Source organism: Niallia sp. FSL K6-0212 (assembly GCF_038007605.1).
In the GTDB taxonomy this organism is placed as follows: domain Bacteria; phylum Bacillota; class Bacilli; order Bacillales; family Cytobacillaceae; genus Niallia; species Niallia circulans.
Map to the genome: position 1 here is coordinate 4,827,515 of NZ_JBBOXL010000001.1, position 57,671 is coordinate 4,885,185.

The following is a 57,671-nucleotide window of genomic DNA, read 5'->3' on the forward strand; positions in this document are numbered from 1 at the left end:
AAGGCTTGCCCGCTCATTAATTTTTTCTAAAATTTCTAAATTTAATTCATCCACTCGATTACGTAATTCTTCTAATTCCTTATTACTCACAATCATCTCATCCCTTCATTAAAAGCACAAATCCATGTAATTTCCTTTACACTATTTGCTTAGATTCTTTATACAAATGCAAAAATATGTTACATTTCTCTTAATTGGGTTAATTATAAATCATATTTATCCCATTGTCACTAATTTTATTTAATGCTTAAACGCTTTTAAGTGTTAAAGCGTTAATTTTTGTTAAGAAGTTAGATAATTGTTTCCTATAATCTATTTTATTTTTTTATAAACAATCTTTAAATAAAAAGAAGGTGTTTTCTATGCAAAAACATGAAAAACTATTTGCATTAGATATTGGTACTCGATCAGTTGTCGGAATTATCTTGGAAAAAAAAGAGGAAAGTTATCATGTAGCTGATTTATTATCCATCGAACATACAGAAAGAGCTATGTTAGATGGTCAAATACATGATGTGTTAGCTGTTTCCAAAATTATCAAAGAAATAAAAGATCAGTTAGAAATCAAACATGGACCTTTAGAAAAAGTGAGTGTCGCGGCTGCTGGAAGAGCCTTAAAAACAGAACGGGCTTCTTATGAAATGAATATAGAAAGAAAGCCGCTCATTACAAAAGAAGATATTTTACATATGGAGTTAACAGCTGTACAGCAGGCACAAAGCTCTGTCGCAGAAAAAAACGAGCGAGATAAAAGCCAATTTTATTATTGTGTGGGCTATTCCGTACTTCAATACTCTTTAGATGATCAAGCTATGGGTAGCTTAATTGATCAGCAAGGATCAATAGCGAAGGTAGAAATTATCGCAACTTTTTTGCCTAAAGTAGTTGTTGAATCATTAATCGCTGCCTTGCATCGAGCAAATTTAGAAATGCAGGCATTGACGTTAGAGCCAATTGCTGCCATTAATGTCCTAATTCCTCCATCTATGAGAAGATTAAATGTAGCTTTAGTAGACATTGGAGCAGGAACATCAGATATAGCCATAACCGATACGGGGACCGTTATTGCCTACGGGATGGTACCTGTCGCTGGAGATGAAATAACAGAAGCAATCAGCGATGCATATTTATTAGACTTTCCATTAGCCGAACAAGCCAAAAGAGAATTATCTCAAAAAGATCAGATTTCTATTTCTGATATTCTTGGCTTTACAACGGAATTACATAAGGAAGAAGTAATTAAGGAAATTGAACCTGCTTTAGATAAATTAGCAGATACGATTTGCCGGGAGATTCTTTTACTAAACAATCATAAATCGCCTAAAGCTGTAATGCTTGTTGGTGGCGGAAGCCAAACGCCAGCTTTACAACAAAAAATGGCAGAAATGCTTAATCTGCCTTCTAACCGGGTTGCCATCAGAGGCATTGATGCAATTACTCATCTTACCTTTGAGGAAAATTTCCATTTAGGGCCGGAGCTTGTTACACCTGTTGGAATTGCTATCGCTGCTGAAAAATCACCAGTCCAATATAAAACGGTTTATATAAATGAGCAGCCAGTAAGACTATTTGAAGTAAATAAATTGACCGTCGGGGATTGTATTTTAGCCTCTGGCATTCGAATGAACCAATTATACGGAAAGCCAGGTAATGCAATGATTGTTACACTCAATAATCAAAAAATTACCATACCCGGAAGTCATGGTGAGGGACCCACTATTTTTAGAAAAGATGTCCCATGCTCTTTAGAAGATACAGTAGAAGATGGCGAAACATTAACGGTTTATCGTGGGAAAGATGGAGAACAAGCCAAAGTTCAAATAAAGGACTTACTAGATGCGGAACCTGACAAAGAAATAAAGATCAATAATAAAAGCTACACGCTTCATACCAAAATTCTTTGCAATGGGAACCCTGTTTCTGCTGAACATCCGATTGCTGACAAAGATATTATTGAATACCGAGCAGACACTACTATTCAAGAAGCTCTTGAGTCGCTTCATTTAACGAATTTAATGGAGGAGTTAAGACCTTTCCATCTGTTGATTAACGGTAAAGAGACGATCCTTCCTGCTTTCTCTGGGAAGATTGTAAAAAATGGACTTCCTTGCCGATTAAACCAATTGCTTAGTCACAAAGATGAAGTTATCCTGGAAAAAAGAAAAACACCAACTGTTCAAGAATTAGCCGAAAGAAAACAAATTTTAATGTATCAAGTGCTTCCAGTTTATTTTAATGACAAAAAGATTACACTTACAAAGCAGCTAGCACAAATACAAAGAAGAGGACAAATCCTCCAAATGGAAGATCTTTTATTCAGCGGGGATGATATTCGTATAGAACAGAAACCATTTGAAGGCTTTTTATTTCAGGACTTATTTGCATTTGTTGATATCAATATGCCACAAAGCGGCGGAGGAACTTTTCAACTATTGCGTAATGGTGAACAAGCTACATTCTTAACCCCTATAGAAAAAGGGGATAAATTATCGATTGTTTGGCCAGCTAAAACGAAAAGCTCTTCTATAAATAATTAATATTTTACATAAAAAAGGAATTCAGAATATACTCCTTCTGAATTCCTTTTTTATCGAATGTTTATAACTTATTTTCTTCACTAACTTGTTGTAAAGAAGCTGCGGTAATCTGCCCGTGAGATGCATGCCAAACAATATTATTATGAACAAAAAGCAATGCTTGTGGTGATTCATGTCTTACTTCATATTTTTCAGCAATATAATTAGATACATCTCTTGCATCTTGCACAGTTAAATAATAAGTATCAACAGCATTATTTTTCCCTTCATATTGCTTATATTCATCGAAAGCACTTGCACTAATTGGACATGTTACACTATGTTTAACCAGCCAAAAAGCATCTTTATTCTGAACTAACTCTTCGAACTTTTCGATAGTTTCTATTTTTTCCATTCTTAAAAAATCATCCTTTATCTATTTATTTATCATAAACATATAAAAAACAGTCTATATACCGTTTCCTTCTTGCATTGTTCTAAAAGACTTGGCTCTCATTGAACGCAGAAAGCAATGTGTATATAGACTGGATACTTTATCTCACTTTTATACAAAATAATGATTAATGGTTATACTTACTTTCTGTTTCATCAAATGCACGTTTGGTTTCTTCTAACTTTTGCTGAATTTCATCAAACTCAGCGTTTTTTAAGCTTGAACTTAAATCAGATGCTTCTTCTTTCAGCTCATCAAAACGGGCTGACATATTCTCTTGCCCTTTTGTATTTTTTACTTTATCCATAATTTCAGCAGACGTTTTAGTAACAGTATTACTAATTTTGCCTGTTTTGTCTTTAGCAATAGAAATAAACTCTGATCCTTTTTCTTTTACCGTATCAGTTAACTCAATTCCTTTTTCCTTGAGCATGCCAGCTTGTCCGTTTAAATCATGAAGCAGTTCTCTTCCAGGCTTTGGTGCAAGAAATAAAGCAGTTGCCGCACCGACAACCCCACCTACTATAGCACCTAATAGAAAATCCTTTGAACTTGAGCTTTCATTTGCATGGATTATTTCTTGTTCTCGCTTCATCGTAACATCCTCCTTTAATTACTTCTTACTCGTGTTCGGCTTTGTTCAGCCTTCTTAGCTCTCCATTGATCTCTAATATTCATAAACACCTTGCTATATTGAACAATTTGAGCTATTTTATCTTGATTTTTTACAAGGGTGTTTTCCACATTATTTGTAATCGCTTGAACCGATTGATTAAACCCTTGTACACTCGTACCAACATCTTTTACTGCATCAACCACAGAATTTAAACTTTCAGATTTCTGTTGAATATCTGCAGCTAAATCATTCGTTTTTTGCAATAAAATAGTTGTTTCTCTTGTGACACCATCCAGTTGCCTTTCTAACCCGACAAGTGTTTTAGAAACACTATCCAGTGTAGTATGTAATGACTTCAATGTTCTCGCAACATAAATGACAAGAATCGTAAACGCAATAGCTATTAAAGCTACACTTAAGTATAAAAGATTTACCATATTTATCGCACCTCCACTTTATTGGTCTTTTCCCAGATTCGCGTTTGCTAAAACCTTAGTTTTATTATAATTGGAAAAACTTTCAGAAACAAATGATTCTTTAGCAAGAGTAAACCTACATTCGAAGCAAGTAATTTCTTCTCCCTATTTTTCTATTTGAGTTTTTTTATTTAAGGAAAAAATATTTTCGGGTACAATAAGAGAGTTATCACATTTTTTTAAATTTTGGAGGTACATATGAAGGATCCACGAATTGATCAACTAGCAAAAAATTTAATTAATTATTCCATTCGCTTACAAAAAGGCGAAAAAGTTCTTATTGAAAACTTTGGACTTCAAAAGGAACTTGTAAAAGCGCTTGTGCGTGAAGCATATGCAGCTGGTGGTTATCCTTTTGTTTCACTGAAAGATAATGATATTAATCGCTCCTTGCTTTTAGGCGCTCAAACAGAACAATATGAAATGATGGCCCAATTCGAAGCAAATGTCATGAGTAATATGGACGCGTACATTGGGCTTCGAGCTGGTGATAACATTAATGAGCTTGCAGACGTTCCTGCAGAACAAATGAAAATTGAAGGTGCAACCATTGGCAAAAAGGTACATAGAGAAATTCGTGTACCAAACACAAAATGGGTAGTTCTTCGTTATCCAAGCCCATCCATGGCCCAGCTTGCGAGAATGAGCACCGATGCATTTGAAGATTTTTATTTCAACGTGTGTAACCTAGATTATGGAAAAATGGATAAAGCAATGGATAATCTAGTAGAATTAATGAATCGCACGGACAAAGTTCGCTTAACTGGTCCTGGCACTGACCTAACTTTCTCTATTAAAGATATTCCGGCAATCAAATGCTCTGGTCAAATGAATATTCCTGACGGCGAGGTTTATACTGCACCTGTACGTGATTCTATTAATGGTGTACTAACCTATAATACACCTTCGCCTTATCAAGGATTCACTTTTGAAAATGTCAGCCTGAAGTTTGAAAACGGAAAAATTGTCGAAGCAACATCTAATGACTCCGAAAGATTAAATAAAATTTTAGATACAGATGAAGGTGCTCGTTATATTGGCGAATTCGCTATTGGAGTAAATCCGTATATTCTACATCCAATGCAAGATATCTTATTCGATGAAAAAATCGATGGAAGTTTCCACTTTACACCGGGTCAAGCCTATGATGATGCTTATAACGGCAATGATTCCAATATCCACTGGGATATGGTAAATATTCAACGCCCTGATTATGGTGGTGGGGAAATCTACTTTGATGATGTACTCATAAGAAAAGATGGTAAATTTGTTATTCCAGAATTAGAAGTATTAAATCCAGAAAATTTAAAGTAAACTAGAAAAAGGAGATCAGAATATTTTCATTCTGATCTCCTTTTTCAATTTATGATTTGTTTTGATCTATTCTTTATGCTCTTCTCAAGCTGTTACCAGACTCATCCAAGTCAGTTGGCCATTTTCTTTAAGTTCACGGATCCACAAGTAAACAAGGTCTGCATAGATAATTTTTTATGTCCCTTTAAAGGTGTCCATCGTATGCCATGCTTTTCTTTTGCATCAGGAACAAGTTGATCTAAAGCAATCATTTCTAATTGGTCTCTTTGAATAACTGTTTGGAAAGCATAATTTCACCTCTAAAAAATATCTATCTACATTTTAAAACCAAGAGCAGTTAAAATTCTAGACTAACATGATGAAACCAGGTTGATCGGAGCCGAAGGGGCGAGACTCCTATGGGAGATACGAGAAAGTCCGAGCGTATGCAACAAAGCGGCTCGGCACTCATGGATAGCGAACCCCTGTAGCGGAAGTCAACATCCCTATTAGAAGGAGTCACAAAAAAAGACCATAGACAAAACCTCAAATTTAAAAGAGTTTGTCTACAGTCTGAAGGAATCTGAATGTAAATTCTGATCCCTTTTTATTACCCTAATGTTTTTTCATAAGCACTTTGATATTTTTGAATATCTCCTGCACCCATAAACAAGATTACACTATTATCATGTTTTTTCAGAGAAGAAACTGTCTCTTCTGAAATAATTTTGCTTCCAGGTACCTTATCAGCTAAATCTGTAATACTTAGCTTTCCGTGATTCTCACGTGCAGAACCAAATATATCACATAGATAAGTAGAATCAGCTAAATTTAAGCTATCTGCAAATTCTTGAAGAAATGCTTGAGTACGAGAGAATGTATGTGGCTGGAATACAGCAACAATTTCTCTATCAGGATACTTTTGACGAGCAGCCTCCACCGTTGCTTTTATTTCGGTCGGATGGTGAGCATAATCATCGATAATAACCTGTGTACCAATTGTCTTTTCTGTAAATCTTCGTTTTACTCCTTCAAATGTCATTAAGCGTTCTTTAACGATTTCTGCATCTAGTTCCTCATAATGACTAAGCGTAATAACAGCTAAAGCATTTAAGATATTATGGTCCCCAAATGTCGGAATGGAGAAGGTGTTGTAATACGTATTACGTACATAAACTTCAAAAGTTGTACCTTCAGTTGTTTTTTCCACATTCCTCGCTTGGAAATCATTCTCATCTCCAAAACCATAAAATACAACTGGCACTTTTGCTTGAATCTTTTGTAAATGTTCGTCATCCCCGCAAGCAAAAATTCCTTTTTTAACTTGCCATGCCATCTCTTGAAAGGCAGAAAAAACATCTTCCACATTGGCAAAATAATCTGGATGATCAAAATCAATATTGGTCATCAATGCATAATCAGGGAAATAGGATAAGAAATGTCTGCGATATTCACATGCTTCAAAAGCAAAATATTCTGCTCCAGTTACCCCTTTCCCCGTACCATCACCAATTAAATATGCTGTAGGCTTTGCCCCCTTCATTACATGGGAAAGCAAACCAGTTGTAGATGTCTTTCCATGTGCTCCAGTTACAGCTATACTTGTAAATTGCTTCATAAAATCTCCAAGGAAACGATGGTATCGAATCACTGGAAGACCCAGCTTTACTGCTTCTTCTACTTCCTCATGTGTATCCGGAAATGCATTTCCTACAATAACATTCATTCCTGGTTGAACATTTTCACGTTGAAAAGGAAGAATTTTTATTCCAGCTTGTTCTAAAGCAATCTGAGTGAAAAATCTTTTATCCACATCAGAGCCTTGTACCTCAAAACCCATATCATGTAAAATTTGTGCTAACGCACTCATACCCGACCCTTTTATACCTACGAAGTGGTAAATAGTCATATAAAGAACCTCCAACTACGCATATCTTTTAACAGTATATGATATCCTCATTCAATTTGCTCATTGCATTTATGTATGCAACTTTGTTCACTTTATTTTTCTCATTCCATTAATTATTCATGTTTCTACAATACATTAACTTTTTTTTCCTTTTTTTATTTCACATTTATACATTATACCATCTTTCATGATGAAAAACTACGGAACAATATAATTCCAATCTATGGAAGCATTTTACGAAGTAATCCTTTCTCCGATTATTCGTTTTCCTGTAATAACAGCAATTCACTTTCTGTTATTAATACGTCTCTAGGCTTTGTTCCTCTAGCTTCTGATATAAATCCCTGCTTTTCCATCATATCAATTAATCTCGCTGCTCGATTATATCCTATTTTGAATTTCCTTTGCAGACTAGATGTAGACGCTCCACCCTGTTCAATAATAAATTCACAAGCTTCGTAAAATAATTCATCTTCTTCTTCAGACATTTGAACTTTTTTTAACAGGTCTTCTTGTTCAAATAAATATTCTGGTTTTCTTTCTTTCCTAACATGTGCCACTACCTGATCAATTTCTTCATCTGATACAAATGTACCTTGCAATCGAACGGGCTTTGATGTTCCATTTTCTAAAAATAGCATATCCCCTTTACCCAAAAGCTTCTCGGCACCACTAATATCGATGACGGTACGTGAATCAATTTGAGAGGAAACAGAAAACGCAATTCGTGTTGGAACATTTGCCTTAATTAATCCTGTAATAACATCAACTGATGGTCTTTGTGTAGCAATTAATAGGTGAATCCCGCACGCCCTTGCCTTTTGAGCTATTCTACTAATCGCTTCTTCTACATCCGCAGGTGCCATCATCATTAAATCTGCTAACTCATCAATTACGATCACTAAATATGGCAATTTCTCACTATACCTTTTATGCTCTTCTGCTAATTGATTATATTTTGTAATATCTCTAACACCAGCATGTGCTAATAGCTCATATCTTCTTTCCATCTCTTCGACAGCCCATTTTAGTGCAGCAGTTGCCGTCTTTACATCTGTAATAACAGGACTTGCTAAATGGGGAACATAATTATATGGAGCTAATTCAACCATTTTAGGATCTACTAATAAGAGCTTCAATTCCTCTGGTTTTGCTTTGTATAGTAAGCTCACAAGCATTGTATTAATACACACACTTTTTCCAGATCCAGTCGCTCCAGCTATTAATCCATGTGGCATTTTGCGTAAATCTGTAACGATTGGTTTTCCTGAAATATCCAATCCCATTGCTACCGTTAAGGGAGAGGCTGAACTTTTAAATTCTTCACTTTCCAAAATCTCTCTTATAAGTACAGGTCGACTTTTTTGGTTTGGGACTTCAATTCCTACTGTATGCTTTCCAGGAATTGGCGCCTCAATTCTGATATCTTTTGCAGCCAAACTTAATTTTAAGTCATCAGAAAGATTGGTAATTTTGCTAACCTTAACTCCTGGTTCTGGTTGTACCTCATAACGTGTTACAGAAGGTCCTTGTGTAACATTTACCACCTTTGCATGAACATTGAAATTGGTAAATGTATCGTTTAAGAGCATAGTCTGCTCTTCAATCCAACCATCCTTTTCTATTTGCAAAATGGGTGGATTCAATAAATTTTCTTCGGGAAAAACGTAATAAGGTAAGTCATTTTGTTCCTCATCTTCTTTTTCTATCATAGAGGGAACTACTACTTCTGCCTGCGACTGTGGCTTTGGCTCCTCACATATTTTTTTCTCGACTTGTTGATTTGCCAATCGTTTTCTGTCTTTATTCAGCATCAACACATTAAAAGGTAAAGGACCTTTACGAGAAATTGTCTTCTTCTCCTCTATTTTCGCCTGGGAGGCTTCTTCCTTTTTTTCTACTACTAATTCTTCATCATTTTCCTGATAAACTTCTTCTACTACTTCCGCTTCTTCAAACTTTAACAATGATTGATTATTATCAAGTTCTTGGTCTTCTATTAAACTTTCTACCTGCTCATTTACTTCCTTTTCTGCTTCCCTGGCAAAAACGCTTAGAGAAGCAACATTCTCTATCTCTAATGCACTATCAGCTCTAGAAGTTATTTCTTCAGCGAAATATTCCTCAGCTTTTATAGAAAAAGATGTATCTTGCTCCATTATCCTGTCCACTGTTACCGTTTCTTGCGCAACAGCTGTCTCAGCTTTATGCAGTTCAACTGTCTCCACATGAATTTCGCCATGTTGTTGTCCAGCTTCTTGCGTTTCTGCTGACTCTATGTTACGTTCCGCTTCTTGAAGTTCTGCTACTTCCACATTCTTTTCCGCTTCTTGTAGTTCAGATGATTCTACATTTCTTTCCTCTTCTTGCGGTTCTGCTGCTTCTACATTCCTCTCTGCTTTTTGTGATTCAGCTATCTCCACATTCTGTCGAACTTCTTGTGATTCAACCACCTCATCATTCATTCCAGCGAATGTTAGTAGTTCTTCATTGCCTCTTGTTTTGTTCTGTTCTTTCTGGTTAATCCTCGCTTCTTTCGAAATTTCAACTTTTTTTTCTATTATTGGTCGTGATTCCGTAGTCCTTATCGCTTTCCTTTCTGGACGGTTATATCCATATATCGGAGAAACAACTTCTGTAGGTTTGAAAGGACGATTAGTACTATATGTATTCGATACTTTTTCTTCCTTCTGATCGCTTTTCGTCTGTTCTGCATATGGTCGTTTAAATGGTTGATCGTTTTCACGTCTATTCTCTTGGAAGGCTTGCCTAGGTTCCCTTCTTTTCCTTCTATCCATCTCTTTCTTATCATCTATCTCTTCATCAGGAATTAGTGGAAAGCGAAAGTTCCCTTTCGGATATTGATAAATAATCTTTGAATCTATCTCTTTCTTCCATGCCGTAGACTCCATTTTCGGTTGCTGTTCTGCTTCAACCGATTCTTCAACTTGGTTCAGCTCCTCTTCTTCACTAGCAAACTGTTTAAATACTTTTTTGAACCAATTCACACGTAATCACTCTTTCTTTCCAATCTCATTACTATTTTAACAGTTATGTTCAGAATTTCGAGCACTATTTTTTAACAACTCTCCCTTTCCCTCTTTAGCAGAAGGTTAAACAAAGATAAATTCCCTCTTTGTTTTTTTAAATTGCCAACGCTCCAACAACTCTGGTTCTATAACTAGATACATTTATATATAGCAATTAAAAAAGAGACACTTTTTGAAAGTTTGTATATCCTAATTGCCTCTTTCATTAAGTCTCTCTTTTTTTCAGGTTAAAACAGGGAACTTATAGAAACATTCTAGCTTTTCAATCTACATAATTGTTATTTTAGTATAAAAATATTTCAATTAGATGTCATTCAAAAGTAAATTATAAATCGATTTGATTACATTGTCCCTATTCTTTTCCTCTTTTTTTATTTTTACCTAAAATAAATATAGGCTCTAATTCGCCACCCTCATACAGGAAAGATAGTGCTGTAATTGGAACTCTTCCGCTCGCAAAGAAACTCATCGTCATTTGAGCGAGGATATCGTATCCTGTTTCATTCCGAATATCACCTATAATAAGTACATCTTGATGAGGAACAGCTACCGTCATTGTGCCTTCACACTGATCATACATATCCTTTAAAAAGGCATCATTTAATATTCGACTTGCATCATAGCCATCATTGCTGTTTATAAAATAAAAAACATTACCAGCAACACTATCTGCTTTTACATTTGTGGATAAAGATCTTACATTAAAAAGAGCCATTTCCTTAATCGAAGCGGAAGACCAATTTTCTTTTTCCATCAATCTCTCATCAATAAGACGATAGGTATTCCCCATATCCAAAGCATAATATACTCTGGTTTCTGCCGTATGCTCTTCTGTTATAAAGGGAATTTCCTCATTTGATTGTTGAGGAAAAGAAGTAGAACGAATCACAGGAAATATTTTTTTCTCTTTTCCTTCTATTTCTTCATCTTTTTCAATTGCTCCTAAGCCATGTTCAATATAATAAACAATCTCATCGACTGCTTTTTCTTTTTTTGTTTCCCATTTTGCAATTATTTCAGGCAAGGAAACGGTAACTCCCTTTCCCGTTGCTTTACTTTCTATACGTACTTGATCTTTTTTACTATCAAATGTAAAAGTTCGATCCTCGTTACTTATTCGCTGCATGAGCATATCCTTCATTTTTTTACTTGTCATTTTCATTCTTGTTTCACTTCCGTCCTCTTCAATTTCTTCCTATTTATTATACTCTAAATGAATCGATAATCATCTTTTTAATAGGCAGTTTTTCTTGTAATCAATGGAAAAAGGTTATCTCCACTTAAAATATAGCAGGGAACTACGTCCCTTTCCAAGCTACATTTTATATAGGAGACAACCTTCTATAAGATAAACGTTTATTTTTACATATTACAGCAAAATAAAGAAAAAAATTCTCTACTGACTAAATAAGCCTTGACTATCCTTACTTGTGTTGAGAATAGGATAAATCATTCTATCGCCTATTGTTTTCTCTATAAAGATTCAATGAACTTTTCAATTTCTTCCTGTGTTTTTCGATCCTTGCTTACAAATCTGCCAAGTTCTTTCCCGCCCTCAAAAGCGATAAAGCTTGGAATACCAAATACATCTAGTTCTATACAAGTATCAATAAATTTATCGCGATCAACATGTATAAATGTATATTGATCAAATTTCGCTTCTACTTCTGACATAAATGGTTCGATAAATCGACAGTCTCCACACCATTCTGCTGAAAAAAGAAATATATGTTTCTCTGGACTATTTTTAAGCTCTGCAAATTCGTCTGCTGATTGTAAATGTTTCAATGTAAATGCCCCCTTCATAATATGTACCCTTTCATAAATAGTATCAGAATTATAGGTTCCTCACTACTAATATGCTTTCCTATTGCTACATTTTTATCACTTAATAGGAAAGCTTTTTCTATTTAAATTCAGCTAATTTCCAAAGTTCCTCTAGCTCTTATTTTCCTTGATATTCCAGTTGACCTAGAAGCAATTCAACAACATGTTCAAACATAGCAGTCCTATTAATTCTGCCGTTTGTGAATATTCCTATAGCACCTTCTGTTGAGCGAACATTTTCCTTTTGGGCATATTCATCCATAACCGGACCTAGTTCTCTTCCTGCAACTAGTTTTGTTTCAATTTCCTTTGGTAGTGGAATTCTTGCTCCACTAGCTATATAGGTGGTTCCATCCCTCCCAACAAGCGCTCCCCAATTAGTTAAAAAGAGAATACCATTTGTTCGGTGGACGCCTCCTTCTAAGCCAATCCCTATCTCGCCGGCTCCTTCCTGCAATGCAGCCTTCGCTCGGTTAATGGCTCCTTTGATCGTTTCCTCATCTGAAAATGGCTGTTCGCTTACCCCAGAGCTCACATTAAATGTAGCAAACTCTATAGTCATATCTTTTTCTAAACAGTTTTTTACTGCTTTTACTTTTGCTTTATTATTGGTGCCAATACAAACTTTCACTTTGCTTCACTCCTAATATAATGACCAAACAGTTTATAAAAAAGGTATCTCACATATACCAATCGTATTGGAGATACCTTTAATTAAATTTTTTAAGATGAATTATCTATAAAATAGTTTTGTTTTTTATTGATTTGCACGTAGTGTTTCAATGGTTGTATGATCCGTCGTTTTTACTAATTTAGTTAACAGTTCTTTTGCAGCCGCATAATCATCGATGTGGATAATAGAAGCACTTGTATGAATATAACGTGAGCATATGCCAATAACAGCACTAGGTACACCATTATTTGAAATATGAACCTGTCCCGCATCCGTTCCGCCTGGTGAAATAAAGTACTGATAGGCAATATTATTAGATTCCGCTGTATCTAAAATAAATTCTCTCATCCCTTTATGCATAACCATCGTTGCATCATAAATGCGTAACAATGCTCCTTTTCCAAGCTGACCAAATTGGTTTTTATCACCTGATGCATCATTTGCAGGACTTGCGTCTAAAGCATAAAATACATCTGGCTTAATCATATTAGCTGCAGTTCTAGCTCCTCTAAGACCTACTTCCTCTTGCACAGTAGCCCCAGAATATAAGATATTTGGAATCTCCTCTTCTTGAAGATTCTTTAACAATTCAATCGCTAAACCACAACCATAACGATTATCCCATGCTTTTGCCATAATTTTCTTTTCATTAGCCATTGGCGTAAATGGACAAATTGGCACAATCATTTGACCAGGCTTAATCCCAATTTTCAATGCATCTTCCTTATCATCCGCTCCGATATCGATCAGCATATTTTTTATATCCATTGGTTTACTTCTTAAGGCTTCGTCCAATAGATGTGGAGGAATCGAACCGATTACCCCAATAACAGGTCCTTTATTAGTTATAATCTGTACTCTTTGTGCTAAAAGGACTTGACTCCACCAGCCACCGATAGGCTGAAAACGAATCATTCCGTTATCCGTGATTGCTGTAACCATAAAACCAACCTCATCCATATGTCCGGCAACCATAACTGTTGGTCCATTTTCCGTTCCTCTTTTTACCCCAAAGATACTGCCAAGGTTATCTTGCACGATTTCATTTGTATAAAGACTTAATTGTTCTTTCATAAATTTTCGAACTTGATGTTCATTTCCAGCTACTCCCGGAAGTTCCGTTAATGTTCGGAACATATCTAATGTTTGTTGTTCCATTCTAGTTAAACCCCTTTAATAACTATGTATTTTAATAATATATTTATTGTACCGAAATATCTAACTGCATACCACTACTTTCCTCTACCCAATTAGAAATTATCCAATTTAAAACTTAGAACCAGTTTTCAGGAAGAAGTCGGCTAATCATTTCTTCTATGATATAAATTAGTTATAATAACAATATCTACTTTTTTGTAGTTTGAAGTACTTAGCCTAATACAAGAAAATACGACACAAAAAATAAGGAGTTCTATTATGAATTGGAAACATATCATAGGCGGTGTTGTGGCAGGACTAGCCGCAAGCTATATCGTAAAAGAAGTCATTGCTAAAAATAGTAGTCTTTCGGGTGACCAGGTCTTATCTTTAGCTAAAACAGCTTTTAAAGAAAAGGGACCGATTAATGGATCTTGGATAAATATGGAGAAAGAAATACTTCATACGCGCGAATCTTCCCTTACTGTTTATAGAGGTGGTATCACGCGCTTGAATGGTGATACCCAAGAAGTATATGAATTCATTTCAGATAGTGAGACAGGCAGAATTCTTGATGTTAATCAATTATCTTAACTTTTATTTTAGCGATAATAAGTGGCTTTTAACAAATATAAAACCCAACCAACGATACGAAATGTTTTTGGAATTCCGCATCATTGGTTGGGTATATCTCGGCTGGAAAGCTTACTCTCCAACCTCTTTTCCCCTTATTTAAATTGCACTTCACAACGATAAATTCTATTGCCTCTATTGGAAAATTTCTCTTCATATTCAGTCATGATATTGCCCTCATAATCGCTGTTATGCAAATCAAGGCTTACATATTTTAAAAGCATTCCATATTCAGAAAAACTCTTAAGAGAGTATTCAAACAGCCCTTGGTTATCTGTTTTAAAATGCACTTCTCCTTTATCAATTAGGACTGATTGATAAGAATCCAAGAACGTTTTATACGTTAGTCTCCGTTTTTCGTGTCTTGTTTTTGGCCAAGGATCTGAAAAATTCAAATAAACTCGGGCAATTTCTCCTTTTTCAAAATAATCCTTAAGCTTTTCTGCATTTATATTCATTAACTTCAAGTTTGGTACTTCTGCTTCAATTAATCGATCTAACGCAGAAACTATGACACTTTCCTGAAGTTCTACGCCGATATAATTAATGGAAGGATTTGCTTTTGCCATTTCTGTGATAAATCTACCTTTTCCAGTTCCAATCTCAATATGGATCGGCCCTTTTTGACTAAATGCCTGATCCCATTTACCTTTCCAATCTTCCGGGGTTTGGATAACATATTGCGGATATGCGCTTAATTTATCTTTCGCCCATGGTTTATGTCTTAATCGCATGTGGACACTCCTTATTAATAACTATCGTTTCAAACAATATCATGCATTATACATCGATGCAATACTCTTTTCTTGGCAATTGATTATTTTTGAAGGATAAATTTACATTAGGAACATTTGAATAAAGAAAAAAAGAATTCACAACCTATAAGTGAATTCCTTAACTGGTATTTGAAAAGAATGATTTTACTCTTTTCATACTAGAACCTATAGAAAGGGTGTTCTAAGTATGCCTATAAACCACGAGCATCAATTAGCATTATTAGCCGATATTCTTAGTAATCAACAAACAGACTGCTGTGGATCTGTAGCGGAATGCGAGCAGATCGAGAGATTGATTACTTCTTTAAGAACCAATGATCAAATTGATCAAAATATCCTTCCGATTTTAGAGGAAGTACATCTTTACAGCAAGCAAGGTGTCAATGCCTCCAATTTAGACAATCATATTCATTCACACCAAGACCAATTATCGCAATGGGTAGATGGAATTAACAATTTATCTTAAAAAGGTAAATGGCCGATTAATCAATGTCATGTAAAAATTGCATCCATTTTTGCATTTCGCTATATCGGCCTTTTTTCTTATACCAACGTATGGAATTAATCGTTTGAGCAATAACATACCATTTCATTCTTAAGGATAAATGATCGGTTAGTTCATACCCGTAAGTATGTAACCAATTTTTCCAATCTTCTTTTGGAATATACCAATAAAGTAACATGCCTAAATCAATTGCTGGATCTGCAATCATTGCACCATCCCAGTCAATTAAATACAACTGGTTGTCTTCAGAAAGCAGCCAGTTGTTATGATTTACATCACAATGACAAACGACATGCTCTGTTGTTTTGATAAATGGAAGATTCTCCTCTAAAAATTGGATATAACGAGTGATATCTTCGTTATCTTTTAATTCATCGTCTATTTCTGCTTTTATGACTGACAAAATCATTTCAGGATGAAAAGATGTTTTACCTAGTCTTTTGAGCATCTCTAATAAAGGCTTAGAGGTATGAATTTTTTTGAGTAACATGGTTACTCTTTCATCCGTCATATCCGAATGACCAAATTCTCTACCAATCAGCCATTGCTGGGCAGTAAAAACATCTCCGTTTTCAAATCTTTTTGTCCAAACAAGTTTTGGGACAATTCCTTCTGCTGACAGCACAGCTAAAAATGGAGACGAATTTCGTTTTAAAAAAAGCTTCTGTCCATTATTTTGTGCAAAAAAGGCTTCGCCTGTTTCTCCACCTGCAGGAGTTATTTCCCAATCTTGCCCTAATAAATGTTCCAAAATTGTTCACCTACTATATATTATGCTCCAAAAAAAAGATGAGAAATTCCTGTTTGAGTCTTTTTTGTCCTAAATTTGTAGGAAGAACAAACAAAAATGGTTATTAGCTATTCATCAATTATAGTAAATTATACTCATCGTACAGCTATCAATCTTTAACTAGCACATATGTGCCTAAAATTTAATGAGATAAAAAAGAAAAAGGACATAGTATCCATACAATTATACTATGTATCCAATATTTCCAATCATTTTATATTAAATTTTACTTAAATACTTATTTTTAATTGAAAGTTTCTCATTTAAATATTATCTCTTATTTCATTTTTTAGTCAAGTGAATCTCCAGTTAAAATAAATATTTCTATTAAAAAAATATCGGATTCTCCTATTAAGAACATCTCTTGTTAAATTCCCACTATTCAAGCAATAGATAATCTCACTTGCCAAATAGCATACTATTTGGCAAGTATCGTTACACTGCTTGGGTTAACTATTAGGCTATCTCCATGTATTGTTGGATAGTCGTCTTCATATACGATTCCGTCTTCCACAAGTATCTTCCATTCATCTTCCGGACAAAAGCCTTCCTCGGCAGAATCATTACCATTTATCAATACGATGATAGTTTTCCATTCTCCAAGTTGCTGCAAATCATCTAAACAATACTGGATAATGTTATTTGCTTGCTGATTTATGGTTACATGTTTTTGGATTTCCTGCACAGATCGTAAGCGAAAAGCACGATTATTTTTTCTTAGGGAAATTAATCCTTTTATATAGTCAACATTCATTAAGAATTGGTCTTTTCTATTCCAATCTAACTGATTAATCTCATCAGGCGATTGATAACTATTTTCCACACCAAATTTTGTGCGGAAAAATTCCTGTCCTGAATGCAAGAAAGGGATTCCCTGACTTAGAAGAACGAGAGAAGTTGCCAGTCGATGTTTTCTCCTTTTCTCTTCATCTGATGCCTCTGGAAAACAAATATCAATTTTATCCCATAATGTATGATTATCATGTGATTCCACATAGTTTACAGATTGCCCTGGTTCAAGAAACATGCCACCCTCTTTATAGATTCCAACGCTTCCAGCTAATAATTCAGCAATTTCTCCTTTATATTGATTATTTCCAAGCGCGTACCCTCGATCATATTGATCAAAGGTGCTCCCCTTTATTTTATCTCTAAATTGATCATTAAACTGGCCAATACCAGGCAGCGACTGTTGATTAGCAATAATGGCTTTCTCATCATGGTTGATAGGAGTTGCAAGATCCCAGCCTTCTCCAATAATTATGATGCTCTTATCAATATTATCACAAATTGACCGGACTTCATTCATAGTTTGGCAATCAAGTATCCCCATCAAATCGAACCGTAATCCATCTATTTGATACTCTTCTATCCAAAAACGAACGGAATCCACAATGAATCTCCTTACCATCGATCGTTCAGAAGCAATGTCATTCCCTACTCCAGTTCCATTTGCTGGCATACCATGCTTATCATAGCGGAAGTAATAACCTGGAACGATTTTTTCAAAAGAGGAATCTTCCTTTTTATAGACATGATTATACACAACATCCAAAATGACACGAATGCCTTGTTCCTGTACAGCATGAATCATTTCTTTCAATTCATTAATTCTTACATAAGGATCCATAGGGTTTGTTGAGTAACTGCCCTCTGGAACATTATAATGGGAAGGGTTATAGCCCCAATTATATTTTTTTAGTACCTCTAACTCATCAATTTCTTCAAAGTCATGTACTGGGAGAAACTCTATATGGGTAACACCTAAGTTTTTAATATAGGTTAGTCCTGACAGATTGTTTCGGGGCGTACGCGTATTTAATTCTGCCACTCCAACATATTTGCCCTTTTGCTGAATTCCACTGTCAGGATGTATCGTTAAATCGCGAATATGCGCTTCGTAGATGATACTATCTACACTCTGTTCTAACGGCGGCAAGACTGGTTTCTGCCTTTTGGTTTTATTTAAGTCAACGATTACTCCTGTTTCCCCATTTACAGAAACAGCGACAGCATATGGATCAATCGCTTCTTTCCATTCCAAGTTAATAAGGACTAGATAGCTGTAATAATAACCTTCCAAATCTGCTAAATAGGTTGTTTTCCAAACGCCTTTTTCTTGTCTTTCCATCTCTACGATTCGTCTTTCCTTACTAGATGAATCTGGGGATTGCAGCACTAATTTCACTTGTTGGGCAGTGGGAGCCCACAGATAGAAAGTGCTCTGATCGGAAGCATAATGAACACCTAGTGGTCCATCATAATAAAATTGCTTATCAAATAAAGGTGTTCTGATAACCGCACCTATCTGTAAATCTGTCACACCTTTATTTCCATCTTCGACTTCATATTTTTGTCCGATTTGTATCTTATCATGCGCACGGCATTTGTACTTGACGAAATGCTGCATTTTTTCTTTGGATTCAATCACAAGATTAGTAGCTTGTTTATCCCCTCTTAATATAAATGATGTTGATTCCCCATGAAAATACGAATAGGGAAGTAGAACAGTTATTAATGACATTTCATCTAAATAGGCAAAGAAACTCCTTCTTATCGATAACAAATCCCTCAACTCCCTTTTCTCATGAACATCCATCTATTCTCAACTTCCCCATTATTGCTTATGATTCCTCTGTATCCCATTCATACCTTCTTTTTGAATTCGTCAAACCATAATGTAAAAGACTTTCTGCTGCTTTTAATTGAATTGCTTTAATTGGCGAATGGTTATTTCTCATTTTATAAAACCAATCTTCATAGTTTCTTTTTTCGATAATTTTCAAATCATATGGTGGTGCTGGAAAATCAACATAGCCATTTCGAGTAAGAATTACTTTTTGTACAGGTAAAGTGATGTCATACTTTTCTAGAATACCCTTTACAATTTTCTCTGTTCTGTTTATAGATATGACAGGACTAAGAATCTTTTTCTCCTTATCCCCCTTTTTTTTAAGCCAAAATTTATCATTCGAACCAACAAATACTGCTGAGTTCTCCGCTTCTAGAACATGTATACACCAAACTTCTGTTGGTGTAACTATAATGGTGTCCAATTCAACCGGAGCATTCTTCAATTGGAACAGCGGTTGATAGAGAACCAAAAATGTATCTGGGAATCTTTGCAAGAAATATTTTAATAAATCATCATAATAAAGTGTTTTTTTTACTTCTGACATTTCTGTGAGCGTAGAACTGGCCCATTTTAGCTGAAATTCAAATAATTGATTTAGAAATTGCTGTTTTAACTCATCGATTGATTGTGGATGTTTATATTTTTTGGCATCGTAATCGAAGTCTAGTTCTTCTTCATCTTCTTCCTTTTTTTGGCTATCATTTGTTTTTGCCACTTCTGTTTCTTCCAACTTATTGCGATTTAAGATAGTTTTCTTTACTCTTTCCAGCAAAGTCGGTTTTTCCATTAACCAGTTGTCTTCTATTGGGTTCTCTATGTAAAAGAGACTTCTGTCTTTTGTATCAAAAGCTCTCTTTAGCCCTGTCCACTGTTGCTTTTTTAAACGAACGAAACGTGATGGATACAAGACGATGTTCTGCTCATATCGCGAAACGTAATCTTGTAATTTGATTAACTGCGCCAAGCTTTTCCCCCCTATATTACATGTTTCTATTGCTTGTGATTATGAAAGCTGTAACTTTTTATTATCTCATATTTAGGTATTTTATCCATATGTGTTTGAAACAGATGAATACTATCAATATTAGAAATTAAATTTTTAGGCAATGCAAACTCGTTTAACTCCTGCTCTGAAAAGATGGAGTCTTCCTTCCATTTTCTTGCTAAAGTCATATGTGGATGAAATGGCCGCGTTTCTAACTGAAAACCAGCCTTGCTGCTTGCAGCAAAGACCTGATTTCTTAACTCAACCAGTTTCTGCTCTTCTTTCATCCCTGCCCAGAATATCCTCGGACTTTGTCGCTGGCCGAAAACACCCAAATGATCTATATGTATTTGAAAATCGGTACTTAAAGGGGATTGATTTAAAAGAGTTTGTAACTTTTCCCTTTGTTCATCGGAGGCACTTCCTAAAAAGGCAAGTGTAATATGATAATCTAAAGGATGTACCCATCTTTTAAAAGGAAATTTTATTTGTAACTCTTTTCGCATCTTTTCTATTTCATTTATAACTTGTACATCTGGCTTAATACCAATAAAATAATGCGGAATAGTCGTTTTCATATCTAATCTTCCTTTTAGCCTTTTTCTCCAGAGTGTTGTTTCCTCATAAAATTCATTAAATTCCGGCCCCTTAATGCATGACCTGGCATCCTTTATAAGAAATATACTTTATGGAGAACAGCCTGTCTTTGTTTTGTCTTTGCTCCTAGTAACTTTATTCTATTATATAACCTATCGGATTAATTTTAACCGTATCTGTACGATGTTTTAGAAATATATATCTTACTATACCTTATTTTCCATTGAATTACTTTCTTAAAAAAAATGAGTTGTCTCAGAGACATGGCTATTAGCCAGACTGAAACAACTCATTTTTATTTTTATTTAGCAAATGCTAATTGCTTATTTGTCCACACTCACTAATGATTGCTTCAACAAATAAATTTTGGAGTTTTTTTGTCATTTCTCCAACTTTTCCTTCCTTAACGGGGACATTATTCACAGAAACGATTGGTGTAACTTCGGAAGTTGTGCTGGATAAAAAAACTTCGTCTGCATCGATTAAATCTTCGATAGAAAATGCCTTTTCTTCAACCTCAATCCCATTTTCGCCACATAATTGAATAATTTTTTGTCTGGTAATTCCATTTAATATAAATTGATTCGCTTCATGTGTTTGAATCTTTTCTCCATTTACAATCCATATATTTGAAGAGCTTCCTTCTGTTACAGATAATTCTCTATACTGGATGCTTTCATAACAATCTGCTTCTGTAGCTTTTTGTTTCGCCATTACATTACCAAGCAAATTTAAACTTTTTATATCACATCTTGACCATCTAATATCTTCTACTGTAATGGTACTCACCCCATTCTCTAGATTATCAAGTGGTCTATTTAACATCTTAGTATAAGCTACAAACGTTGGAGTAACAGCTTCTGTTGGGTAACTATGATTTCGCGGGCTCACGCCTCTTGTGAATTGCATATAAATGATACCGGTGCTTAATAAGTTTTTGGCAATTAACTCTTCTAAAAGAGTGGTTAATTCTGAGATAGAATAAGAAATAGCTATGCCTATTTTCTCACTGCTTGCAGATAATCGTTCAAGATGTTCCTTTGCCATGAACATTTTACCATTGTACACACGGATTACTTCATATATTCCATCGCCAAACTGATAACCTCTATCTTCAATATCTACTTTCGCTTGTTCTCTTGGTATAAATTCCCCATTCATTAACACCATTCTCATTTTCTCTTCTCCTTTAATAAAACTTTATTTAGCTAATTCATATATTGCTTGTGCATAAATAGCAGTTGCCTTCAACAAATCTTCTATATACATATATTCATCTTTTTTGTGTGCAATATCTTCTCTTCCTGGAAAGAGTGGTCCGAATGCAACCCCTTTTTCTAGCGATCTGGCATAAGTGCCTCCACCAATTGATAATAGCTTCGCCTTTTCACCAGTTTGCTCTTCATAGACCTTACTTAGTGTCTGAATTAATTCAGAGTCTTTTTCTACATAATGCGGTTTAGAATCCGAAAAGTTTTCAATACTGAAATTATATTCTGCTAGTAATTTTATTAATTTTTCTTTTGTTTGATCCATATCATTTGTGACAGGATAACGTACTGTCTGTCCTATTTTTCCACCATGATCTGCCTGATAATCCAAAATCCCAGCATTTAGGGTCAGCTCTCCTGTTATCTCATCCTCATAATCGATACCAAGTTTTTTTCCTCTAGAGTCATTCACAAAGAAGTTTTTTACAAATTGAAAATAATGGTCCGCTTTTTCATCCAATTCTAACTCTACGAGAAAATTAGCCAGCTTTAATCCAGCATTTATCCCATTATTAGGCTCTAGACCATGTGCTGAAACTCCTTCTAACTCTAAAACTAAATCGCCATTATCAACTAAATAGCGGCCAGGGATATTTTCAAGTTTCAAATAATTTTGATATCGTTGAATAACCTCCGTTTGCGCTCCTTCTTTGACTTCTAACACAGCTTGCGCAAAGTCTGGGACCATATTATATCTTCTACCTGATGAAAAACGGAGAATTTTAACTTCACCAGAATCGCTAGATGCTTCCGTGTATTTTTGTACGATGTCAAAATCAGAAATTCCTTTTTCCGCATAAATAATCGGAAAATCTGCATCAGGGGCAAATCCGATTGTAGGCATACTTTCTTCTTGGAAATAAGTATCTACACATCTCCAATCACTTTCTTCATCGGTTCCAATAATCATTCGAATCTCTTTCGTTAAGGGAAGGTGCAGCTCCTTCACAATTTTCATTGCATAGTAAGCAGCCATTGTAGGGCCTTTATCATCTAAAGCGCCTCTTGCGAATATTTTACCATCGCGAATCTCTGCCTTGTAAGGGTCACTTGTCCATCCATCTCCCTCAGGAACAACATCTACATGGCAAAGAACCCCAACGCTTTCTGCCCCCTCACCATAAAGTAAATGTCCAGCAACATTTTTTACATTCTTACTAACAAAACCATCTTTTTCACCTAATGATAGCATATAGGTTAATGCCTCTTTCACGCCTTTTCCAAAAGGTGCATCCTCTGTTGCATTTTCTTCATCTAACACACTCTTTATTTGTAACAGCCCTTGCAAATCCTTAATAAAACTATCTTTACGATTATGTACTTCATTTAACCAATCAATTGAACTCATAGCTGCCTCCTTGCAAGCTTATAAATATATTATAGGAAAAACATATCATAAAACGCTTTATATGAAAAATAAAAGCTTTAAATCCCTATTTCACTAAATTATTATTAAGTATAGTATACCTTTTATTAAAAACAAAGCTATACTATATTTAATCTAGCATATGGAAGGAATGTATTTAATTGGGATATGTAGAAGATTTAAGAAAGCTTGTCGGAAAAATGCCTGTTATTCTCGTTGGAGCCGTAGTTATCCTGTTCACTAAAGACCAGAAAGTACTTTTGCAAGAGAGAAAACATCCTAAACATGTGTGGGGTTTACCCGGTGGATTAATGGAATTAGGAGAAAGTACAGAAGAAACAGCAAAACGAGAAGTTTTCGAAGAAACGGGTCTTCAAGTAATGAATCTTCAATTACTATCCGTTTATTCTGGAAAAGATTATTTTGCGGTGGCAGCAAATGGAGATCCATTTTACACTGTAACAACTGCCTACTGCACTTCAGAATATGAAGGAAAGCTCAAAAATGATCAAGAAGAGGCATTCAGTCTCCGATATTTCAATTTTGATGAACTACCAGAAAAAATGGTCGGGAGCCATCGAAGAATGATTGAGGATTTTAAAATGAATATAAAGGAAATTTAAAAAAGCTTATCCGTTTTATTTTTTATTCCATTTGGTTTATCAACCATAAAAATCGGGAAATAAAATTATTTACTTACTTTTTGCATTTTTATTCATATCATAAACATAAATTCCATATGATGAATGTAAAGAACCCTGCAGGGGGTGGTAAATTAAGACATAAATAAGCAAATATTTTGTAAATTAACGCAAATAATGTAGAATATATTAGTAAATAGGGGTACAATATTTATATAGAATTTCATTCTATTAACTATTTCACTATTTATTTAACCAGTTGAAAAGGGGTTGTCTGTGGAAAAGAAAATTACATACGCTTGAAGATTTTACTCTTCAAATAAGCTGTCGGTCGCTGGAATTTGCCAAAGGTTTGAAAAAAGGATAGGGAGTGGTTTATTGAAACCTTCAACTAACCGGATGTTAAACCGTATCAAATCCGTCTACATGTTTATTAGTAAGCGTGGAACTGTTACAACACAAGAGCTAGTGGAGGAATTTGGTATTACTCCGCGAACGATTCAAAGAGATTTGAATGTGTTAGCTTATAATGACTTGGTACAAAGTCCAAGTCGTGGAAAATGGACAACAACTAGAAAAAAAGTAAAAATGACATCCTAAAACGAATGGAACGAACTTAAGATTAAAATTTGTATAATAAAAAGCAAAAACCTTACTAGATTTTCAGGAAAGGATTGATATTTTCCTAAAATCCAAGTAAGGTTTTTACTTTCATTCCGCTAATAGGAGCTATTAAAACCCCATGTAATTATTTTACTTCATAGTTTCTTAACAGCTCTATTTCTTCTTCTGTCAACTCCCGATATTCTCCAAGCTCTAGTGTTTCATCCAGTTCTAGTGGTCCCATGGAAATCCGTTTTAAATAAACAACTTTTTTCCCAACACTTTCAAACATTCTTTTCACTTGATGAAATTTCCCTTCCGAAATCGTTAGTTCAATATCAGAAGTTTCGCCAGCTTTTAATATTACTAGGTGACCAGGCTTCGTAAGGTATCCATCATCTAAAACAACACCCTTTTTAAACGCCTCGACATCCTCTTCGCCTACTTCCCCTCTGATAACAGCAAAGTACGTTTTCGGAACATGTTTTTTGGGAGATAATAAACGATGCGCTAATTTCCCATCATTTGTGAGCAGAAGTAATCCCTCTGTATCCTTATCCAACCTACCTACAGGAAAAGGATTATAAACGGAATCCTCTATTTGCAGAATGTCTACCACTGTTTCTTCTCTTGTATCTTCAGTTGCAGAAATAATGCCAGGCGGCTTATTCATCATTAAGTAAATAAACTCTTTATATTCGACTATTTCATTATTTAACGATACTTCGTCCTTTTCAGGATCTACTTGATGCTTTGCATCTTTAATAATTACATCATTTACTTTTACTGCCTTATTTTTCAGGAGCATTTTCACTTCTTTTCTGCTTCCATACCCTAAATTAGCGAGCATTTTATCTATTCGCATATAAACTCAACCTCTATCTATTATTTCTGTTTTTAAAGGCTCTTTTCTATTATTTATAAGCTTGCTTCCTATTGTTTCTACTAAATTAAAAAGGAAGTCTTAGTTTTTGTTTTATTTTAAAAGCTTGCTCTCCAAAAATGCGATAAACCAATTTGGAGCGGTAAGCTAAATAAACGTACATGAGGACTCCAAAAACAGCTACAATTACAACCATTAATAAAGAAGCTACAACAGACTCTGTTGATAAAAATAAACGGAGTAATGAATAGACAATATCTGTTATGATATACATCATTATCGAAAATCCAATGATGAGAATGCTTCTTCGAATAACTATTTTATAGGAATAATTTGCATATGCTTTTATTACTCCCAAATTAATTAAGATAGATACTGTATACCCTAATGAAGTTGCAAGGATAGCGCCATTTGTTTCCCATCTTTCTATGAACGGGATATTTAAGCTTAATTTAATTAAAATCCCTACTAATAAACTTAATATAGTAAATCGTTGCTCATTTAACCCTTGTAAGATGGACGCGGTAACTGGATAAAGGGAAAAAAGAATGGCAACAGGAGCATACAATCTTAGCACTTCTGCACCCATTAGAAGATCTTCTGTCCCATAAAACAACCGATACACCGGCTCTGCTAGAACAGAAAGGCCAATACATGCTGGCAAAGTAATAAATAATAAGACTTGGAAAGTTTGATTTAAGTTTGTGGCAAGACCGGTATGATCCTCTTTTATAAAGGCTCTTGTAATCATTGGAATTAATGCCATTGAAAAACCAGTTGCAAGCGATACAGGAATAATAATGATTTTATGGGTTTGGTAATTAAAAATATTTAAGGCTGTTTCAGAAATTGAACTTAGCCCAATACTACTCATCGCACGGTTAAAAGTGACGGTATCGATTGCCTGAAATAAAGGATTCGCAACTCCCACGAAAACAAACGGAGCAGCAGACAAAAGAATTTCTTTATACATAGAGCGCAGACGAATATCTGTCTGCATGCCTTTATCATATAATAAAAGATTATCATACTCGTCTTTACTTTTTCTCCAATACAATAACAGCACAGCAAGTCCCCCTATTGCTCCAACAAACGCAGCAAAAACGGAAATACTTACTGCTGTAATCAACTTTCCTTTTAATAAAAACAGAACAATAGCAGACCCGCCAAGTAAGAAAACAATCCGAACAATCTGCTCGATTACTGTCGAGACAGCTGAAGGTGCCATTGCATCATGTCCCTGAAAAAAGCCTCTGATTAAACTCATAAATGGAACGACAATCAACGCAAAGCTAACTGCGCGGATAACTGTTGTAACCTGCCCTACGGTTGAGGTCAAGTCATCGTCTGATATAATAAGCCCGGCTAGAAAGGGAGCTGCTGCATATAAAGCTAAAAAAGACAGAACCCCACTTGCCAGCATGATCATTAATCCTGACTTAAATAATCTTCTTCCAACTTTATATTCTCCCATTGCATTATATTTCGAAATAAATTTACTTACAGCCAATGGAATACCAGCTGTTGCAATACTTATTACAATAGTATAAGCTACATAAGAATATTGATATAGCACTGTCCCTTGTTTTCCGACAATCATATTGAATGGTATAACATAAAATAAACCTAACGCTTTGGATATGATAGTCCCAAGTGTTAAAATAAATGTGCCTTTAAGCAATTTTGATGACATAAAATCCCTTCCTTAAACGAAGCTCTCTTAAAACGTTACACAAATAAGTATTTTACCATGAAAATAGGCAATAAAATATATTCGACTAAAAGTAAATATGAACATTTTCTAACACACTATTAGTAGTGTACCCTTTCTTAAAAAGAAACGCTACTTTTAATAAAAAGCATGATGCTGATATGGCTCACAATAAAAGGAAATAACCTCTTTTTTAAATAAATGAGTCACTGACATATTCCTTTAAAAGATAGATACAAACTAAAATAATAGCAAAAAAAACGATACTTCTTCAAGAAAGTAGGATGTAATATGCAATATGATGTAATCGTGATTGGCGGAGGACCATCAGGATTAATGGCTGCAATTGGAGCGGCGGAACAAAAGGCGAAAGTATTACTAATCGATAAGGGAAATAAGCTTGGCAGAAAATTAGCAATTTCAGGAGGAGGCCGTTGTAACGTGACCAACCGGCTTCCAATAGAGGAAATTATAAAACATATTCCCGGAAATGGTCGTTTTCTCTACAGTGGATTTTCTGAATTTAACAATGAAGATATTATCGCTTTTTTCGAAAACCTGGGAATTGCTTTAAAGGAAGAAGATCATGGAAGAATGTTTCCTGTCTCTAACAAAGCACAATCAGTCGTAGATGCCTTATTAAGCGAACTAGATAGATTAGGGGTAACCATTCAGACAAATTCCCCAGTTAAGACAGTTAACTATCATGAAAATAAAACAAAAACGGTGATTCTACAAAATGGTGAAACTAAAACCTGTAAGTCACTAATCATTGCAGTTGGTGGTAAATCTGTTCCACATACTGGTTCTACAGGGGATGGTTATGCATGGGCTAAAAAAGCAGGGCATACAATAACGGATTTATTTCCAACAGAAGTACCTATCACTTCGAAAGAAGCATTTATTCAAAATAAAACCTTACAAGGGGTTTCGCTAAGAGATGTAGCATTAAGTGTGCTTAACCCAAAAGGCAAGCCTATTATTACCCATCAAATGGATATGATTTTCACCCACTTTGGCATTAGCGGCCCAGCTGTATTACGCTGCAGCCAATTTGTCGTGAAGGCAAAGAAAAAATGGAATTTAGAGGAAGTGAAAGTTTCCATTGATTCATTTCCAGATAAAAAAGAAGAAAAGCTTTTACAAGATACAATGAAATTACTAAAAACTGAACCAAAGAAAGCAATTAAAAATACGTTAAAAGGTCTATTGATAGAGCGCTATTTATTATATTTGCTGGAGCTAGCAAATATCGATCCAGCTGCTCCATGTGCGACTATTTCTCAAGATAAAATAAGAGTATTTGTTGGTCTATGTAAAGCTTTCACCTTTGATGTAAACGGAACGTTACCGATAGAAAAAGCTTTTGTCACTGGCGGTGGTGTATCTATTAAGGAAATTGCACCTAAGACAATGGAATCGAAAATGACGGAAGGATTATTCTTCTGTGGTGAAATATTAGATATTCACGGATATACTGGAGGTTATAATATTACATCAGCTTTTGTAACGGGAAGGCTGGCAGGTGTCAATGCTGCTTCAGTTGCTAAAAGCGAGTAAAAAATAAGCAGAGGTGCTTTCCATAAAGTCACTCTGCTTTTTATTTTTCTCTTTTTTAAGTTCTGTAAATAATCATGGAGGAGAAACAATAGATTTGATCCTCCTCATCCTCTTGCATGGCCGCGACATTGTATTTGATATCGATTAATTTCTTCTCATCTATTTTCTGTAAAAATTTATTCATCTGTAATTCTAGATCCTTCTCGTGCTCTTGATCAAATAATTTTACTTTAATCATCTTTTCTTCCTCTCCCTATTATTTTGTAGATTATAATTAAAGGATAGACAAAATTCTTACTATTCAATCAATTTCACGAAAACTTTTAACTTTCTTTTAATTTCTTAAAAAACTATTCTTATACTTTCATAGTGTAGACACTTTTAGCTTTCATTTAAGTTTTATGTATAAACGAAGTCCATATAAAAAAGCTCAAAGAATGAAGGTAAATAATACCTTATCTTTGAGCTCTTTCGCTTATATTAAGCTTATCAGCCTTTAAATTGTTTTGCCATGCCAATTTAGCATGCCGCCTTCCATATTTACCACTTTGTAGCCTTGGTCTTGCAAATAGTAACATACATTTTCGCTTCGTCTGCCTGAGCGGCAAATCATGATATATTCTTTATCTTTTGAAAAGTAATCTAAATTTTCAGGGATGCTATTCATCGGAATGTGTTTTGCTCCAGGAATAATTCCTTCTGCTACTTCTTCGTCTTCCCGAACATCAACTAATTCTAGCTTTTCTTCATTAGTCAGCTTTTCCTCTAATTCCTCAGTAGTAATTGTTTTTATCGTATCCATTTTATTTCCTCCATTATCACCTTTTATACTGTGTATATAGTTTCTCTCATTGTAATATAGATTATATGACTATGTTATGCAATTAGTCTGCCTAATTGACAGAAAGAGGAGGCTGTCAAAAAAGACAGCCTCTTCCCTTTTAATTTGCAACGATATTAACTAATTTACCAGGAACAGCAATAACTTTACGTACTTGCTTGCCATCAATTTGCTCTTTAACTTGGCTATCCTCCATAGCAATCTGCTCTAGAGCATCTTTATTAGCATCCGCCGGAACCATTAGTTTCGCTTTCACTTTACCGTTAATTTGAATGACAATTTCGACTTCATCATCAACCAATTTTGCCTCATCATATGCTGGCCATGCTTCATAGGCAATGGATTGGTTAGAACCAGTAATGATCTGCCATAGCTCTTCTGTAATATGTGGGCAAATTGGAGAAAGCAATTTCACGAATCCTTCCACATATTTCTTCGGAATACGATCTGCTTTATAACATTCATTGATAAACACCATCATTTGCGAAATGGCCGTATTGAAGCGAAGTGCTTCAAAATCCTCTGTTACCTTTTTCACTGTTTGATGATAAATTTTATCTAGCGCCTTCATTTCCTCTATATCTTGAACTTTAGAAGTAAGCTCTCCATTATCATCCACTAACAATCGCCAAATTCGATCTAGGAATCTTCTTGAACCATCAAGTCCATTTGTTGACCATGCAATTGCAGCATCTAATGGTCCCATAAACATTTCATACAGACGAAGTGTATCTGCACCATGACTAGCTACAATTTCATCTGGATTTACGACATTTCCTTTTGATTTACTCATTTTTTCATTATTTTCACCGAGGATCATTCCTTGGTTGTATAATTTTTGGAATGGTTCTTTCGTAGGAACAACACCTAAATCATAAAGTACTTTATGCCAGAAGCGTGCATATAGAAGATGCAAGACAGCGTGTTCTACTCCACCGATATACATATCGACTGGAAGCCATTCTTTAATTTTTTCAGGATCAGCAATCTGCTCGTTATTTTTTGGATCTATATAACGCAAGTAATACCAGCTGCTTCCAGCCCATTGCGGCATGGTATTTGTTTCACGTCTGCCTTTTTTTCCAGTAACAGGATCTACAACGTTTACCCATTCTGAAATATTTGCTAACGGAGATTCACCTGTTCCAGATGGCTTAATTTCAGATGTTTCTGGAAGTGTCAAAGGTAATTCCTCTTCTGGAACACCTGTCATTGTGCCATCTTCCCAATGGATAATAGGAATTGGCTCGCCCCAATAGCGCTGGCGGCTAAATAGCCAATCACGAAGTCTGTAAGTGATTTTCTTCGTTCCTATTTCTTTCCCTTCTAACCAAGTAATCATTTTGACAATAGCTTCTTCTTTATTTAAACCATTTAGAAAATCAGAATTTACATGTTCCCCATCACCAGTATAGGCCTCTGTTTCTACATTTCCTCCAGCTACCACTTCTTTAATTGGTAAACCAAATGTTTTAGCAAATTCATAGTCTCTTTCATCATGTGCAGGTACAGCCATAATACTTCCTGTACCGTAGCTGACAAGGACATAATCAGCGATCCAGATTGGCATTTTTTCGCCATTTGCTGGATTGATTGCGTAAGCACCAGTAAATACACCCGTCTTCTCTTTCGCTAAGTCCGTTCTTTCTAAATCACTCTTACTTTTAACCTTTTCTAAGTAAGCTTCTACAGCTGCCTTTTGCTCTGAAGTTGTAATTTTCTCTACTAAAGCATGTTCAGGAGCAAGCACAGCATAAGTTGCACCAAATAATGTATCCGGTCTTGTTGTAAAGACAGTGAATGTCTCATCATGATTGTCAATTTGGAAGGTAACTTCTGCTCCTTCTGAACGGCCAATCCAATTTCTTTGCATTTCTTTAATACTTTCTGGCCAATCTACTTCATCTAAATCTTCTAACAAACGATCAGCATATGCTGTTATTTTTAATACCCATTGACGCATCGGACGTCTTTCAACTGGATGTCCACCACGTTCACTCTTACCATCAATAACTTCTTCATTAGCTAAAACCGTTCCTAATGCTGGACACCAATTTACTGCTACTTCATCAACATAAGCTAAGCCCATTTCATACAATTTGAGAAAAATCCATTGTGTCCACTTATAATATTCTGGATCTGTTGTGTTAATTTCGCGATCCCAATCATAGGAAAAGCCTAATGATTTAATTTGACGTCGGAATGTGTCGATGTTTTTTTGTGTAAATTCAGCTGGATGGTTACCCGTATCCAGCGCATATTGTTCTGCAGGTAAACCAAATGCATCCCACCCCATTGGATGAAGAACATTAAAATCCTGCATCCTTTTCATACGAGAGAGAATATCTGTTGCTGTATAGCCTTCTGGATGCCCAACATGCAGCCCTGCTCCAGATGGGTATGGAAACATGTCTAAAGCATAAAACTTTTTCTTGCTTTTTTCTTCACTTGTTTTAAAAGTCTTGTTTTCTTCCCAAAACTTTTGCCATTTCTGTTCTATTTTCTGATGATTAAAACTCATCTTAAATCCTCCCATAAAGTTGTTTTGACCAAAATAAAAAGCCGCTCATCCCAAATAGGGACGAGAGGCATTATGTATAATCTCCCGCGGTACCACCCACAATTAGTGAATAAATCACTCGCTTCATTATCCTTTAACGCAGGTGTACGGCAAGCATTACTAAAAGTTCACACTTGCAACTCAAAGGTGAGTTCAAGATGTTTTTGACTGACTTGCACCATCCGTCAGTTCTCTTCTTTCAAAAGGGCATCTTTACTATTCCTTATCCGTGTTGATTACTTATATATGTTTTTTATTGTATTGTATTTTAATGTATGTTGCAAGTAGTTTTCAGATTAAGTAAATATTAATAAGAGAAATTAAATTATTCGTTTTGTAACTTAATAATAGTCAAACATTCATTAGAATTTTGCCATTTTCATTTTAAACCCATCTTCTTGACATCACATCAATGACTAAAACTACATGAACAATTTTTTATAGACTTACTTATAGATCCTCTTTATATACTTTATTTCTTTAGCCTCAGCTCTTCTTTTGTCATTGTATTCACACAAAGCAACTAATTCTGCTTGAGGAAGCAACGCATAAACTTCAGCATGATAGGTACCCATCTAACTCTCAGCTTGTTTTCATTATTTCCAATGCCTACACAATTTAATCACATATATTATTCTTATTGCAGCTAACTCCGTACCTGTTTCAATAGTTTAGTTTACAATTAAAGACTACTTGAGCACTTTCAGTGGAAAGCAACCGTTAAATTCTCCAAAAAAGGATTATTCAGATTCAAGTAGTTACTTAAATTTTAAAATTGGCTCACTTTAATATTTTTCGGTCTAAAGTATCCTCTAATAAGGACCAAGCTTCATGACAGCTTGGAGCTTTGATAAACGGTTTAAACCCATAGTTTAAGTACATATTAACTGCTTGGTAACTTGTTGTTTGCGATGTAAGGTAGGCTTTTGAGTGATATTTAGCCAAGATATTCATCGCCTCGCTTAGTAAAGGTTTGGAGAGTTTCTGTCCTTGATATGCAGGGACAATTCCTACCCAATGAATTCTTCCTGTTATTTCTCCATCTCCTTTTAAGTCACCATACCATGCCGTTGTTGTTCCAATCACTTCTCCCTTTTTATTCTCGATGAACAAGCATCTATTTGTCATTTCATCAATATATGGTCCAAATTCTTTATAAAAATGCGCTAGAGCAGCTTCTTTGCTTTCAAATTCATCTACACTCGCCTCCACAAACGCCCAATGATGTTCGTCACCTTTTTCAAATAACCTAATTCGAAATTCAGCTGGAAGCGGGTATTGCGGAATATGCGACAAATCTTTTATCACCATACTAAGTGGAATTCTTTTCATTTGAATCAGCTCCTTTTATAATTGATTGTCTATCTTAAATCTCGACAAGACACCTTATGTATTTTAGCTGTTCATACCCTTTACAAATCGTTTAGTTATTTCCTGAGGACGTGTAATCGCTCCACCTACTACAACAAAAAAAGCACCAAGCTCTAATGCCTTTCTGGCATCTTCTGGCGTTTCAATTCTCCCCTCAGCTATGATAGGAACGTTTACTGCTTTAACAAGATTCTCTAATAATTCAAAGGCTGGACCATTTTTCAAATGTTGCGTTTTCACTGTATATCCAGCTAGGGTAGTACCAACGAAATCGCAACCCATAGTCTCTGCACGTATACCTTCCTCTAGCGTGGAAACATCCGCCATCACTTTTTTGTTAAGGTTATCCTTTATAAAATCAATTAATTCCTGTAAATCTTCTGCCCTTGAACGGTCGGTTGCATCTATCGCAATAATGTCGGCGCCCGCATCAGCCACAAGCTGTGCATCTGCCTTAGTTGTGGTAATAAATGCATCATAGCCTGGATAATGTTTTTTTAGAATCCCTATAATAGGTAAATCTACTTTCTCTTTAATTCTTTTGATATCCGAGTAACCGTTTGCTCTGATTCCTACAGCTCCCCCTATTTTTGCAGCAAGCGCCATTGCTGCCATAAATTCTGAACCATGTAATGGCTCAGAATCCAATGCCTGGCAAGAAACGATTAATCCTCCCTTTAGTTTCTCAATCATCAAATTACTCCTCTCGTGAATATACTTTTATGCTTTGTCAACCACTGCTTTTGCAGTCGCTTCTCTATATTTCAATGCTTTTTCTTTTAACCGGTTCTCACCCCCAAGCATAACATATCAATGACAATAATTGGGTAAACTTTGTCGACAAGGAACCGCCTCGAAGTACACTTTCTCTCGTTCCTATTAATAAAACATCATCTGCTTTCTTTGTAATGGGAGAACGTGTAAAGTGCGTAATAGATATAATTTTTGTGTTTTCTTCTGTTAATTCGGCTGCAAGCAGCGCATGGACTGCTTATTCAAGGTATAAACGAAATTGTTCGGTAATCTCTTGTTTTTTTTACTAGACCATCGACAAAAGCTGTTGTTAACTGGTTCATAGGAAAGACCCTCTTACTTTGAATTTGTGTGTGGAACAACTTAATTCTACAAGAAAAAAGGTCTTCCTTTTTGTATTTATTCATTTACATACGGTACTTAGTACGCTCTTGTAAAAACTAGGTTCACTACTTCTTTTATAATATGCCTATATTTCCTTTAAGGTTATATCATTACCATTTCTTTACCCACTCAGCTACTAATTGAAGTAAATTTCTATCTTGGTTTCTACCAGCTATAAAAGAAAGACCTACTGGTACTCCATTGCTTGTAGTTAATGGTATGTTCACTTGGGGGAAACCTGTTAATCCTGCTATACAGCACAACTGAAAGGTTTGCTTTCTTCTTTCTTCTAATTCATAAACAGGTAGATTTAAAAGAGGTGCGATTCCTGGAGCTGTAGGAATGATCAAAACTGCATCATCTTTAAGCAGTTCTTCCATTCTTTGCTGAATTTTACGTCTCAACTGATGATATGGTGCTAAATCTTCGTCTTTTATAGTACTAGCCCACTTAAATCTTTCTGCTATTCCCGGACCAAACGTAGGCTTTGCTTTTTGAATCCATTCTCCATGCTCTTGCCAAATTTCTCTGCCCTGCAACATTCTAAAGACTTCAGACCACTCTTGTAGACCTTCTTCTGCTATAACCGTTGTTACGTAGTTAGGTACCGACTGTTCTAATTTCTCCAATAAAGGAGCAAAAGCTTTATGTACTTCTTGGTCGGCCAATGCCCATGCATCACTTCCCATGATAAATCTCGTAAAAGAGCCGTCTCTTTGGACAGGTAAAAGTACTTTTCCAACTTCATTTAGAATTTCTGCGTCATTTGCCATCCATCCAACGGTATCAAAGCTTTTGGCAAGAGGGATGACTCCTTCTATATTCACTACTCCATGGGAGGGGCGGATTCCATATATCCCACAATAAGAAGATGGAATTCTTATCGATCCTCCTGTATCTGTCCCTAAGGAAAAATCCGTCTGCTTAGCAGCAACCGTAACAGCTGAACCACTGGAGGAACCACCTGGAATTCTATTAGGAGACTTAGGATTGACTGGAGTTCCGTAATGAAAATTCTCTCCATTTAAACTATACATCAATTCATCTGTGATCGTTGTACCCTGCAGCCGGGCACCATTATTCAGCAAGCTAGTTATCACAGGTGCTGTTTCTTTAGCAGGGGGATGACTAGAAAGCCAATCTGGATTTCCTGCAGAGGAAAGATAGTCCTTAATTGTAAAAACATCCTTTACAGCGAAAGTCAACCCATCCAAATTTCCTCGTTTTATTGGTTTCAATGAAATATTTTTATCGATATATGCACCAAAATCGCTCATTGATCACTGCCCCTTCCAATCATTATTCAGGTATCTCCACTAAATGATCAACCAAGTTGTAATCTTTCACTTCCCAACGCTTCTCTTTATACTGAATATTGCTAATACAAGCATTTGATAAATATTTTTCTATTTTGAGCGAATCTTCTGACACTATGGTTAATAATGTATGGATAACTGCACCGTGAGCAACTAACAATACTTTTTCGTCTGGAAACCGGCAAATAACTTTTTCGAGGCCGTCCGTTAGTCTTTTTACGAGAGCTTCTCTCGATTCCTGGTTTGGATATTGGTGATCTGGATAAAGAATCGCTCGTTCCTCTCTTGTTTTTCCTTCCGCATCGCCAAAACTACGCTCCATGAATTCATCCATTTCTACTACTTCTAGTTGCAAAGCTTCATTTATAATCAACGCCGTTTGCTTTGCTCTTTTTAGAGGACTTGTAACAATGACATCCCACTCTGAATGCTTTAAATAGTCACGGCATTGTTCTGCCTGCTTCTTGCCATTTTCATTTAAAGGGATATCTGTTTTTCCTTGAATCCTTCCCAGTGCATTCCAATCTGTTTCTCCATGCCTTATTAAACATATTTTCGTCATTTATTTTATCCTCTCTCCATGCTTAATTTGGGGGTTATTACTACTTTATTAGAAAAATACTTATTTTTCAAACAAATTAAATATTAAAATTATTGTAATTGACTTTTCTTCTTAATTTACTCTTCAAAAACTCTTTTCCTCGCACTTTTCTATCAGAAAATTCCGCCTATATAAAAATGGGCACTATTCTATTGCAGGTTTGTTAAAAAGCAACTACACTTATTTTGGTATTTAAGAATAAAGTTGAAAAGGAGCATTATTATGCCTCGTTCTCTATGGCTTTTAGTTATTGGAATGGCTGTTAACGTTACAGGATCTTCCTTACTTTGGCCTTTAAATAGTATATACATTCATGAGCATTTAGGAAAAACACTTACGGTTGCAGGTTTTATTCTTATGCTTAATTCAGGAGCAAGTGTTATCGGTAATTTAATCGGAGGCATTCTTTACGATAAATTAGGGGGATATCCGTCCATCTTATTAGGAATCTCTTTAACCGCCTTTTCTTTACTAGGATTGACTCTGTTCCACAATTGGGAAGCTTATTGTACATTCTTTACGTTATCTGGTTTTGGATCAGGTATTATATATCCTAGCATGTACGCAATGGCAGGGAATGTTTGGCCAGAGGGAGGAAGAAAAGCTTTTAATAGTATTTATGTTGCGCAAAACGTTGGCGTGGCACTAGGATCAGCAATTGGCGGCTTTATCGCTTCTTATTCGTTCCAATTAATCTTCTTGTCAAACACCCTAATGTATGGGGTATTTTTCCTTATTGCCTTCTTTAGTTATAAAAACATTCAAGTAAAAGCAGATGTTCTTCCCTCTACAAATGGTACTGCTTCTAAAAGAAAGGGAAAACATTTGTTAAAAGGCAGTCCTGCTATGTATTCTCTCGGAATTTTAGGATTGGGTTATTTATTGTGCTGGATATGCTATGTCCAATGGCAAGCTACCATTTCTACCCATACACAGGAGTTAGGTATTCCTTTAACACAATATAGTTTATTATGGGCTGTTAATGGTGGTCTTATTGTATTCGGCCAACCGCTGATTTCTTTTTTCACCAAAAAAGTTTGTACATCTATAAAGAAACAAATGCTTATTGGAATCGGCATTTTTATTGTTTCCTTCCTTATTGTAGGAAAAGCGGAATTCTTTACTGGTTTTCTTGCGGCGATGATTATCTTAACAATCGGAGAAATGCTTATTTGGCCAGCAGTTCCGACCATTGCTGATAAGCTGGCTCCTAAAGGGAAGGAAGGATTTTTCCAAGGAATCGTAAACAGTACAGCAACTGGTGGCAGAATGATTGGTCCACTTGTCGGAGGCATGCTTGTAGACAGCAGTGGTATGACTTTGCTTGTGCCTATATTAGTCGTACTGCTTGTAATTAGCTTGTTTACAGCCTTTTTCTATGATTATCCAACAAAAGAAGCTTCTAAGTTAACGCCTAAAACAAATTGATATAAATGTCCCAACAGTCTTCATGCCGTTGGGACATTTTTTATTAATAAATTATTCTTGTCTTGATTTGGATTTAGCAGGCTGGCCTCCAGAATTCTCATATTTCTTTTTGGCTGCTTTTATTAGATCAACATCTTTCCCCAGCTCTACATCCTGATTATTTATCCCATTACGTGTTTTTTGTTCTGGATTATTTTTCTTCGAACGTTTATCCATTTTAATTCCCCCTTAATGCAATCTTAATGTCATTTGATTTTGCATTTGCTCTATCAATAATCGCATGCGATGCAGTTCTTCTCTTTGCTGCTGGTTTGCACTGCGATCCATCGTGTGCAAATCATTGTAAATATTCTCTAATTGCATTTGTGCATCCGTATATTCCGTATCATTAAAATGTTCCTGACGTCTTGCTGCTTCATATTGCTGCTCTGCAAAATTGATTACATCATTACATCTTTGTAGTAAGTCGCTCATGGAATCACGAGTAGCCAAAAAATAACCTCCCAACAATCTTTTCAATTAGAAGCAGATTGCTTCACAAGTAGTATCTGTCTAATGTCCCTCTCCTATTACTTCCTTTTCTTAACTGATGAAGAAATTCTGTTGGATAAAGTACTGAGTCATGTTAAAATGCTTAGGTGGAAATGACAAAAAAAAGAATTAAAATTACTTAGGAGGTTACACTGATATGAATCAGAATAACCCATTCCCATTTGCCTCTGATAATAAGAGATATCATACATGGAATTATCATCTTCGAAATGAATTCGGTCACAAAGTTTTCAAAATCGCCCTAGATGGCGGCTTTGATTGTCCGAATAGAGATGGCACGGTAGCTCATGGTGGATGCACCTTTTGCAGTGCAGCTGGTTCTGGCGATTTTGCTGGCAATCGTGTGGATAGCCTTGAAAAGCAATTCCATGATATAAAAAACAAGATGCATACGAAATGGAAAGACGGAAAGTATATGGCCTATTTTCAAGCGTACACCAATACTCATGCTCCTGTTGATGTACTTCGAGAAAAATATGAAGTGGTGCTTAAGCAGGAAAATGTCGTTGGTCTTTCTATCGCAACACGCCCAGATTGTTTACCAGATGATGTTGTCGAGTATTTAGCTGAACTAAATGAACGTACTTATTTATGGGTAGAACTAGGTCTTCAAACCGTTCATGAAAAAACCGCAAACCTTATTAATCGGGCTCATGATTTTCAAACATATGTGGAAGGCGTTAATAAGCTGAGAAAGCATAATATTCGTATTTGCTCCCATATTATTAATGGTTTACCAATGGAAACGAACGAAATGATGATGGAAACAGCCAAAAGCGTTAGCGAGCTAGATGTACAAGGAATTAAAATCCATTTGCTTCATTTATTAAAGGGAACTCCGATGGTCAAGCAATATGAAAAGGGCCTCCTGGAATTTTTAACATTTGATCAATATATATCATTGGTTTGCGATCAATTAGAAATATTACCACCAGAAATGATTATTCACCGAATTACTGGAGATGGACCAATTGAATTAATGGTTGGACCAATGTGGAGTGTAAATAAGTGGGAAGTGTTAAACAAAATTGATGCAGAATTAAAAAGCCGCAATAGCTGGCAAGGTAAATTTTATCAGGCAAATAAGAAGGTGACACAATGAAGTTAGACAGAGTCATTCCATTTGCTCATCAATTATTGGAAAAAGCAATATCGGCCGGAGATATTGCAATCGATGCTACAATGGGAAATGGTCATGATACCGTTTTTTTAGCCAATCTTGTTGGAAAAAAAGGAAAGGTATTCAGCTTTGATATTCAGGAAGCTGCTTTACTGGCGACAAAGGACAAGCTAATTAATCAAGCATTGCAAGAAGCTGCTTCTCTTCATTTGTGCGGACATGAGCATATAATGAATGTGATTCCTTCTCAGTACCACGGAAAAGTCACAGGAGCTGTTTTTAATCTAGGCTACTTACCTGGTGGGGACAAGTCGATTGTCACAAAGGCTGAAACAACTATTGCCGCAATCGAACAGCTACTTCAAATCCTGTCTAAAGAAGGAATTATTGTATTAGTGATTTATCATGGTCATCCAGAGGGAGCTATTGAACGGGACAAACTTATTACCTATGTTGAAAATATAAATCAACAGGAAGCTCATGTGCTTCGTTATCAGTTTATAAACGGCATTAATAATCCTCCTTTTATTATCGCGATTGAGAAAAAGTAGTATTAATATTTATAACTTCCTACCAAAGGATACCTTTAAAAACGAAATGAAATGGAATGGAGCTATGGACGTTTTTCTCCTGCGGATAACAAGTGCCCATAGCTCAATAGAGTAAAAATAGACAAACTCCACTTCCAGGGAGTTTGTCTATTTTTATTATAGAAAAGAAAACCCTGGGCTATGCCTAGGGTTCCAAAAAGCTTACAGCGTGGTATTAAAAAACTTCCTCTTGGTGCTAAAATATTTTTTGGTTCGCCAACCGAAAATAAATAGCCAGGAGGAAGTCCTTATGTCAAAAGACAATAATAGTTTAGCACACACAACTTGGAATTGTAAGTATCACATAGTATTTGCACCAAAATATAGAAGACAAATAATTTACGGGAAAATAAAGAAAGATATTGGGCAAATCTTACGTACCTTATGTGAGAGGAAAGGCGTGGAGATAATAGAAGCAACAGCGTGTAAGGATCACGTACATATGTTAGTGAGTATTCCGCCAAAATTAAGTGTATCAGCATTCGTAGGCTATCTAAAAGGGAAAAGTAGCTTGATGATATTTGATCGACATGCACAATTGAAATATAAGTATGGAAATCGAAAATTTTGGTGTACAGGATATTATGTAGATACGGTAGGAAGAAACAAAAAGGTAATTGAAGAATATATCCGTAATCAAATACAAGATGATATAGTCGCAGAACAATTAACAATGATGGAATATATTGATCCATTTACAGGGGAAGAAGTGAAGAAAAAGAAACGAAAAAATTAGGAGAGAAGGCCTTTGAGGTCTGGCCAGTAGAAGTAGTACAATTGGCGAACCTTTCAGTAGCCCTTTAGGGTTTGGTCAGTAATAAAGGCTTTCAGCCGCAGAGAAAACCACCCGTTCTCACGGGTGGTCCTTATTTGCTCAATGCTCTCAATGCTCCAATCGGTATTACTTTTTGAAACTTTCTATAGGCTCTTCCGTTCAGATAGAAAAAATAACCGATTGGACCAGATGTCCTTATCATGTTTTTAGCAAGTTTGCGGATATTTCGTTGCTTATTTACCTTCTCATCAGATAAATAGACGCCTAATAAACCTCTGTTAATCAGTTTATGAAATTTTTGATGAGGGAGTTTATTAGTATGGCGATCGGCTTCTGTTACAAAATGCTTTAAACGATTAAATAATTCCTCTTCATTTTTATAATAGAAACAAAAGTTTAAGTCGCCACCTATTTTATCCTCTTCTTGATCGATAAAATAGTCCAGTAAGATATGCAGTCCTTGAATATAAGGAAAATATCCATCTCGAATTAGCGCCGGATAAGAATCATCAAAATCATCACGAAATGCATAAGAGACTAAGCAAAAAATTCCTAAAGTCGAGCCAGAGCAAGCAGAAAATTCATACCACTCCATTTTAGGGACATGATTTTTATTTTTTTCAAACCAAAATTTCAGTCGAGGAATCCGTTCTTCCATTATCACATGTTTATGTATCTGTAAATCACAGTAGTAGCGGCATAATTCTAAAAGCTGTTCCTTAATGCTTCCGTAATTCTGCAGCTTTGACAGCGTATCTCTGCATGTCTTAGCTAAATCATATAAATAGCCTCCATCATCTTGATCCTCTCGATAACGATAATAATTACTTGGTTTAGCTCCAACTGTTAAAGCGTGTTCCATTGATTCATGTAAAGCAGAAAAATCTTTCGGGTCAAGCGAAGTGCTTCGATCACAAAGATTATCTAAATAATCACTTATCGTTTGGTAGGCTACAATAAATTTAATCACTTCTTTGTACTTACTCATGGCAATTAGAGCCATGATGGAGCCACCTTCACAATGAAATGTTTTATTCTCAATACTTGCTAATGCTTGTTTTCTTAATTCTAAATTAGGAATACTCCCTGCCCTTTGCGTCCAATAACTTAATTCCTGATGGACAACTGGAAAAACCTTTAAGTAAACTTTTGACATTAATGTTAATGGCATCTTTGGAACTGACATATAAAAAACCTCGCTTATACAATATAACCAATTGCTTTCAATTGACTATTAATAAAATCCTTCGTGTATTCAAAAACTTCATCTCTTTCTGGCTCATTAAAAATTTCATGATAAAACTCTGGCCATTCTTTATATCTCTTTTCAGATAATGGTATCATATTGAACCAGGTTTTTACCATTTTTTTATCTACAACTAAATCGCCGCCGCCTTGCATAAGCAAAAGGGGCAAGTCTTGCGTATTGGCTATGTCTTCAAAGGCTTTCTTTGTTGCATTAATCAATTCTCGGTACCATCTGATAGAAACTTTTGTTATATATAAGGTATCATTTGAATCAATTTCTCTTACTTCTGCATTACGAGTTGCCATATCAATCGTTAAACCGGAATTAACCCTTAGCTTTGGGGCCACTTTATTCAAGAGAAGTGATACTAAACTCATCAGCTTGGAGGGGTAATTAATCAGCCCTAAGCATGGTGAAGATAAAATCAAGCCTGCTATCTTTAATTTCTCCTGTTGGAGAAGTCTGATAGAAGCAAGGCCACCCATACTATGCCCTAATAAAAAAATAGGCAGATCAAATTGATAGGCAGCTTGAATCCAGTCTTTAATTTCTATTGTATATTCATCAAATGAATCAATATGTCCTCGATCAGATCTAGTTGTCATTCCCTGTCCAGGAAGATCTCCCATTACAACATGAAAACCAGCTAACCGAAACATTTCGATAAGCCAGCCATATCTACCATGGTGCTCCATTGCTCCATGAACAATAACAATGACCGCTTTCGCGTTTCCCTCAGCTTCCCATTTCCACATAAAAGCTCCTCCATCCCATGTAAAAAATCTAAATTAGCTTTATCCAACTTTAACAAACCAGCAAATTATTGAGAAAAAATAAAAATTTGCTTTGTAATATAATCATTATAATAAATGCGAATAAACGAAGATCAGCTTTTTTATTATGAGCCAAAGTTACTTTAATTATAGCAAATTACTTAGAAATGTACCTTTATAATACAAACCTCATCATTATTCAAAAAAAATGGTATACTAAAATGGTTTCATTTGTCGAAAAATAGGGAAAAGGAACGCAAAAATGGTTACCATTTTTTTAGAAAGTTCCCACATTAACTTAAAGAAAGGAAATTTTGTGACAATTTATATATTTTCTAAAAGAACTTTTTTTCAAGCCGATATAATTTAATAAAGAAATTGATTAGGTGATATTTAAATGGAATCAAATACAATAATAGTAATTTCATTGATTACTTTATTTTTCTTATTATATTTATTAGTAAGAAATAAACTAAGCATCTTTGTCAAAAGTCTCTATTTATTTACGATATTCGCCATGATTGCAATTAGTTTTCTACTTATAAATAGAGACGGCTATCAAGCAATTGTTTATGCGAAGGAGTTTGCCACACAGAATACTCGAAAAGCCCTCATATCCATAAAAGAGGAAACAAATTTAATAAAAGAATCTGTATTATTAGATGCGCCTATTTTAAACCAGTTACCAGAGCTTCCACGAGGCTGTGAGGTAACAAGTCTTGCTATGCTGCTTCAATATGCAGATGTAGATGTCGATAAAATGACACTAGCAAAGCAAATTAAAAAAGATACTACTCCCTATACAAGAGTCGATGGTAAAATTTATTATGGACATCCGAATGATGGATTTATTGGGGATATGTACTCATTAAGCGGTCCAGGTTTAGGTGTATACCATAAACCAATTGCTGCATTAGCGGAGAAATATTTACCAGACTCTATTGTCGATTTCACTGGATCTGATTTTGAGGAAATAAAAAATCATCTATCAAATAATCGACCTGTATGGGTCATTACAAATTCAACATTCAAAAAGTTACCAGAGAGCCAATTCCGGACATGGAACACACCAAGCGGAACTGTAAAAATAACTTATTCAGAGCACTCGGTTCTTATTACTGGCTATGATGAAACATTTGTCTACTTTAATGATCCACTTACAGGAGAAAAAAATAAAAAAGCACCCATAAAGGATTTCAAAGAATCCTGGGTGCAAATGGGAAGTCAAGCAATTACGATTAATTCTTAATTGCTACCTTTCCTTCTTTTAAATATTCCTTTTCGAAGGAATATTTTTTTTCAATATAAATACTGTGCCAAACCATGAACATCAGTACGGTCCATATTTTACGGCTATTGTCTGCTTTACCTTGACAATGGTCTTCTAGCAACTGTAGAACAACCGATTTATTTAATAAGTGATCTGTATCACTTTCTTTAATAATGTTTTTCGCCCAGTCATTCATTTCATCTTTTAACCAATGACGAATTGGAACAGGGAAACCTAGCTTTTTACGATTTAGTACATGCTCTGGAACAAAGGATTCTGCTGCTTTTCGTAAAATATATTTTGTTGTACCATCCGCCGTTTTTAAGGAAGTAGGAATTTTAGAAGCAACCTTAAAGACCTCTTTATCTAAAAATGGTACCCGTAATTCTAGTGAATGAGCCATCGTCATTTTATCCGCTTTTAATAAAATATCCCCACGCATCCACGTATGAATGTCAATAAACTGCATACGATCCACAGGATCATACCCTCTGCTTTCTTCATATAATGGATTAGTAATATCACGATAATGCAAACCATTGTTGTAGACAGAAAGTAGTTTTTCTTTTTCCAACTCAGAGAACATTTTCGCGTTTCCAATATATCTTTCTTCCATCGGTGTAACTCCGCGTTCAATAAAACTTTTTCCTTTCACGCCTTCTGGAAGAATATTTGCTACAGCTCGTAACAATTTTTTTCCGACATTCGGAATTTTATTAAATACTTCAAGAGATTGTGGTTCCCGATAAATATTATATCCACCAAATAATTCATCTGCACCTTCTCCAGATAGAACAACTGTTACATGCTTTCTTGCTTCACGGGCAACAAAATATAATGGCACACAAGCTGGATCTGCTAAAGGATCATCCATATGCCACATAATTCTCGGAATTTCGTTCATATATTCCTGTGGAGTAATGATATAACTAATATTTTCTAATCCTAATTTATCAGCTGTTTCTTTTGCTACATCGATTTCACTGAATCCATTATGTTCAAATCCTACAGAAAATGTTTTAATGTTTGGATGGAATTCCTTGGCAATACTGGCAATAATGGATGAATCAATGCCTCCTGAAAGGAATGATCCAACAGGAACATCACTTCTCATATGCATTTTCACACTATCAAACAACACATCTTTAATTTCTTTTGTATACTCGTCCTCTTGCTTTACAACAGGTTTAAAGGATGCTCTCCAATAACGTTTAATCTCCATTGGCTTACCAATTTTTTTGGTAAAATAATGGCCTGGTTCTAGCTTTTTAATTCCCTCTGACATCGTATAAGGCTCAGGAACAAATTGATAGGTTAAATAATGCTGCAGAGAACGATAATCAATAACATCACTTTCTAATGCCAATGATATACTTTTCTTCTCAGAAGCAAAGTATGTTTTCTCTCCGTCATCAAAATAAAAGAATGGTTTAATTCCAAACGGATCGCGTGCTCCATATAATGTTTCTTCTTGTTTATCCCAAATGATAAAAGAGAACATACCACGTAATTTCTCTACCGCTTTTTCCTTTTCATGGCTATATAAAGCAATAATTACTTCTGTATCTGAATTTGTTTGGAAGGTCAATCCCGCCTTCACTAACTCTTCTCTTATTTCTAAATAGTTATATACTTCTCCGTTAAAGATTATCCAATAACGTTCATTTTCATATGTTAAAGGCTGATGCCCACTTTCAATATCGATGATACTTAATCGGCGAAAACCGAATTGAATGTGGTTATCATAATAATATCCTTCATCGTCAGGACCTCTATGTGTTATAACACGATTCATTCCTGCAAATAGTTCTTTTTGTTCTTCTTGAAAGTTCTGTGCTTTTTCATGTACACAGCCAACAAAACCACACATATTGCTCTCACCTTCTCCATTTCTTTTCCTACATGCATTGAGACATCTATAACTAACTCATTGTTCTAATAGCAGAACTATAATCAATTTTTTACTATACGCTTAAATAGAATAGATGTTAATAGGTAATAAGTTTTATAAAATCTTCACTTAGTCTTCTATTTTAACATAAATAGTGTAAATATATAAATCAGTTATTAGCATTTCCATCCTTATTTTTTATACATGTAAAACAATTGTCATCATTAAGTATTAGACGAAAAAAAAAGAAAGAAGTTACACTTTCTTGTAACTTCTTTCAGATTAACCGCAAACTCCTGTATTTTGGAAGAAGAAGTTTGAGTATAGCATATATATTAATCACTTTGAATCGGAATGCTGCTTTCCGTGAGCACGCGCTGAGCCGCAGTTTGCCTTCAACCTGCAGGGGCTCAGACTGTCTCGCTAATCCCACAGGAGTCTCACCCCTACCACTTTAAGCAATGCATGAAATTGTAATGCTAATTTTCATATACCCTTTTTGTTAACAAAAAGAAATAATTTTTATGCTTCTACTGCTTTTTTTACTAGCTCTGCTCTATCTGTACGTTCCCATGGTAGATCGATGTCCGTACGGCCAAAATGTCCGTAAGCGGCTGTTTGTCTGTATATTGGTTTGCGAAGATCGAGCATTTTAATAATTCCTGCTGGGCGCAGGTCAAAATTTTCACGAACTGCTTCTACTAGTTTATCTTCTGAGACAATCCCTGTGCCAAACGTATCAACAGAAATAGATACTGGCTGCGCTACGCCGATTGCATACGCTAATTGTACTTCTACTTTATCAGCTAATCCTGCAGCGACAATATTCTTTGCTACATAACGTGCTGCATAAGCTGCGGAACGGTCAACTTTTGTTGGATCCTTTCCTGAAAACGCTCCACCGCCGTGCCGTGCATATCCACCATATGTATCAACGATGATTTTACGTCCAGTTAATCCAGCATCACCTTGTGGTCCGCCGATCACGAAGCGTCCAGTAGGATTAATAAAATACTTCGTGTTTTCATCGATTAATTCAGCTGGTACAACAGGATTGATTACATATTCCTTAATATTGCGCTGAATTTGTTCTAATGTCACTTCAGGATGATGCTGTGTGCTAATTACAATTGTATCAATGCGCACTGGTTTATTATTCTCATCATATTCGACTGTAACTTGTGTTTTACCATCTGGACGTAGATATGGTAAGATTTCTTCTTTTCTAACCTCAGCTAGTCTTCTTGATAATTTATGTGCTAACGAAATGGGTAAAGGCATAAGTTCCTTAGTTTCATTACATGCAAATCCGAACATTAAGCCTTGATCTCCTGCACCAATTGCTTCTATTTCCTCATCCGTCATCTTACCTTCACGAGCTTCTAGAGCTTGGTCTACCCCTAATGCGATATCAGCGGATTGCTCGTCAATAGAAGTTAATACTGCACTTGTTTCTGCATCAAATCCATACTTTGCACGTGTATATCCTATTTCTTTAATCGTTTCACGAACAATTTTTGGAATATCCACATATGTAGAAGTAGTTATTTCACCTGCAACGAGTACTAGACCTGTTGTTACAGAAGTTTCAGCAGCAACTCTTGCATTAGCATCTTTAGCCAATATAGCGTCCAAAATAGCATCTGAAATTTGATCACAAATTTTATCTGGGTGACCTTCAGTTACCGATTCAGAAGTAAACAAGCGACGTTTTGTTGACATCTGATTTCCTCCTTATTTTAGAAAAAAGTAGAGTGTGGTTTCTTCCTGCACTCCTTAACCTTATCTTGATACGGTACTCATTCCCTAGATAGTATGAAGTAAAAATGGCGTTTTTATCCGAAGTCAATTCCGTGCATTATTATATGTAAAACTGAAAAAATGTTTAAAAATATAATATATATAACGAAGATTTTTGTTTCTAATAAAAACACACATCTAAAAATATACATTTTTATAAAAGATAAATAATTCATTTTACACAAAAAACCTTTTCATTAGTGAAAAGGCTCCTAGTAAAATCAATTCGCACCTTTCACTCTTATCGTTCAAGGAAGAATTTCCTTGCTTCAGGTTAGCACCTTTCCTAAGAGAATGTCTGTCCCATTACATGTAAACATGAATGATTCAGTAATTTTCTTCACATAGTAGGTTGCTGGGTTTCATCGGGCCAGTCCCTCCACCAGCTCAGGATAAGAGAGTATCCGTTCAAGGTAAAATGATAGCTTAATCCATCAATACATGTCAATCATTTTTCACTTTATTCATTAATTTGTGGAATTTAATGAAATCAATTTATAAGTAATCGATGTTTTATTCTTTTCCCATTCTAATTTTTCAATCGTAGCAATCCCCGATATCTCAGCAGTTTTTGTTCTTCTTACCTCTAACGGGATATTCATTGGATATAAACGATAATCTTCTTTTTCTAACAAAAATAAATTTTCTTCTAATCTTATTTCTTTTCCCTTTGTAACAATCATTGTATTTAATTCTAAAGGCATGCCCATTTTACATTCCCCTTCTCTATTTTTTTCTCTTTCGTAATATGTTACCGGCAATCAAGGCTCCTTGCATGACCATAAAATCGGAACATCAACTAAGATAATAAAGCTTATTTTTTATTTTACCATCCTTTCCGTTTGTTTTTTCATCCAACTGGTTAAGGATGTGACCACTTTTCGATTTGTAGCTGGAGGAAAGTAATGAGTAAACTCTGGAAAATACCAAGAGTCTACTTCTTTTCCGAGTTGTTTTAATCTTTCTTCTAATTTGAGACTATGATCAATCGAAACATTTTTATCCAGCTTCCCATGAATAATAAGAGTAGGAGCATTTATTTGTTCTAATTGATAAAGCGGAGTTCTTTCTTCATATCTGTCTGGATATTTAGAAGGAGTTCCCCCGATAACTCGTTTCATCATCCTGCGCAAATCTTTACGTTCTTCGTATGTTAAGAACATATCGCTTACGCCGCCCCATGTAACAATTGATTTTACAGGGCAGTAAATACCTACAAATAGAGCCATAACTCCTCCTCTTGAAAAACCAAATACATGGACATCCTGAACATTCGATAAATTCTTAAGGAGTGTAAATGCTGCTATAGCATCATTTTTATCTTCTCCTGCAAAATCTTCATTTCCATCGCCACCCTGATTCCCTCTATAAAAGGGAGCAAAGACTACAAAGCCTTCGGATGCAAATTGAATAATTCTTCCCGGACGGACTTTGCCAACATTTTTTATACCCCCTCTTAGATAAAGAAAGCCGTCATAAGTTTTCCCATCATTTGGTGAAGCGAGCATTCCTTTTACTCGTAAACCATCGACATAATAAGTAACTAAAAATAAATCAATGGAAGGGTTAGGAGATGGAAATCGAATTTTCTCTATTATATCGCCATTTTGCATACTATCTGCTCCTTTCCTTTTTTCTCCTATATTACCCCTTCTTTTTGCTTAATAATTCATTTTCAATATAAGATATACAAAATTGGATGACCTCATCCTGCATAATAAAACTAAAGGAATCTTTCCATCGCTTTTTTATTATATTGCCAGTAATCAAAACAGGACCATCTGTCTCAAGATAATCCTCTTTGGAGCTTAACTGACTGATTCTTGCAAAAAATACATCCTTCAAAAAAGGAACCTCCCCAAAAACCTGATAAGCTGCAATCCATTGCAGACTTTTTATAATGCCGCCTGTTTCCTCCATCACTTCTCTCTGAGCTGTTTGAATAGTAGTTTCGCCCGTTTCTCTCTTTCCACCTGGAAACTCCAATCCACGTTCCTTATGTTTTGTTAATAACCATTGATCTTTATACTGACAGATAACTAATACATGTCTTGCTTCTTCGTTCCATTCATTTTTTACAAATGAAAGTTTCACTAAATTGTTGTTTTGATCATAAAATATTTCCATACCTACTCCATTATTATGTATTATTAATATAAGTAGCTTGCATACTAAAGCAAACAGCATGCCATTAAGCTGATTTACTGTCTATTATTATCATAGCAAATACTACCATTGAAACAGGAGTTTTTTCCACTAAAATAGGGTATATTTTTTATAGAAGAGACAGTTCTTAATGATATTTATTTTCAGAGTGAATTTTCATGTATGGTAATTAGAATGGCACATGAATATTTGTATTATTCTTTAACATAATGTTCACATAATAGCTAGTAATAATAGGATGTAATCATATATAATACGGTTAAATAAAACGGTTACATTTAAAACTGGCTGAAATAGGAGGAAACAATGATGAAAATTGTAGATGAACTATATAACTTATATAAAAATAAATTAACTGGTGATGAAGAGGATATCGATATGCTTGCCTTTGCTTTTTTAGAGGAAATGAGTAGAGAAGATTTATTACATATAATCCAAGAATTAAATGAACAAGAATTATATGATTTAATGGGTCTTTATTTAATTGAAAGTTTAAAGGGTAAATTTGCAAGTGAAGATTATCGAAAACCGAATAACCCAATCTTTACCCATCGAAATCTCCATTAATTTTCTATAAAAAGGCTGTTTGACATCCCAAACAAAATGTTTAGGATAGCAAACAGCCTTTTATATTATGGATTTGTTATATAATCAAATATATTTTTTCCAATTAAAATAGCGGAGACCAAGACAAATAATATTTTTACATAGTTAGACCCTTTCGCAATAGCTACTCTAGAACCAATGTATGCTCCTAAAATCATGGCAATGCCCATCACAAGCCCATATAAATAATACACAGAATCATAATATAAAAAAACAATAAGTGCTGTAAGGTTACTTCCAAAGTTAAGAACTTTAGCATTTCCCGCAGATTCCACAAAATCAAATCCCATCAGAAGAAAGGAAAATAAAAAGAACGAACCCGTTCCTCCTCCTAAAAAACCATCATAGAATCCTATTAATGGTACAATAAATAGAGCAAATAAGAGTTTCTTTTTCGTCATTCCGTTGTATGTAGAATGAATTCCCCATTCTTTTTTCGTAAGGGTATAAATGGTCACTACAATTAAAACAACAAGAATCAGCGGCTTGAGCGATTCTGATGGGATTTTTTGTACTACATAAACTCCAATTGCAGAACCAATAATGGAAAGAGGTAAGAGTTTTGATAGTAAATTTTTATCTGTTTTTCCATGCCTTATAAAAGAGATCGAGCTTGTTAATGAGCCCATAGTGGAAGCAAGTTTATTTGTTCCTAACGCAATCTGCGGCGGCAATCCAGTGAACAATAGAGCCGGTAATGAGATTAGTCCGCCGCCGCCAACTACGGAATCGATAAATGCTGCGATAAATCCAGCGGCAATTAAAAAGAGTAGCATACCAAGATGTAATTCTTCCATAAAAGCTCCTTACTTTAACTCGTTTTTTCCAACATAAAACTTAATCTATGGTGAGATTTAAGCTAGCAGTCTTGAGGTTAAAAACCATATATCTTGCATAAACAACTTTGTTATTATTTATTAAGTAAGTACTTCTCGTTTTATCTTTACTTTATCACATTAAAGAAAAAAGGGAAATTCTTCTTTTTTAAAATAAATACAAAATAGTACAAAGTTTTACCCTTTTACCCTATAATTATACAGGATATTTATTTTAGAGCAGTCATATACACACTCTATCTTATTTTTATCGCACATATTATTGCTTTTTTTGTGAGAAAGGACAAAATTCGATGCACATCTATTCAATTGTTTTAAGTGTAATTATTATACTTAATATCATTTTTGCTTTTCTTGTTATCTTCTTCGAAAGAAAAGATCCTATTGCAACATGGGCATGGCTAATGGTGCTGACCTTTATCCCCATTCTTGGGTTTATCTTATATTTACTTTTCGGGCAAAATCTACGAAATAGAAAACTATTTCAATGGGATGGCCGAAAAAAACTTGGCATAGAGCCAATTTTAGCTTCTCAACTGTTGCAAATAAGTTCTAATCAATTGCGGACAACAAATGAAGTCATTAGAAAAAACCAAGATCTTATTTATATGAATTTATTTAATAATGATGCAGTACTTACGGAGAATAATGCTGTTCAGATATTTACAGATGGTCATAAAAAATTCGATCAATTATTTGAAGATATCAGAAATGCTAAAAAATCTATTCATTTACAATACTATATTTTGAAGAATGATGGGATCGGCTCCGATCTTATTAGCTTACTTGTTGAAAAGGCAAAAGAAGGAGTAGAAGTACGCTTATTATATGATGAGCTCGGCTCAAGAACGTTACGTAAAAGGGTTTTTAAAGAGCTGCGGGCAGCTGGCGGCTTTGTTGAAGTTTTTTTTCCTAGTAAATTTCACCTCATCAATTTGCGATTAAATTATCGCAATCACAGAAAATTAGGAATTATTGACGGGAAAATCGGCTATATCGGCGGCTTTAATGTTGGTGATGAATACTTAGGACTTCACCCGAAATTTGGATATTGGAGAGATACTCACTTACGTATTGTTGGTACAGCTGTCTATGCCATTCAAACAAGATTTATTCTTGATTGGAATCAAGCTTCTCATCTCCATGAAATTCAATATTCGCCTGAATATTTTCCTGGTAAGATTGAAGAAATTATTGGTAATATCGGAATGCAAATCGTTTCAAGCGGACCTGATTCAGAGTGGGAACAAATAAAAAATGGTTATATAAAAATGATCACGTCTGCTAAAGAAAGTGTTTATATCCAAACACCTTATTTTATCCCTGATGCCAGTTTGCTGGATACCTTAAGAATTGCAGCTCTTTCAGGAATAGACGTTAAAATTATGATTCCTAATAAACCGGATCATATGTTTGTTTACTGGGCCACTTATTCTTATATTGGAGAAATGTTAAAAGCAGGAGCAAAGATTTATATATATGAAAATGGATTCATCCATGCAAAAACAATTTTAGTCGATCGAAAAATCGCTTCAGTTGGAACTGCTAATATTGATATGAGAAGCTTTAGACTCAACTTTGAAGTAAACGCCTTTATTTATAGTGAACAGATTGCTAATGAGCTGACAGACGATTTCTTAAAGGACATGGACTTATCCACACATTTAACAGCCGACCAATATTCAAAAAGATCCTTATGGATTCGTTTCAAAGAATCATTTTCAAGGCTTCTTAGTCCCCTTTTGTAGAGCTTAATATTTTGGTTATTATGTTTTAAAGATAAATCAATTTTATGAATAAAAACCCAAACAATATACGGAATTTTTCATTAGCATTTCCGTACAATTTGTTTGGGTTTCTATTTGGTTGGAATGTTTATTTCTTTTTTTAAGCAAAAACCTGTTTTAATTCTTCTTTATCTTTGCTTAACCAGAAATTCATCAGCTTTTTTGCACCTTCTAAATCATGTAGTTTTGCTTGACCGCATTGTGTTTCATTAGCTGCTGGAATTTCAGTAATTTCAATTGCCGTTTTCATCGTTGCCTCTAATAAATCGATAATTTCCTCAACGGTTGGTTCCCCACTTACAACTAAATAATAGCCAGTCTGACACCCCATTGGAGAAATATCAATAATATCAAAATGATTGTACTTTTCTACATGTGCGCGTAAATTAAAGGCAAGTAGATGCTCTAACGTATGAATAACATCTGGCTTCATTGCCTGCTTATTTGGCTGACAGAAACGAATATCATATTTATTAACTACTCCATCACTACCAACTTTGTGTACACCACAATGTCTTACATATGGGGCTTTTACGGCAGTATGATCTAATTCAAAACTTTCAACTGAAGGCATAAAGTCATCTCCCTTTCTTCTTCTATCTTTATTATATCTAAAAAGCCGAGTAATTTCATCAACTTAATATATATAATATTTTTCCAGTGGGAATTTTGTGTTAAACAGTGATTACTTTTACTCCTCTCTTCACCCATGTTATACTACATGCAAAGAAGGAGAGGAAACAGCATAATGAAATACGTCTTTTTATTTATTATCCAATTTTATCGCAAAGTAATTTCTCCAATAAAACCGCCAACTTGCCGTTTTTATCCAACCTGCTCTAGTTATGGCTTAGAAGCGATTCAAAGATTTGGCGCTTTTAAAGGAGGGTACTTAACCATTAAACGAATTCTTAAATGTCATCCCTTTCATCCAGGTGGTCTGGATCCAGTACCAGAAGATTGGCACTGTAGAAATCATCCTCATTCGCCAAAAGAGAAAAATTAATAACCGTCTATTACCAAGTCTAATTTTCCAGTCTTTGGATCTATCACTAACCCATGAACTGGAACGCCACTTGGCAATAGCGGATGCCTTTTAATCATTTCTACACTATGGGTAACACTATCTGATACAGAATCAAAACCTGTCAACCATTTTTCTAGATTAATTCCAGAATGTTGTAAAGTTGCAAACGTTTCGTCTGATATGCCTCTTTCTTTCATTTTTTCCACCATGCTATCTGAATGCAATGCACTCATCCCACAGTCATGATGACCTATTACCATCACTTCATCAGCTTGCAGCTCATATACTGCAACCAAAATACTTCGCATAATACTTCCAAATGGGTGAACAACTACTGCTCCTGCATTTTTTATAATTTTCACATCTCCGTTAGAAAGATTTAATGCTTGTGGCAAAAGTTCTAACAATCTTGTATCCATGCAAGTTAGAATCACCATTTTTTTATTGGGAAATTTACCTGTAATAAATTTTTCATATTTTTGTTCCCTTACAAATTCTTCATTATAGACTAACATATCTTGTAATAGGCTCATTTTTGCACTCCTTAAAAAATTCAATTCATAAAATACAAATAATTTCTGTTCTAAAGAAAGAGTCTCCTTATTAATAGTAATGAAAATTTGCCTAATATACAAATTTGAAATAGATGATACTTTCCAACATTGGTACTTCTTTTCATTTGTCCTATGTATGTAATTCCTCCAACCTTCTAATAATACTAAAGTGCAATGACTGTTAACAGTCTCAATTGCATCCTATGTGCAAATAGAAGACATCTCCTAAAAAGGCTTTGGATTAACAACTTAAGAAAAGGAGTGGTATCCTATGGCAAAAGACGTACTTTGTGAAGTAAGGAATTGTACTTTTTGGGAAAAAGGAAACCGTTGTGGAGCCGACCAAATTTATGTTGTAAGTAATGTGGGAAAACATGCGGATACAAGTTATGAAACAGACTGTAAGACATTTGAACCTGAAAATAGCTTAAGCTAAACTTATGGAAATGCAAAGAGGAATCCCAATCAAAACTACTAGGGATTCCTTTTTTTTATCGATCTAATCGTACCAAATCAGCATCAGGGTGCTTCCCCTTTATTATTAAATCCTTCAATATGGTCGAACCGAAAGCACTGTAAACTGTACCATTTCCTCCAAATCCTAAACAATAATATAAATTCTTTTGCTGTGGATGTTCGCCAATAAAGGGAATTCCGTCCTTTGATTCTCCAAATGTTGCTCCATATACATAGTCAGCTTTTAGTTGCAAATGGGGAAAATGTTCTTTAATACGAACTAATAATCTATCCGCATATAATTGTAAAATCTGATCGTCTCTAGGCGCTTCCATTATTTCTTCATCTAAACCACCCGCTATTATCCTTCCATCAAGGGTTGTTCGCATATAGAAATACGGACGTTTGGTTTCCCAAATTAAACACCGATCCTCCCAATGTGGAAAAGAAGATACTGGGTTTGTAACGATTGCAAACGTTCTATTTATTTTTGTAGGTATGTCTATTGCAAAATTATCTAAATCATACCCAGTTGCATACACGACATGCTTTGCCTTTATACTGGAATCGCCATTGTTAAACAACCAGCAGCCATCTTTATTCTGAGGCTTTGAAACTTCCGTGTTTTCAAAAACTTGAACATTGCTCTTTTGTGCAGCCTCTTTTATTAAGGAAATAATAAACCTTTCTGGGTTCACTTCTGCGTCCCCACTTGTTCTTATTGCCGCATGTTTATTAAATCCATATGCTTTATAAATCATATCCTTTTCTAAAAATTCTACTGGGAATTTATACTTTTTTAGCATCTCATATTCTTTTCTTAGAGAAAATACGTCTGAATCTGTACTTGCGTAATATAAGCTTTGTCTATTTACAAATTGGACATCTTCGTGTAAGGAACTTGCGATACTTTTCAATTCCTTCATCCCATTAAGGCATAATTCGTAAAATCGAACAGCATCTTCTTCCCCAATACTTTCTGCAAAGGAATGCAGCATTTTATCATTAGAATACTGCAATAGCCCTGTGTTGGCAGCAGAGCTTCCATTGCCAACACTACCTTTATCCACTAGAATCACCTGAAGCGATTCCTTTGCAAGCATATAAGTTAATAAGGCGCCTGACATTCCAGCACCAATTACAAGCACATCACAAGTAACATGATTATTCAACTTTGGATAAACGGGTCTTTCCTGAACCGTTGTTGGCCAATATAATGATCCATGATATAAGCTCATGCGTACACTTCTTTCATTGAATTTTTTTACTAGTAGCCACAATAACATGAACTAGTTAAAATACAAAGATAAGTTCGATTGTTCCTCTATCCATTTTCTTAATTCTCTTCTGACTATTTTTCCTGAGGCATTTCGTGGAACTTCTGATATAAAAAATACTCTTTTGGGGATTTTATATTTTGCTAAAACGTTTGTACATTTTTCGATAATTGTATTCTCTTGCATACTTTCATCTGTAACAATAAATGCAATCGGTACTTGTCCCCATTCTTCATCAGGAATCCCTATCACTGCCGCTTCTTTTATCCCGTCCATTTCAGTCAGTACAGCTTCGACTTCTGCTGGATAAACATTTTCTCCACCCGAAATAATTAAGTCTGACCGTCTATCTAACACATAGAGAAATCCTTCAGAATCTATATACCCTATGTCACCGGTAAAAAACCAGCTATCTTGTAAATGATTCTCTTTATTTAAATAGCCTTTTGATACATTCGGCCCACACACTTTAATTTCGCCTACCTCATTTGATCCTAAACGATCTCCTGCTTGATTAACAATTTGTAATTGAGCAGGAAAAAGTGGCTTTCCGGCTGAACCAATTTTTCTAATACTATCCTCTGGCGAAAGGGTAACAATTTGTGAGGCAGTTTCCGTCATTCCATATGAATAATAAACAGAAATCCCTTTATTCATACATCTAGTCAGCAGTTCTATGGAGGCTGGCCCCCCACCTAAAAGCATATACCGAAAATAAGGTGGAAACTTATCATGAGCAGCCTTTTCGATTCGCTCTAGCATCGTGGTGACAACCGATATA

Annotated in this window: 57 protein-coding genes, 1 pseudogene, 1 riboswitch and 1 other annotated feature (2 of these 60 running past the window's edge); of the genes and pseudogenes, 16 read left to right on the forward strand and 42 right to left on the reverse strand. The window is 35.2% G+C overall.

Going from position 1 to position 57,671, the window contains the following annotated elements; genetic code table 11:
• On the reverse strand, positions 1–90 hold the 5' end (the start) of the coding sequence (locus MHH96_RS23265; protein WP_047944526.1) for a bifunctional 3-deoxy-7-phosphoheptulonate synthase/chorismate mutase. 987 nt of this gene lie to the left of the window's left edge; the window shows 90 of its 1,077 coding nt (coding positions 1–90); its start codon is at positions 88–90; its stop codon lies off the left edge, out of view.
• 272 nt (positions 91–362) lie between these two features.
• On the opposite strand from MHH96_RS23265, the gene pilM reads away from it, so the two are divergent.
• Positions 363–2,537 carry a cell division protein FtsA gene (pilM, locus tag MHH96_RS23270; RefSeq protein WP_047944491.1) on the forward strand — a complete coding sequence of 725 codons (2,175 nt, stop codon included), beginning with the start codon at positions 363–365 and terminating at the stop codon, positions 2,535–2,537.
• A 61-nt stretch (positions 2,538–2,598) separates the two neighbouring features.
• On the opposite strand, the gene ytxJ is transcribed toward pilM, so the two are convergent.
• From ytxJ to MHH96_RS23285, 3 genes are all read right to left on the reverse strand, one after another.
• Positions 2,599–2,931, reverse strand: coding sequence for a bacillithiol system redox-active protein YtxJ (ytxJ, locus tag MHH96_RS23275; RefSeq protein ID WP_047944492.1), 333 nt, complete (start codon positions 2,929–2,931; stop codon positions 2,599–2,601).
• A gap of 166 nt (positions 2,932–3,097) precedes the next feature.
• Complete coding sequence (locus tag MHH96_RS23280; RefSeq protein ID WP_047944493.1) at positions 3,098–3,565, reverse strand: YtxH domain-containing protein; 468 nt, start codon at positions 3,563–3,565, stop codon at positions 3,098–3,100.
• Positions 3,566–3,579: 14 nt separating this feature from the next.
• Positions 3,580–4,023 (reverse strand): DUF948 domain-containing protein, encoded by a 444-nt coding sequence (locus tag MHH96_RS23285; protein ID WP_047944494.1) that lies wholly within the window; start codon positions 4,021–4,023, stop codon positions 3,580–3,582.
• A 237-nt stretch (positions 4,024–4,260) separates the two neighbouring features.
• On the opposite strand from MHH96_RS23285, the gene MHH96_RS23290 reads away from it, so the two are divergent.
• Positions 4,261–5,376, forward strand: coding sequence for an aminopeptidase (locus tag MHH96_RS23290; protein WP_047944495.1), 1,116 nt, complete (start codon positions 4,261–4,263; stop codon positions 5,374–5,376).
• A 110-nt stretch (positions 5,377–5,486) separates the two neighbouring features.
• On the opposite strand, the gene MHH96_RS25695 is transcribed toward MHH96_RS23290, so the two are convergent.
• The 7 genes from MHH96_RS25695 to MHH96_RS23320 form a co-directional block, all read right to left on the reverse strand.
• Positions 5,487–5,627 (reverse strand): transposase, encoded by a 141-nt coding sequence (locus tag MHH96_RS25695; RefSeq protein WP_082138437.1) that lies wholly within the window; start codon positions 5,625–5,627, stop codon positions 5,487–5,489.
• Between the two features lie 338 nt (positions 5,628–5,965).
• Positions 5,966–7,264: a UDP-N-acetylmuramate--L-alanine ligase gene (murC, locus tag MHH96_RS23295; protein ID WP_047944496.1), complete on the reverse strand. Its 1,299-nt coding sequence runs from the start codon at positions 7,262–7,264 to the stop codon at positions 5,966–5,968.
• A gap of 257 nt (positions 7,265–7,521) precedes the next feature.
• The gene (locus MHH96_RS23300) at positions 7,522–10,272 is read right to left on the reverse strand and encodes a DNA translocase FtsK (protein ID WP_047944497.1); all 2,751 of its coding nucleotides are present in this window, start codon (positions 10,270–10,272) and stop codon (positions 7,522–7,524) included.
• A 394-nt stretch (positions 10,273–10,666) separates the two neighbouring features.
• Positions 10,667–11,470: a DUF1444 domain-containing protein gene (locus MHH96_RS23305; RefSeq protein WP_047944527.1), complete on the reverse strand. Its 804-nt coding sequence runs from the start codon at positions 11,468–11,470 to the stop codon at positions 10,667–10,669.
• Between the two features lie 317 nt (positions 11,471–11,787).
• A complete protein-coding gene (locus tag MHH96_RS23310; protein WP_047944498.1) occupies positions 11,788–12,102 on the reverse strand; it encodes a thioredoxin family protein in 315 nt (104 codons plus the stop codon).
• Between the two features lie 157 nt (positions 12,103–12,259).
• Positions 12,260–12,772, reverse strand: coding sequence for a DUF84 family protein (locus MHH96_RS23315; RefSeq protein ID WP_047944499.1), 513 nt, complete (start codon positions 12,770–12,772; stop codon positions 12,260–12,262).
• Between the two features lie 126 nt (positions 12,773–12,898).
• Entirely contained in the window at positions 12,899–13,972 is a 1,074-nt protein-coding gene (locus MHH96_RS23320) for a M42 family metallopeptidase (RefSeq protein WP_047944500.1), read from the reverse strand.
• 258 nt (positions 13,973–14,230) lie between these two features.
• Here MHH96_RS23320 and MHH96_RS23325 point away from each other — a divergent pair, with 258 nt between their 5' ends.
• A complete protein-coding gene (locus MHH96_RS23325; protein WP_047944501.1) occupies positions 14,231–14,545 on the forward strand; it encodes a PepSY domain-containing protein in 315 nt (104 codons plus the stop codon).
• A 134-nt stretch (positions 14,546–14,679) separates the two neighbouring features.
• Here MHH96_RS23325 and trmB read toward each other — a convergent pair whose 3' ends face one another.
• Positions 14,680–15,318: a tRNA (guanosine(46)-N7)-methyltransferase TrmB gene (gene trmB / locus MHH96_RS23330; RefSeq protein WP_047944502.1), complete on the reverse strand. Its 639-nt coding sequence runs from the start codon at positions 15,316–15,318 to the stop codon at positions 14,680–14,682.
• A 229-nt stretch (positions 15,319–15,547) separates the two neighbouring features.
• Between trmB and MHH96_RS23335 the strand changes: the two genes are divergently transcribed.
• A complete protein-coding gene (locus MHH96_RS23335) occupies positions 15,548–15,826 on the forward strand; it encodes a YtzH-like family protein (RefSeq protein WP_047944503.1) in 279 nt (92 codons plus the stop codon).
• Positions 15,827–15,842: 16 nt separating this feature from the next.
• Here the strand turns inward: MHH96_RS23335 and MHH96_RS23340 are convergent, their stop codons facing one another.
• The 6 genes from MHH96_RS23340 to pepV all read right to left on the reverse strand — a co-directional run bounded on the left by MHH96_RS23340 (position 15,843) and on the right by pepV (position 23,491).
• Positions 15,843–16,616 carry a phosphotransferase family protein gene (locus MHH96_RS23340; protein WP_047944504.1) on the reverse strand — a complete coding sequence of 258 codons (774 nt, stop codon included), beginning with the start codon at positions 16,614–16,616 and terminating at the stop codon, positions 15,843–15,845.
• A 457-nt stretch (positions 16,617–17,073) separates the two neighbouring features.
• The gene (gene pulA, locus MHH96_RS23345; protein ID WP_047944528.1) at positions 17,074–19,221 is read right to left on the reverse strand and encodes a type I pullulanase; all 2,148 of its coding nucleotides are present in this window, start codon (positions 19,219–19,221) and stop codon (positions 17,074–17,076) included.
• 58 nt (positions 19,222–19,279) lie between these two features.
• Positions 19,280–20,254, reverse strand: coding sequence for a nuclease-related domain-containing protein (locus tag MHH96_RS23350; protein WP_047944505.1), 975 nt, complete (start codon positions 20,252–20,254; stop codon positions 19,280–19,282).
• 26 nt (positions 20,255–20,280) lie between these two features.
• Complete coding sequence (gene thpR, locus MHH96_RS23355; protein WP_047944506.1) at positions 20,281–20,853, reverse strand: RNA 2',3'-cyclic phosphodiesterase; 573 nt, start codon at positions 20,851–20,853, stop codon at positions 20,281–20,283.
• Positions 20,854–21,187: 334 nt separating this feature from the next.
• Entirely contained in the window at positions 21,188–22,048 is an 861-nt protein-coding gene (gene dat / locus MHH96_RS23360) for a D-amino-acid transaminase (protein ID WP_328283644.1), read from the reverse strand.
• 24 nt (positions 22,049–22,072) lie between these two features.
• Positions 22,073–23,491, reverse strand: coding sequence for a dipeptidase PepV (pepV, locus tag MHH96_RS23365; RefSeq protein WP_144581414.1), 1,419 nt, complete (start codon positions 23,489–23,491; stop codon positions 22,073–22,075).
• 179 nt (positions 23,492–23,670) lie between these two features.
• Between pepV and MHH96_RS23370 the strand changes: the two genes are divergently transcribed.
• Positions 23,671–24,132 (forward strand): NUDIX hydrolase, encoded by a 462-nt coding sequence (locus MHH96_RS23370; RefSeq protein WP_047944509.1) that lies wholly within the window; start codon positions 23,671–23,673, stop codon positions 24,130–24,132.
• A 396-nt stretch (positions 24,133–24,528) separates the two neighbouring features.
• Positions 24,529–24,750, forward strand: coding sequence for a DeoR family transcriptional regulator (locus MHH96_RS23375; RefSeq protein ID WP_016202849.1), 222 nt, complete (start codon positions 24,529–24,531; stop codon positions 24,748–24,750).
• Between the two features lie 148 nt (positions 24,751–24,898).
• Here MHH96_RS23375 and MHH96_RS23380 read toward each other — a convergent pair whose 3' ends face one another.
• Both MHH96_RS23380 and MHH96_RS23385 read right to left on the reverse strand, forming a co-directional pair.
• A complete protein-coding gene (locus tag MHH96_RS23380) occupies positions 24,899–25,618 on the reverse strand; it encodes a pseudouridine synthase (RefSeq protein ID WP_047944510.1) in 720 nt (239 codons plus the stop codon).
• 85 nt (positions 25,619–25,703) lie between these two features.
• Positions 25,704–27,329, reverse strand: coding sequence for a putative polysaccharide biosynthesis protein (locus MHH96_RS23385; protein WP_047944511.1), 1,626 nt, complete (start codon positions 27,327–27,329; stop codon positions 25,704–25,706).
• 309 nt (positions 27,330–27,638) lie between these two features.
• Here MHH96_RS23385 and MHH96_RS23390 point away from each other — a divergent pair, with 309 nt between their 5' ends.
• On the forward strand, positions 27,639–28,907 hold the full coding sequence (locus tag MHH96_RS23390) for a BaiN/RdsA family NAD(P)/FAD-dependent oxidoreductase (protein WP_047944512.1): 1,269 nt from the start codon (positions 27,639–27,641) through the stop codon (positions 28,905–28,907).
• A gap of 55 nt (positions 28,908–28,962) precedes the next feature.
• On the opposite strand, the gene MHH96_RS23395 is transcribed toward MHH96_RS23390, so the two are convergent.
• The 8 genes and pseudogenes from MHH96_RS23395 to MHH96_RS23425 all read right to left on the reverse strand — a co-directional run bounded on the left by MHH96_RS23395 (position 28,963) and on the right by MHH96_RS23425 (position 36,694).
• Positions 28,963–29,145: a sporulation protein Cse60 gene (locus tag MHH96_RS23395; protein ID WP_047944513.1), complete on the reverse strand. Its 183-nt coding sequence runs from the start codon at positions 29,143–29,145 to the stop codon at positions 28,963–28,965.
• Positions 29,146–29,403: 258 nt separating this feature from the next.
• Positions 29,404–29,709 (reverse strand): rhodanese-like domain-containing protein, encoded by a 306-nt coding sequence (locus MHH96_RS23400; RefSeq protein WP_047944514.1) that lies wholly within the window; start codon positions 29,707–29,709, stop codon positions 29,404–29,406.
• Between the two features lie 139 nt (positions 29,710–29,848).
• Positions 29,849–32,269, reverse strand: a complete 2,421-nt coding sequence (leuS, locus tag MHH96_RS23405) for a leucine--tRNA ligase (protein ID WP_061798768.1) — start codon at positions 32,267–32,269, stop codon at positions 29,849–29,851.
• Positions 32,270–32,322: 53 nt separating this feature from the next.
• Positions 32,323–32,547, reverse strand: a binding site (T-box leader).
• Between the two features lie 210 nt (positions 32,548–32,757).
• A pseudogene (locus MHH96_RS25700) lies at positions 32,758–32,883 on the reverse strand (gfo/Idh/MocA family oxidoreductase); the annotation flags it as partial.
• A gap of 205 nt (positions 32,884–33,088) precedes the next feature.
• Entirely contained in the window at positions 33,089–33,640 is a 552-nt protein-coding gene (locus MHH96_RS23410; RefSeq protein ID WP_047944516.1) for a GNAT family N-acetyltransferase, read from the reverse strand.
• A gap of 63 nt (positions 33,641–33,703) precedes the next feature.
• Positions 33,704–34,372, reverse strand: a complete 669-nt coding sequence (locus tag MHH96_RS23415; RefSeq protein WP_047944517.1) for an N-acetylmannosamine-6-phosphate 2-epimerase — start codon at positions 34,370–34,372, stop codon at positions 33,704–33,706.
• 554 nt (positions 34,373–34,926) lie between these two features.
• Positions 34,927–36,093 (reverse strand): amidase, encoded by a 1,167-nt coding sequence (locus tag MHH96_RS23420; RefSeq protein ID WP_047944518.1) that lies wholly within the window; start codon positions 36,091–36,093, stop codon positions 34,927–34,929.
• A 22-nt stretch (positions 36,094–36,115) separates the two neighbouring features.
• Positions 36,116–36,694 (reverse strand): histidine phosphatase family protein, encoded by a 579-nt coding sequence (locus MHH96_RS23425; RefSeq protein ID WP_047944519.1) that lies wholly within the window; start codon positions 36,692–36,694, stop codon positions 36,116–36,118.
• Positions 36,695–36,955: 261 nt separating this feature from the next.
• On the opposite strand from MHH96_RS23425, the gene MHH96_RS23430 reads away from it, so the two are divergent.
• Positions 36,956–38,161, forward strand: coding sequence for an MDR family MFS transporter (locus MHH96_RS23430; protein ID WP_047944520.1), 1,206 nt, complete (start codon positions 36,956–36,958; stop codon positions 38,159–38,161).
• Positions 38,162–38,212: 51 nt separating this feature from the next.
• Here MHH96_RS23430 and MHH96_RS23435 read toward each other — a convergent pair whose 3' ends face one another.
• Together MHH96_RS23435 and MHH96_RS23440 are read right to left on the reverse strand one after the other, a co-directional pair.
• The gene (locus MHH96_RS23435; protein WP_047944521.1) at positions 38,213–38,377 is read right to left on the reverse strand and encodes a hypothetical protein; all 165 of its coding nucleotides are present in this window, start codon (positions 38,375–38,377) and stop codon (positions 38,213–38,215) included.
• 12 nt (positions 38,378–38,389) lie between these two features.
• Positions 38,390–38,653: a YtzC family protein gene (locus MHH96_RS23440; protein ID WP_047944522.1), complete on the reverse strand. Its 264-nt coding sequence runs from the start codon at positions 38,651–38,653 to the stop codon at positions 38,390–38,392.
• A 196-nt stretch (positions 38,654–38,849) separates the two neighbouring features.
• Between MHH96_RS23440 and MHH96_RS23445 the strand changes: the two genes are divergently transcribed.
• The 3 genes from MHH96_RS23445 (at position 38,850) to tnpA (ending at position 41,159) form a co-directional block, all read left to right on the forward strand.
• On the forward strand, positions 38,850–39,815 hold the full coding sequence (locus MHH96_RS23445) for a TIGR01212 family radical SAM protein (RefSeq protein ID WP_047944523.1): 966 nt from the start codon (positions 38,850–38,852) through the stop codon (positions 39,813–39,815).
• Complete coding sequence (locus tag MHH96_RS23450; protein ID WP_047944524.1) at positions 39,812–40,384, forward strand: tRNA (mnm(5)s(2)U34)-methyltransferase; 573 nt, start codon at positions 39,812–39,814, stop codon at positions 40,382–40,384. The genes MHH96_RS23445 and MHH96_RS23450 overlap by 4 nt, the downstream gene beginning before the upstream one ends.
• A 289-nt stretch (positions 40,385–40,673) precedes the next feature.
• A complete protein-coding gene (gene tnpA / locus MHH96_RS23455; RefSeq protein ID WP_047944525.1) occupies positions 40,674–41,159 on the forward strand; it encodes an IS200/IS605 family transposase in 486 nt (161 codons plus the stop codon).
• 130 nt (positions 41,160–41,289) lie between these two features.
• Here the strand turns inward: tnpA and MHH96_RS23460 are convergent, their stop codons facing one another.
• Together MHH96_RS23460 and MHH96_RS23465 are read right to left on the reverse strand one after the other, a co-directional pair.
• A complete protein-coding gene (locus tag MHH96_RS23460) occupies positions 41,290–42,384 on the reverse strand; it encodes a tetraprenyl-beta-curcumene synthase family protein (RefSeq protein ID WP_047944529.1) in 1,095 nt (364 codons plus the stop codon).
• Between the two features lie 14 nt (positions 42,385–42,398).
• Entirely contained in the window at positions 42,399–43,202 is an 804-nt protein-coding gene (locus MHH96_RS23465) for an alpha/beta hydrolase (protein WP_047944530.1), read from the reverse strand.
• Between the two features lie 415 nt (positions 43,203–43,617).
• Here MHH96_RS23465 and MHH96_RS23470 point away from each other — a divergent pair, with 415 nt between their 5' ends.
• Complete coding sequence (locus MHH96_RS23470) at positions 43,618–44,469, forward strand: C39 family peptidase (RefSeq protein WP_047944531.1); 852 nt, start codon at positions 43,618–43,620, stop codon at positions 44,467–44,469.
• On the opposite strand, the gene asnB is transcribed toward MHH96_RS23470, so the two are convergent.
• From asnB to ytkD, 5 genes are all read right to left on the reverse strand, one after another.
• A complete protein-coding gene (gene asnB, locus MHH96_RS23475; protein ID WP_047944532.1) occupies positions 44,459–46,360 on the reverse strand; it encodes an asparagine synthase (glutamine-hydrolyzing) in 1,902 nt (633 codons plus the stop codon). The genes MHH96_RS23470 and asnB overlap by 11 nt on opposite strands.
• Positions 46,361–46,903: 543 nt before the next feature.
• Positions 46,904–48,103, reverse strand: a complete 1,200-nt coding sequence (gene metK / locus MHH96_RS23480; protein ID WP_047944533.1) for a methionine adenosyltransferase — start codon at positions 48,101–48,103, stop codon at positions 46,904–46,906.
• A 316-nt stretch (positions 48,104–48,419) separates the two neighbouring features.
• Positions 48,420–48,580, reverse strand: a riboswitch (SAM riboswitch).
• A gap of 68 nt (positions 48,581–48,648) precedes the next feature.
• Positions 48,649–48,891 carry a DUF2584 domain-containing protein gene (locus MHH96_RS23485; protein WP_047944553.1) on the reverse strand — a complete coding sequence of 81 codons (243 nt, stop codon included), beginning with the start codon at positions 48,889–48,891 and terminating at the stop codon, positions 48,649–48,651.
• Positions 48,892–49,002: 111 nt separating this feature from the next.
• Positions 49,003–49,794 carry an alpha/beta hydrolase family protein gene (locus tag MHH96_RS23490; RefSeq protein ID WP_047944534.1) on the reverse strand — a complete coding sequence of 264 codons (792 nt, stop codon included), beginning with the start codon at positions 49,792–49,794 and terminating at the stop codon, positions 49,003–49,005.
• 31 nt (positions 49,795–49,825) lie between these two features.
• On the reverse strand, positions 49,826–50,308 hold the full coding sequence (ytkD, locus tag MHH96_RS23495; RefSeq protein WP_047944535.1) for an RNA deprotection pyrophosphohydrolase: 483 nt from the start codon (positions 50,306–50,308) through the stop codon (positions 49,826–49,828).
• A 348-nt stretch (positions 50,309–50,656) separates the two neighbouring features.
• Here ytkD and MHH96_RS23500 point away from each other — a divergent pair, with 348 nt between their 5' ends.
• Positions 50,657–50,914, forward strand: a complete 258-nt coding sequence (locus tag MHH96_RS23500) for a DUF6154 family protein (RefSeq protein WP_047944536.1) — start codon at positions 50,657–50,659, stop codon at positions 50,912–50,914.
• A 65-nt stretch (positions 50,915–50,979) separates the two neighbouring features.
• Here MHH96_RS23500 and MHH96_RS23505 read toward each other — a convergent pair whose 3' ends face one another.
• Positions 50,980–51,750: a sulfite exporter TauE/SafE family protein gene (locus MHH96_RS23505; RefSeq protein ID WP_047944537.1), complete on the reverse strand. Its 771-nt coding sequence runs from the start codon at positions 51,748–51,750 to the stop codon at positions 50,980–50,982.
• Positions 51,751–52,082: 332 nt separating this feature from the next.
• Here MHH96_RS23505 and cls point away from each other — a divergent pair, with 332 nt between their 5' ends.
• Positions 52,083–53,537 (forward strand): cardiolipin synthase, encoded by a 1,455-nt coding sequence (gene cls, locus MHH96_RS23510; protein ID WP_047944538.1) that lies wholly within the window; start codon positions 52,083–52,085, stop codon positions 53,535–53,537.
• A 139-nt stretch (positions 53,538–53,676) separates the two neighbouring features.
• On the opposite strand, the gene MHH96_RS23515 is transcribed toward cls, so the two are convergent.
• A complete protein-coding gene (locus tag MHH96_RS23515) occupies positions 53,677–54,150 on the reverse strand; it encodes an S-ribosylhomocysteine lyase (protein WP_047944539.1) in 474 nt (157 codons plus the stop codon).
• Positions 54,151–54,324: 174 nt separating this feature from the next.
• Between MHH96_RS23515 and yidD the strand changes: the two genes are divergently transcribed.
• Positions 54,325–54,582 (forward strand): membrane protein insertion efficiency factor YidD, encoded by a 258-nt coding sequence (gene yidD, locus MHH96_RS23520; RefSeq protein ID WP_047944540.1) that lies wholly within the window; start codon positions 54,325–54,327, stop codon positions 54,580–54,582.
• On the opposite strand, the gene MHH96_RS23525 is transcribed toward yidD, so the two are convergent.
• On the reverse strand, positions 54,579–55,136 hold the full coding sequence (locus MHH96_RS23525; protein WP_047944541.1) for a beta-class carbonic anhydrase: 558 nt from the start codon (positions 55,134–55,136) through the stop codon (positions 54,579–54,581). The two genes, yidD and MHH96_RS23525, sit on opposite strands and share 4 nt — an antisense overlap.
• Before the next feature lie 292 nt (positions 55,137–55,428).
• On the opposite strand from MHH96_RS23525, the gene MHH96_RS23530 reads away from it, so the two are divergent.
• On the forward strand, positions 55,429–55,593 hold the full coding sequence (locus MHH96_RS23530; RefSeq protein WP_082138439.1) for a DUF1540 domain-containing protein: 165 nt from the start codon (positions 55,429–55,431) through the stop codon (positions 55,591–55,593).
• Between the two features lie 55 nt (positions 55,594–55,648).
• On the opposite strand, the gene MHH96_RS23535 is transcribed toward MHH96_RS23530, so the two are convergent.
• Together MHH96_RS23535 and MHH96_RS23540 are read right to left on the reverse strand one after the other, a co-directional pair.
• Positions 55,649–56,851, reverse strand: a complete 1,203-nt coding sequence (locus MHH96_RS23535; RefSeq protein ID WP_047944542.1) for an NAD(P)/FAD-dependent oxidoreductase — start codon at positions 56,849–56,851, stop codon at positions 55,649–55,651.
• A gap of 51 nt (positions 56,852–56,902) precedes the next feature.
• Positions 56,903–57,671 carry the 3' portion of an o-succinylbenzoate--CoA ligase gene (locus tag MHH96_RS23540; RefSeq protein WP_235844486.1) on the reverse strand. 716 nt of this gene lie beyond the right edge of the window, so the window shows 769 of its 1,485 coding nt (coding positions 717–1,485); its start codon lies off the right edge, out of view; its stop codon occupies positions 56,903–56,905.

Coding starts and splice junctions, on each gene's coding strand:
- pilM (WP_047944491.1), top strand. CDS start 363: ATGCAAAAACATGAAAAACTATTTGCATTAGATATTGGTACTCGATCA.
- ytxJ (WP_047944492.1), bottom strand. CDS start 2,931: ATGGAAAAAATAGAAACTATCGAAAAGTTCGAAGAGTTAGTTCAGAAT.
- MHH96_RS23280 (WP_047944493.1), bottom strand. CDS start 3,565: ATGAAGCGAGAACAAGAAATAATCCATGCAAATGAAAGCTCAAGTTCA.
- MHH96_RS23285 (WP_047944494.1), bottom strand. CDS start 4,023: ATGGTAAATCTTTTATACTTAAGTGTAGCTTTAATAGCTATTGCGTTT.
- MHH96_RS23290 (WP_047944495.1), top strand. CDS start 4,261: ATGAAGGATCCACGAATTGATCAACTAGCAAAAAATTTAATTAATTAT.
- MHH96_RS25695 (WP_082138437.1), bottom strand. CDS start 5,627: ATGATTGCTTTAGATCAACTTGTTCCTGATGCAAAAGAAAAGCATGGC.
- murC (WP_047944496.1), bottom strand. CDS start 7,264: ATGACTATTTACCACTTCGTAGGTATAAAAGGGTCGGGTATGAGTGCG.
- MHH96_RS23305 (WP_047944527.1), bottom strand. CDS start 11,470: ATGACAAGTAAAAAAATGAAGGATATGCTCATGCAGCGAATAAGTAAC.
- MHH96_RS23320 (WP_047944500.1), bottom strand. CDS start 13,972: ATGGAACAACAAACATTAGATATGTTCCGAACATTAACGGAACTTCCG.
- MHH96_RS23325 (WP_047944501.1), top strand. CDS start 14,231: ATGAATTGGAAACATATCATAGGCGGTGTTGTGGCAGGACTAGCCGCA.
- trmB (WP_047944502.1), bottom strand. CDS start 15,318: ATGCGATTAAGACATAAACCATGGGCGAAAGATAAATTAAGCGCATAT.
- MHH96_RS23335 (WP_047944503.1), top strand. CDS start 15,548: ATGCCTATAAACCACGAGCATCAATTAGCATTATTAGCCGATATTCTT.
- thpR (WP_047944506.1), bottom strand. CDS start 20,853: ATGAAAACGACTATTCCGCATTATTTTATTGGTATTAAGCCAGATGTA.
- dat (WP_328283644.1), bottom strand. CDS start 22,048: ATGAGAATGGTGTTAATGAATGGGGAATTTATACCAAGAGAACAAGCG.
- pepV (WP_144581414.1), bottom strand. CDS start 23,491: ATGAGTTCAATTGATTGGTTAAATGAAGTACATAATCGTAAAGATAGT.
- MHH96_RS23380 (WP_047944510.1), bottom strand. CDS start 25,618: ATGCGAATAGATAAAATGCTCGCTAATTTAGGGTATGGAAGCAGAAAA.
- MHH96_RS23385 (WP_047944511.1), bottom strand. CDS start 27,329: ATGTCATCAAAATTGCTTAAAGGCACATTTATTTTAACACTTGGGACT.
- MHH96_RS23390 (WP_047944512.1), top strand. CDS start 27,639: ATGCAATATGATGTAATCGTGATTGGCGGAGGACCATCAGGATTAATG.
- MHH96_RS23395 (WP_047944513.1), bottom strand. CDS start 29,145: ATGATTAAAGTAAAATTATTTGATCAAGAGCACGAGAAGGATCTAGAA.
- MHH96_RS23400 (WP_047944514.1), bottom strand. CDS start 29,709: ATGGATACGATAAAAACAATTACTACTGAGGAATTAGAGGAAAAGCTG.
- leuS (WP_061798768.1), bottom strand. CDS start 32,269: ATGAGTTTTAATCATCAGAAAATAGAACAGAAATGGCAAAAGTTTTGG.
- MHH96_RS23410 (WP_047944516.1), bottom strand. CDS start 33,640: ATGAAAAGAATTCCACTTAGTATGGTGATAAAAGATTTGTCGCATATT.
- MHH96_RS23415 (WP_047944517.1), bottom strand. CDS start 34,372: ATGATTGAGAAACTAAAGGGAGGATTAATCGTTTCTTGCCAGGCATTG.
- MHH96_RS23420 (WP_047944518.1), bottom strand. CDS start 36,093: ATGAGCGATTTTGGTGCATATATCGATAAAAATATTTCATTGAAACCA.
- MHH96_RS23425 (WP_047944519.1), bottom strand. CDS start 36,694: ATGACGAAAATATGTTTAATAAGGCATGGAGAAACAGATTGGAATGCA.
- MHH96_RS23430 (WP_047944520.1), top strand. CDS start 36,956: ATGCCTCGTTCTCTATGGCTTTTAGTTATTGGAATGGCTGTTAACGTT.
- MHH96_RS23435 (WP_047944521.1), bottom strand. CDS start 38,377: ATGGATAAACGTTCGAAGAAAAATAATCCAGAACAAAAAACACGTAAT.
- MHH96_RS23445 (WP_047944523.1), top strand. CDS start 38,850: ATGAATCAGAATAACCCATTCCCATTTGCCTCTGATAATAAGAGATAT.
- MHH96_RS23450 (WP_047944524.1), top strand. CDS start 39,812: ATGAAGTTAGACAGAGTCATTCCATTTGCTCATCAATTATTGGAAAAA.
- tnpA (WP_047944525.1), top strand. CDS start 40,674: ATGTCAAAAGACAATAATAGTTTAGCACACACAACTTGGAATTGTAAG.
- MHH96_RS23460 (WP_047944529.1), bottom strand. CDS start 42,384: ATGTCAGTTCCAAAGATGCCATTAACATTAATGTCAAAAGTTTACTTA.
- MHH96_RS23465 (WP_047944530.1), bottom strand. CDS start 43,202: ATGTGGAAATGGGAAGCTGAGGGAAACGCGAAAGCGGTCATTGTTATT.
- MHH96_RS23470 (WP_047944531.1), top strand. CDS start 43,618: ATGGAATCAAATACAATAATAGTAATTTCATTGATTACTTTATTTTTC.
- asnB (WP_047944532.1), bottom strand. CDS start 46,360: ATGTGTGGTTTTGTTGGCTGTGTACATGAAAAAGCACAGAACTTTCAA.
- metK (WP_047944533.1), bottom strand. CDS start 48,103: ATGTCAACAAAACGTCGCTTGTTTACTTCTGAATCGGTAACTGAAGGT.
- MHH96_RS23485 (WP_047944553.1), bottom strand. CDS start 48,891: ATGGGCATGCCTTTAGAATTAAATACAATGATTGTTACAAAGGGAAAA.
- MHH96_RS23490 (WP_047944534.1), bottom strand. CDS start 49,794: ATGCAAAATGGCGATATAATAGAGAAAATTCGATTTCCATCTCCTAAC.
- ytkD (WP_047944535.1), bottom strand. CDS start 50,308: ATGGAAATATTTTATGATCAAAACAACAATTTAGTGAAACTTTCATTT.
- MHH96_RS23500 (WP_047944536.1), top strand. CDS start 50,657: ATGAAAATTGTAGATGAACTATATAACTTATATAAAAATAAATTAACT.
- MHH96_RS23505 (WP_047944537.1), bottom strand. CDS start 51,750: ATGGAAGAATTACATCTTGGTATGCTACTCTTTTTAATTGCCGCTGGA.
- cls (WP_047944538.1), top strand. CDS start 52,083: ATGCACATCTATTCAATTGTTTTAAGTGTAATTATTATACTTAATATC.
- MHH96_RS23515 (WP_047944539.1), bottom strand. CDS start 54,150: ATGCCTTCAGTTGAAAGTTTTGAATTAGATCATACTGCCGTAAAAGCC.
- yidD (WP_047944540.1), top strand. CDS start 54,325: ATGAAATACGTCTTTTTATTTATTATCCAATTTTATCGCAAAGTAATT.
- MHH96_RS23525 (WP_047944541.1), bottom strand. CDS start 55,136: ATGAGCCTATTACAAGATATGTTAGTCTATAATGAAGAATTTGTAAGG.
- MHH96_RS23530 (WP_082138439.1), top strand. CDS start 55,429: ATGGCAAAAGACGTACTTTGTGAAGTAAGGAATTGTACTTTTTGGGAA.
- MHH96_RS23535 (WP_047944542.1), bottom strand. CDS start 56,851: ATGAGCTTATATCATGGATCATTATATTGGCCAACAACGGTTCAGGAA.